Source organism: Massilibacterium senegalense (genome assembly GCF_001375675.1).
Taxonomy (GTDB): domain Bacteria; phylum Bacillota; class Bacilli; order Bacillales; family Massilibacteriaceae; genus Massilibacterium; species Massilibacterium senegalense.
In genome coordinates, this window is record NZ_LN831786.1 from 6,817 (window position 1) to 64,487 (window position 57,671).

Genomic DNA, 57,671 nt, shown 5'->3' on the forward strand with positions numbered 1-57,671 from the left:
ACCGCCATTATTTGGCTCGATAGCTCAGTCGGTAGAGCAGAGGACTGAAAATCCTCGTGTCGGCGGTTCGATTCCGTCTCGAGCCACCATTTTTGCCGGTGTAGCTCAATTGGTAGAGCAACTGACTTGTAATCAGTAGGTTGGGGGTTCAAGTCCTCTTGCCGGCACCATTTTAAAAAAATATTGACATATAAGAGAATTTAAAGTATAATTTATATTGTCTTTTGGAGGGGTAGCGAAGTGGCTAAACGCGGCGGACTGTAAATCCGCTCCCTGAGGGTTCGGCGGTTCGAATCCGTCCCCCTCCACCATTTGATAGGGGCATAGTTTAACGGTAGAACAGAGGTCTCCAAAACCTCCAGTGTGGGTTCGATTCCTACTGCCCCTGCCAAAAAAATGGCGGTTATGGCGAAGTGGTTAACGCACCGGATTGTGGCTCCGGCACTCGTGGGTTCGATTCCCACTAATCGCCCCATTTAAGATATTGGGCTATAGCCAAGCGGTAAGGCAACGGACTTTGACTCCGTCATGCGTTGGTTCGAATCCAGCTAGCCCAACCATATTTGCGGAAGTAGTTCAGTGGTAGAACACCACCTTGCCAAGGTGGGGGTCGCGGGTTCAAATCCCGTCTTCCGCTCCAGAAACGATGGCGGCATAGCCAAGTGGTAAGGCAGAGGTCTGCAAAACCTTTATCACCGGTTCAAATCCGGTTGCCGCCTCCATCAAAATTCTTATAGTGCCGGGGTGGCGGAACTGGCAGACGCACAGGACTTAAAATCCTGCGGTAGGTAACTACCGTACCGGTTCGATTCCGGTCCTCGGCACCAATTCTACATTTAGTCTTTATGACTGGTTGTGCACACACAATCAGTTTTTTACTTCAAAAGTACGAATAAATACTTTTTTGCCTGAGTGGTGGAATGGCAGACACGCCGCACTCAAAATGCGGTGCCGCAAGGCGTGCCGGTTCAAGTCCGGCCTCAGGTACCAATAAAAAATAAAAAAGTGCTTGAAAATTGTCGATTAATGTAGTAAAATAAATAGTGTTGTTGCAAGTTATGCGGGTGTAGTTTAATGGTAAAACCTCAGCCTTCCAAGCTGATGTCGTGGGTTCGATTCCCATCACCCGCTCCATACATATGATACTAACGCAGTGTTTCGTTTCAAAAAGAACGAAGTGTTGCGTTTTTTTATTTTGTTTACGTGCATCCTATTAAAGTGCTAGGGGGAATATAAGATGCTCGATCTTCATCTTTTGAAAGAGGAAGTAAAAAGTTATGCAAAGTCTATTGGAATCGATAAAATACGTTTTACAACGGCAGCTCCTTTTGAAGAATTAAAAGAACGCTTATTAGAACAACAACGTTTACAATATCAATCAGGATTTGAAGAACAAGATATTGAAAAGCGTGTGAATCCTAGTAAACTACTCAAAGGTGCACAGTCCATTATTGCGATTGCTTTAGCTTATCCAACTAAAATGACAGAAAAGCCAAAGAATACAAAGGAAAATCGCCGAGGCATATTTTGCCGCGCTTCTTGGGGGATTGATTATCATCTCATTTTAAAAAATCGTCTTGAAAAATTAGAACAATTTCTTTTAGAAAAATTTCCAGAGGCGAGATGCTTATCGATGGTTGATACAGGGGCACTTAGTGATCGAGCTGTAGCTGAAAGAGCAGGCATTGGATTTAGCGGTAAAAATACATCTATTATTACTCCAGAGTTTGGATCTTATGTATACCTTGGTGAAATGATTACTACTATTCCATTTGCTCCAGACGATCCCATTTTAGATAGTTGTCTTGATTGTACAATATGTATAAATGCTTGCCCGACAGGAGCTATTATACAACCACACCAACTCGATTCTAACCGATGTATTGCATTTTTAACACAAACAAAAGAAATGCTGCCGGACCGATTTAGAAAGCACTTAGGAAATAGAATATACGGCTGTGACACATGTCAGCAAGTTTGCCCGAAAAATAAAGGAATCGACTTTCATTTTCATGAAGAGATGGAAGCAGAACCAGAAAAGGTAAAGCCATTGTTAAAACTTTTATTAACTATGTCAAATCGAGAATTTAAGGACACATTTGGTCATATGTCAGGTTCCTGGAGAGGGAAAAAGCCAATTCAACGAAATGCAATTATGGCATTAGCACATTACAAAGATGTTAGTGCTTTGCCATTGTTAAAAGAACTTTTACTGCATGATGTTCGTCCAGTCATAAGGGCAACAGCCGCATGGGCAATCGGAGAAATACAAGATGATAGCATGCGAACTGTACTAGAAGAAGCAAGAAAAAGTGAACAAGAAGAGATTGTCCAAACAGAGATAAACAATGCTTTTAAAAAGCTAACGACATAACTTTCCGTCTTCCCCTCTATATTAAAAATAGGGGGGATTTGTTATGTATTCATTATTAGAAGAAAGAAATCGTTGGCTACTCGGAACAACATCTAAACCGTTATCCATACATCAAGAAGAATATTTGGCACTAAGTCGAAAGAAACAAATGTGGAAATACCAACATAAACAACTTGTTAAAATTTTCACCAAAACGTTTGTGACAGGTATTCATCATTATGGAGAGGAAAAAATATTTTTTTACACTGCTTATCATCGTTACGTACTACGACATAAAAAGACAGAGCGATTTTGGATAGAAGAAAGATGTGAAAAACGAAAAAGGAAAATCAAAAATGGCATAATAGAAGATCGATTGTGGATACCAAAAGAAACAAATGAAAATAATGTACTCGATTTCACAAATAGCAGAAAAACAATTGATTATAGTTATAATCGAGTACTAGCAGTCCAATATGCAGAGCGTTGGTGGAATGATTATAACCCAGCTTATGTAAAGTTTGATGTAGATTGTACCAATTATATTTCTCAATGCTTATTTGCAGGTGGGGCTCCGATGACGGGCTTTTTTGACCGCAGGAAAGGCTGGTGGTATAAAGACCATCAATATAGTTATAGTTGGACGGTTGCACACTCTTTACGGTGGTATTTAGCTGGGTCTAGGACAGGATTACGTGCAAAAGAAGTTCAGTCGCCAAGAGCGCTTCAGTATGGCGATGTGATCTGTTATGATTTTAATGGTGATGGGCGTTTTGATCACACAACGATTGTGACAGGGAAAGATGATAATGGATATCCTCTTGTAAATGCGCATACTGTGAATAGTAGAATGCGTTATTATTCATATGAAGATTCATCCGCATGGACAGAAAAAATCAACTATAAATTTTTTCATATCCTGGATGGTTCATAAAGAAAGGTTCGGTCAGATTGAATAAATTCGTTTTCTTGGCAAGTAGGGCGGAAATGTTATAATAAAAAAGTACGGAATTTAGACTAGAGGTGAAAAATAGATGGGATTACACGTTGTATTATTCCAACCAGAAATTCCTGCTAATACAGGAAATATTGCAAGAACATGTGCAGCAACGAATACTGTACTACATTTAATTCGTCCGTTAGGATTTAGTACCGATGATAAAATGTTAAAACGAGCAGGTCTTGATTATTGGAAATTTGTCGATGTTCGTTATTATGATTCATTAGATGAGTTTTTGGCAACATATCCGGAAGAAAATTTTTATTTTATTACGAAATTTGGAAAACAATATTATCATGAATTTGATTTTAGTAATTCAAGCAAAGATTACTTCTTTATCTTTGGGAGGGAGACAAATGGCCTTCCTGATATAGTTCACAAGCGTTTTCCAAAGCGTTGTTTACGGATTCCAATGGCAGATGAAGTTCGAGCGTTAAACCTTTCTAATACAGCATGTATGCTTGTATATGAAGCTTTAAGACAACAAAAATTTCCAGGGATGAAATAATCGTAAGGAGTGATAACATGCCAAAAATTCCAAAAGTAGATTATGCAATAATTGGTGGATCAAGTACAAATTCTATTAATTTTCCGGAAGACTTAAATCGAGATGATGTTCAAGTATTAGAAACAGATTTAGTATTTGACACGCCATTTGGCGAAAGTCCCGCTTTTAAACTTGTTCAATTAGATGATAAAGTATTTTTAACATGTAAAATGCACGGATGGCGTCCGAACGTCGTTACTCGTGGTGTTGCAAGCCAACAAGTATTTTGGGTATTTAAAAAAGCAGAAGTTAAAAAAATATACGCTGAAGGTGGCGTAGGCAGTATTAATCATTTATTAGAATTACGTGATTTAGTTATTCCAAATGATTATATCGACCAATCTCAACGGATAGACGTTGGATTAGGTGGCCCTTATTTATTAGCAATGAGGGAAGCGATTTGTCCAACACAAGCTGACCATTTATACGAAGCAGCTAAAAAAGAAGTGTCTTCTTTAGGACGATATGTATTTAAACGTGGTATTTATGTAAATACAGATGGACGACATTTTGAAAGCCCTGCGGAAGTACAAGCGTATAAACAATGGGGCGGGGATGTTATTGGACAAAGTATCACACCTGAAGTATATTTAGCGCGAGAAATTGGTGCGTGTTATGCAGGTGTATACATGGTAGTGAACTATGCAGAAGGAATTAGAAAAGACTGGGAGCATAAAGATTTATCTGATATTTTTTATAAAGAATCTCATCGCATTGGAAATATTTTATTAAACGCCTTAAAAGAAACGACGGTCGATCAAACGACATGTAATTGTTGTTCCCTACGAACAAAAACATTATTAACCCATGATGGGGAAGAAGACTAAACAAAAAGCCCTTGGTTGCTATAAAATGTACCCTATAAGATGGACACTTTGAAAAAAGTCCTTCTTGTAGGGTATTTTTGTAGATAAAAAGAGCTGCTGACATTGTCAACAGCTATCCGCTAAGCAACCTTATTTGTTACCACTTGGACGTTCGTTGTATCCAGCAGTAAAAATAGCAGTTAAGAAAGAAATAACTACGAGTAAAATTAATGCAAGTGACATTTGATTCTCCCCCTTTTTGCAAAAATTGCTCCATCTATATTATAGACTAAGTAGAATGATAAAGAAAAGTAAAATCCTATGTTTTCGTTGCTCTAGAAGTATGCTATTTTTATATTAACGTGTATAATAAGAACAAATCTTGTCAAAAGGAGGAATTCCGCTATGTATGTAGTGATGAATGAATTGTATCTTCCAAATAAGGAAGCAAAAGATATGATGATTAAGCGTTTTGGGAATAGTGCAGAAAATATGAAAAAAATTAAAGGTTGCCTTGAGTTTTTGTTTTTAAATAATGAGAACGAAGATGGAAAACAAATCGTCTTTACTAAGTGGAAAACAAAAGAAGATTACGAAGCATGGGTAAATAGCGAAGCTTTCCGCAGAGCGCATTCTTCTTCTAATCAAGAAGAAAAACCGAGGGAAGAAACAAAAGAATCCAGTGCTTCTAATCAATTGCATGCATACGAAGTCATCTATCATACATAATCTAGAATACAACGTATCTTTGCAAGAAAGAATTAGAAGAAAGGGCGTATATTTTTGGCAAACACATTAAAAGAAACAAGAACAAGTCAAAACGAAGAGAAAAGACCATTTTTAAAATTTGATAATGTTCATACATTTAGTTATTTTCCATTTTTTGTTGTTTTATTATTTAGTATTGCCTTTGCATTAAATTTACGTGTGTTGGCAACGAAAGAACTAAAAGATGCAGCACTTTATGAAGGTATTATTGAAATTATGCCAGAGCAAAAGTTTCAAAGTCTTCTTTTAGTAGGATTACTTCTTGTATTATTTATGGTATTTTCTATGTTAAAATTACTTGGGGAAACGTCGTTACGATTATCGCTCCTTCTTTTTGCTAAAGATCAAACAGGATATACGATTCAACGAATGCAATCAGGATTTTGGGTTTTACTCGCTGGAGGAGTAGTAGCAACTTTATTGTTTAAATCTACCGTTTTTGTTTTGTTAGTATTTATTCTTACTGTTATTTTGTATTTTGTCTTTTATATTTTTCAACTAAGCGATGATTTGAGCATGGGTTCATTAGTTGGTATTATTTTGTTTAATACATTATTTTGGACAACATTCTTTTTGCTAGCTTTTTATTTTGTGATAAAGACGTATAATCAAGTATTAAATATGGTCATTTCTTAAGAGAAAACGAGTCGTACCTTAAAGGCACGACTCGTTTTTCCTTTTTTTACTTTTCTGCAACGAGAGGTTGCATGACATTTCTCCACATATTTAATTTTGTTTGTTCATAAGACTGAACGGAAGTATGCTTATTTTTTCCACCAATCCACACGCCGGTTGTGTAACGGTCTGTTAGTCCAACAAACCAAACATCACGATAATTATTGGTTGTTCCTGTTTTTCCACCAATATATCCACCACCCATCCCTAGTCCTTTTGCTGTTCCACTTTGGACAACTGCGGTCAACATTTCGCGCATTTTATCGTTTGTTGATTTCGTCCATACTTCTACAGGTTCATCTTTCCATTCATATATTGGATGACCTGTTTCGTCTGTTACACGAATAATTGCCCGTGAAGGTGTCCATTGCCCATTATTGCCAAACGTAGTATAAGCGCTGGTTAGTTCCAATGGTGTTACTTCAAACGAACCTAATGCGGTAGAGAGATCCGTACGATGACTTTCTTTTACTCCTTTAAATTGGAATTTATCCACATAGGAGAACCCTCGTGGTACGCCAATTTCATCTAATAAACGAACGGCAGGCGTATTATGGGAATATTTAAAGGCGTCAATCATCGGAACCATCCCGTATTCTTTTTTCCCGTAGTTACTAGGTGAATAAATGCCTTTTTTGAAATTATTTGCATTTACTGTAGTAGTAATAGGCACCTTTTTTTCATTTAAATAAGGACCATAAACAAGTAACGGCTTTATAGCAGAACCGGGTTGTCGATATGCTTGAAAGGCGTTATTAAATTCAAATAGCGTTGGATTTTTTCCACCTGATAATGCCAAAATTTGATGGGTTTGATGGTCAATGACAACCATCGATGCCAGTGCTCCACCATACGTGGAATTATTGATAGTTCGTGTCACTCGTTCTTGAACCGTTGGATGTAACGCTGTTTCAATTTTTACTCCTTGTTCAAATAATAAAGAGTGTACGCGATTTTTTAATTCGGTTTTAATTGTTTCTTCTTCTTGCGGAGCTTTTGCATTTTTTAAACGTTCGTCAAATCCTTCTGCTTGAGAGATTAGTTGTTCAAATTCATGGTGAATGTACGTAACATAGTCAGGAAAATGCACTTCAGGTTCTGTCACATTTAAGACGATTTCTTCATTTAACGCTTCATTATACTGTTCTTCTGTAATGAAATCTAACTTCCGCATTTTTTGTAAAATAGTTTGTTGTCTTTTTTTCGTATTATCATATTTCGTAATCGGATCAAAGAGTGTTGGATTGTTTGGGATAGCAGCTAAAAAGGCAGACTCGGCATAACTTAATTCATTGACATGCTTATTGAAATAATATTGACTTGCTGTTTCAATCCCGTATACGCGATTATGAAAATAAATAGCATTTGCGTAAAATTCAAAGATTTCATCTTTCGAATATTTTTTCTCCAGTTTATAACTCATCAATAATTCTGTTACCTTCCGTTTATACGTTCTATCTTGAGATAAATAAACATTACGGACAAGTTGTTGGGTAATCGTACTTCCGCCTTCTTTTACATCATTTGATTGTGCATTTACTACTGCTGCACGAGTAATGCCGCGAATGTCAAAACCTTTATGTTCGTAAAAACGTTGATCCTCTGCTGCGATAAATGTATTGACAACTCCCTTTGGAATTTCTTCTAAAGGTACATATTTTCGATTTTCTGGCCCGTATACTTCAGAGATTTGATTGCCAAACCTATCATAAATAAAACTGTTTCGTTTCAAGACAATACTGTTAATTTGAATCTTTTGGTCAATAACGTCTGAAACACTTTCGATACTTTTAACTTCGTTATCCACCTTGTAAAGGGTAAAACCAGTTAAAAAAGTAAAAGTTAAAATAAAAAGAATTCCAATTGTTTGTCTCATTCCCCACACTCGCTTTTTTAGAGTTTTCTATAATGTATTTTAACATCAAATTGAAAATGAATGGATATTTTTCAATAATAAAATGTATTTTATCGATTGTCTGGCATATTATCTACTAATTAGCACTTTAGAAATTCCTTGCGTGGGAGGGGTGTCTTCATGAATTTTATTGAAAAATTACAGAATCATCGTATACTACAGAATGAATTAAAATGGGAAGGAACATTTGCAGAGTATTTAGCACTTTTAAAGAAAAAACCCTCAATTGCTCAAACAGCTCATTCAAGAATTTATCATATGATTAAAGACGCTGGAATCGAAGAAAAAGATTCAAAAAAAGTATATCATTTTTTTAATCAAGAAATTTTTGGATTAGATGATGCGGTAGAAAGATTAGTAGAAGAATACTTTCATCCAGCAGCAAAGCGACTGGATGTAAGAAAACGGATTTTATTATTAATGGGACCAGTTAGTGGCGGGAAGTCCACGATTGTCCATATGTTAAAACGTGGATTGGAAAAATACTCTTATACGGATGAAGGAGCAGTGTATGCCATTAAAGACTGTCCGATGGCGGAAGACCCGCTACATTTAATACCAGAACATTTACGGGACGATTTTTACAAGGAATATGGGATTCGTATTGAAGGAAGTTTATCACCATTAAATACGATGAGATTAGAAGAAGAATATCATGGTAAAATTGAAAATGTGTTAGTGGAACGAATTTTTTTCTCCGAAGATAAACGAGTTGGAATCGGTACCTTTAGCCCTTCCGATCCCAAAAGTCAAGACATTGCAGATTTAACAGGAAGTATTGATTTTTCGACGATTGCAACGTACGGTTCCGAATCAGATCCACGGGCATATCGGTTTGATGGGGAATTAAATAAAGCGAACCGAGGTATTATGGAATTTCAAGAAATGTTAAAATGCGATGAAAAGTTTTTATGGCACTTGCTTTCTTTAACACAGGAAGGAAATTTTAAAGCAGGCCGCTTTGCGCTCATTAGTGCAGATGAACTCATAATCGCCCATACAAATGAAACGGAGTATCGTTCGTTTATCGCCAATAAGAAAAATGAAGCACTGCATTCACGGATGATTGTTATGCCAATACCGTATAACTTAAAAGTTAGCGAAGAAGAAAAAATTTACCGAAAGATGATTTTAGAAAGTGAATTAAAAGATATTCATATCGCTCCGCATACATTAAAAATAGCTGCGGTGTTTACGATATTAACACGTTTAAAAGAATCGAAAAAACATACGATTGATTTAGTGAAAAAAATGCGTCTATACGACGGGGAAATAGTAGAAGGATTTTCTCGGCATGATTTAGAAGAATTAAAACAGGAATTCCCAGATGAAGGGATGCAAGGCATTGACCCTCGTTATGTCATTAATCGAATTTCTTCTAGTATTATTCGGAAAGAAGTAAACTCCATCAATGCTTTAGATGTGCTTCGTTCCTTAAAAGAAGGGTTAGACCAACATCCTTCGATTACGAAAGAAAATAAAGAGAAGTACTTACAATTTATTTCGGTTGCAAGAAAAGAATATGATGATATTGCTAAAAAAGAAGTGCAGAAAGCATTTGTGTATTCATACGAAGAATCAGCTCGCACATTAATGGATAATTATTTAGATAATGTAGAAGCGTATTGTAATAAAAATAGGTTACGTGATCCTATTACAGGAGAAGAAATGCATCCAGATGAAAAATTAATGCGCTCGATTGAAGAGCAAATTGGTGTGTCTGAAAATGCAAAAAAAGCATTTCGAGAAGAATTGCTTATTCGTATTTCCTCCTTTGCGAGAAAAGGGAAAAAATTCGACTATCGTTCCCACGAACGTTTAAAAGAAGCGATTCAGAAAAAACTATTTGTTGATTTAAAAGATATCGTCAAAATTACGACTTCGACCAAAACACCGAATGAAGAACAATTAAAGAAAATGAATGAAGTCACAAAAACATTAATTGATGAATATGGATATAATTCTGTTTCAGCAAACGAATTATTACAATATGTTGGTAGTTTATTAAACAGATAAAAAGAATTATACTTTTGAAAATAGAAAGAAAGGGTATAATGAATTACAGTACCATATCGATAAAATAGAAGAAAAAATCGAGATATATCGATAGGTAGGGAATAAAATTTAAAGTGGGGGCATAAAGATGTCGAATACATTTACAAAAGAAGTATTAGATTGGATTAAAGCTATTGTTATTGCCATTATAATCGTTGTTATTATTAAAGCATTTTTCTTCCAAAGTTATCTTGTATTTGGAGAATCCATGCACCCTACTGTGGAACCAGGGGATAAATTAATTATTAATAAAATTATTTATCGGATGGATGATATCGAACGTTTTGATTTAATCGTTTTTCATGCAAATAAAGAAGAAGATTATATTAAGCGTGTAATCGGACTACCTGGGGATACAATCGAGTATCGGGATGATACGTTATATATAAATGGTAAACCGGTAGAAGAAAAGTATTTAACGCAAAACAAAGAAGCGGTCGATGATGGCCCGTTAACGGAAAATTTTACGCTTCTTGAGAAAACAGGATACAATGAAGTGCCAGAAGATTATTTATTTGTAATGGGAGATAATCGACGAAAAAGTTCCGATAGTCGTCATTTTGGACTTGTTCCGACAGATCAAGTAGTCGGAAAGGCGTCGCTTCGTTATACTCCTTTAAAAGAAGCAGGTACATTACAATAAAGAAATCTTACTGTCTGTTCATGATGGATAAACATAGTTGGAAAAGTCATAGACGTACAAACATACGATATGGCTTTTTTTCTATTTTGTAAAGTTGTACTTCTCTTTTATCTTTTGCATATGATAGATAAAAAGGAATGAGGGGGTAATTATGAATCCAAATCATTCGCCGTTTTATCTTGTGAGCGAAGAAAATTGGTCGCTACATCGTAAAGGAGAACTGGATAAAAAACGTCATGAGAAAAAAGTAAAAGATGCGATTAAAGATCAGTTACCGAATATTTTGAGTGATGAAAGTTTAATTTTATCCGATGGAAAAGAAGTGATTAAAATTCCAATTCGGTCTCTAGAGGAATATAAAATAAGGTACAATTTTGATAAACAAAAACATGTTGGGCAAGGGGATGGAGATGCCCAATCTGGAGATATTATTGCAACAGATGGAAAGAAAGAACCAGGTAAAGGAAAAGGTGCAGGAAACGAAAAAGGAATGGATTATTATGAAGTAGAAGTGACGTTAGAAGAAATTGAAGAAACACTTTTTCGTGAATTAGAGCTCCCACATTTAGAAGAAAGAGAAAATGATTTAATTATAACAAACGTCGAGTTTAATGATATTAGAAAAAGTGGATTAATGGGTAATATTGATAAAAAGAAAACAATTTTAGCTGCAATGAAACGAAATTTGTTGTACGGAACACCTAGTATCCATCCAATTTTACAAGAAGATCTACGATTTAAAACATGGAACGAAGAAGAAAAAATGAAATCTAGTGCAGTTATCCTTGCGATGATGGATACGAGTGGGTCCATGGGGAATTTTGAAAAGTATGTTGCACGAAGTTTTTTCTTTTGGATGAATCGTTTTTTACAGTCTAAATATGATGATGTACAAGTAGAATTTATTGCACATCATACAGAGGCAAAAGTAGTAACGAGAGAAGAGTTTTTTAGTAAGGGAGAGAGCGGGGGAACGATTTGTTCTTCTGCTTATCAAAAGGCACTAGAATTAATCGATAAAAAATATCCACCATCTCGTTATAATATTTATCCTTTTCATTTTTCAGATGGGGATAACTTATCGAGTGACAATGAGCGTTGTGTAACGTTGCTTCACCGTCTATTAGAACAGTCCAACATGTTTGGATACGGGGAAGTCAATCAATATTATCGACAATCTTCGTTAATGAGTGTGTTTGGGCAAATTAAGCATGAACGATTTTATCATTATATTGTCAAACAAAAAAAAGATATATATACAGCGTTAAAAACATTTTTTGAAAAAAAACAGACATCTGTTTTTTAACCAAAAACCGATTGGCTATTAATCGATAGTACCCAATCGGTTTTTTCGTTAAAATGTTGTTAATTGGTCGTTTTTCGGGAAAAGGAAGATAGAATCACTCCTAAAATTACTAACGTACCGCCAATGACTTGCGCTAAAATCAATTTTTCATGTAAAAATAATACCGCGAAAATCGTGGCGAAAACAGGAATTAAATTTAAAAATGGTGCAGCTTTTCCAGGACCAATGTGAATGACAGCTTTATTCCAACATAAAAAAGCGACAATTGATGCAAAAATTCCAATATATAAAACTCCTAAAATACTAAACCAATTCAATGTATAAGTAGCAGCACCCATATACTCATATCCAGCGAATGGAACTAGTAGGATGATTCCGATAATAATTGTTAATAAAAAGCTTCCGTATTGCGGGAAAATCCCACCATATTTTTTTATTAATATTGAATAAATCGCCCAAGTTGCTACCGCAAATAACATCCACAGCTCTCCTTTATGAAAGCTGAACGAGACAATAGTGGACAGATTACCGCGACTAATAATCCAAAGAACCCCAATTAAAGAAAGAACAATTCCACTAATTTGTTGCCAAGATAATTTTTCTCGTAAAAAAAGAAACGATAAAATCATAATCATAATTGGTGTACTCGAATTAATGAGGGAAGCATTAATACTCGTTGTGTAGTGCACGGCAATATAGACGAGCGTATTAAACATCGCAATTCCTGTTAATGCCATAAAAAAAATTGCGATGCGGTGTTTTTTCCAAAGGGAACGATTATTTTTTAATTCTTTGAAACCAAATGGAAGCAGAACGAAGAATGCAACAATCCATCGAAAGAGTGCTAAAGCAAAAGGGGGAAGTGTGTCAACGAAGCCACGACCGATGACAAAATTTCCTCCCCATAGAGCGGTAGCAGTCACAAGTAAAATAAAGCCAGTTATCCGATTCATAATATTCCTTTCCTAACATAATTTTTCTTTCTATTCTAACAATCAACAAAAAGGATGACAAATAAGAATTTTGTAAAACATGGTATGATAATAGCAATAAAGAAATCTAGTTTAGAAAAGAATGACTCATGTTTGAGAGAAAAATCGGGTAAAAAAAAGGATGGGCGGAGTATGAGCGAACATTATATTTTAGCTATTGACCAAGGTACTACTAGTTCTCGAGCTATTTTATTTGACCATAGTGGCAACATAAAACACGTTGCCCAAAAAGAATTTACGCAGTATTTTCCCAAACCAGGTTGGGTAGAACATGATCCGATGGAAATCTGGGGGACGGTTTTAGCTGTCATTGCAGAAGTATTGTCTACTTCGAATACAACAGCTAGTCAAATCGCTGCAATCGGTATTACGAATCAACGTGAAACGACAGTCGTTTGGGATAAGAAAACAGGGTTACCGATTTATCATGCAATTGTTTGGCAGTCGAGACAAACAGAAGACATTTGTAGCCAATTAAAAGAGGCGGGATTTGATGAAGTAGTTCGTGAAAAAACAGGACTTTTACTTGACCCTTATTTTTCAGGTACAAAATTAAAATGGATCTTAGATCATGTAGAGAATGCACGCGAACGGGCGGAAAGCGGAGAGTTATTATTCGGTACAATTGATACATGGATTGTTTGGAAATTATCAGGTGGTAAAGCGCATGTGACGGATTTTTCCAATGCATCGAGAACGCTACTTTTAAATATTCATACGTTACAGTGGGATGAGGAACTATTAAACATATTTGATGTTCCGAAGGCATTGCTTCCGGAGGTTTTACCTTCTTCCTACGTTTATACTTCTACGAGCAAGGAGCATTTTTTTGGGGAATCTATCCCGATTGCTGGTATCGCTGGCGATCAACAAGCTGCGTTGTTTGGCCAAGCTTGTTTTGAAGAAGGAATGGCTAAAAATACGTACGGAACAGGTTGTTTCATGTTAATGAATACAGGCGAAAAAATTGTTCGTTCTAAAAATGGATTGTTAACAACTATCGCTTGGGGGATTGATGGGAAGGTAGAATATGCGTTAGAAGGAAGTATCTTTGTAGCTGGTAGTGCGGTTCAATGGTTACGTGATGGGTTACGCATTATAAAAGAAAGTAAAGATAGTGAAAAATATGCTTCGCAAGTAGATTCTACTGATGGTGTGTACGTCGTTCCTGCTTTTGTTGGACTAGGAACACCTTATTGGAATCCAAATGTGCGCGGGGCTGTCTTTGGTTTAACAAGGGGGACGCAAAAAGAACATTTTATTCGCGCTACACTTGAAGCGCTTGCGTATCAAACGAAAGATGTTGTAGACGCTATGATGGCAGATTCTAATATTCCGTTACGGAAACTTCGAGTAGATGGTGGAGTAGTGAAAAATAATTTTTTAATGCAGTTTCAATCGGATATTTTAAATGTTCCTGTAGAGCGCTCTGCGATTAATGAAACAACGGCATTAGGTGCTGCATATCTTGCTGGTTTAGCGGTGAAGTATTGGGATAGTCGACAAGAAATTAGTGAACAATGGAATGTAGAAAAAAATTTTTACGTTCAAATGGATGATAAGACGAGAGAGAAGTTGTACAATGGATGGAAAAAGGCTGTATTAGCAGCAATTACATTTAGTGAGTAAACAGTTTTTCATGGGGGATAAATTTTGTGAAATGTGATTTCACTGGGAGTGGTAACGGTGGCGCAAGCTTTTTCTAGTATTCAACGATCACGATATATTCAACAGTTAAAAAGTAATTACTATGATGTGTTAATTATTGGTGGAGGAGTAACAGGGGCAGGTATTTTATTAGATGCCACATCTCGAGGAATGAAGGTAGCACTTATTGAACAAAATGATTTTGCTTTTGGAACAAGCAGTCGGTCCACAAAGTTAATTCATGGAGGCCTTCGTTATTTAAAACAATTAGAAATGAAATTAGTGGCAGAAGTTGGACGTGAACGAGCGATTGTATATGAAAATGCTCCGCACGTAACAACGCCGATTTCGATGTTACTGCCTGTTTATGCGAATAGTCCATTTGCCAAACAAGCTCTTTCTCTCGGATTAAAAATGTATGATTCTTTAGCAAATGTGAAGCGGCAAGAGCGAAGAAAGATGTTAACCGTTAAAGGAACGTTAAACAAAGAACCGTTGTTAAAAGAAAGCCAGTTAAAAGGTAGTGGATTATATACAGAATATCAAACAGATGATGCTCGTTTAACAGTAGAAATTATCAAAAAAGCAGGAGAATTAGGTGCAACTGCGTTGAATTATGTAGAAGCAGCGGAATTTCTATACGATGAAAACAAACAAGTATCAGGTGTGCAAGCAGTTTGTTTAGAAACTGGGCAATCATTTTCTATTCAAGCAAAGAAAGTGGTTAATGCTACTGGTCCATGGGTAGATACGATGATGAAAAAAGATAATGAGCATCACGAACCGGTGTTAGTATTAACAAAAGGTATTCATATTGTTGTAGATTATACGAAATTTCCAATCGGGCAAGCCATTTATTTCCAAGCAATCGATGGACGGATGATTTTTGCGATTCCTTTTCAAGATGTCGTGTATATCGGGACAACCGATACATTTTATAATGGAGATCTTTCAGAAGTAGTAGCAACTAAAAAAGAATGTTTATATTTACTAGAGTCTATGATGTATATGTTTCCCAAAGTTTCGCTAACATTAAAGGACATTATTTCTAGTTGGGCAGGGGTTCGACCGTTAATTAAAGGCGATAAAAAGGAAGTAGCCGGTGAAATTTCTAGAAAGGATGAACTTTTTATTTCTGATTCACAATTAATTACGATTGCTGGTGGTAAATTAACGGGATATCGGAAAATGGCAGACCGAGTTGTCAATCTTATTGTTGAACAATTTATGAAAGAAGGCTATCAGAACTTCGGGAAATGTCAAACGGAAAAATTACCGTTAGCTGGTGGAGATATTGGAGGAAGTGAGCATTTCCAATCATATATCCAAGAAAAGCATCAAGTAGCGAAAAAGCTAGGGATGAGTGATGATGCATTTTTTCGACTTATTCATCGATATGGAAGTAATATCGATTCGCTTTTTCGACGCTATGAATATATAAGTGAAGAAAGCATCTTTTACGATATTCCAGCCGATATTTTTGTGGAATTTGTATATGGATTGGAAGAAGAGATGGTTACAAGAATAGATGATTTTCTTATCCGCAGAACGAGTGCTCTTTCTTTTTATCCATCCTTTTATGAATGTTATAAAGAGGGACTGCTTACTTATATGGCTCATCGTTTTCATTGGGATGAAGAAAAAAGAAAAACAGAAGCAGCTCGTTTATTACGTATCTCACAACAAAAAAAATATCCATTCGAATGCTAAAAGCACGAAAGAATTCTTTCGTGCTTTTAGCATGAATGGACCCACTTTTCAGCCCATTTCTGAATTTCATCGAGCGCAGGTTCAAGCGCCTTTCCTTTTTCGGTAATTTCATATTCAATTCGTACCGGTGTTTCCGGATACACATTACGCGTAATAATGCCTTCTTTTTCTAAACTTTTTAATCGATTGACAAGCATTTTATCGCTCATTCCGGGAATAACATCGGAAATATCTTTAAATCGTTTTGGACCAGATAATAAGACACGAATAATGAGTCCTGTCCAACGTTTTCCTAGCATTTCAAATGCAGATTCAAATCGTGGACATAAATGGAATTCTTCCATTTTCATCACTCCTCCATTTTATAATAGCACAATTACTTAATAAAAGTAAGTTACTGCATTCAAAGGTATTTACCGTCAAGAAAGATAATCGTTCATCATAAAGAGAATTGTTCATATATATAAAGTAAAAAATATAGGAGGCGAATATGGCCAATCATCATAAAGAACTTGAACGAGCGATTCATGATATTACAGAAGTAGCTACTGGATTTGGATTGGATTTTTTCCCGATGCGGTATGAAATTTGTCCAGCAGAAATTATTTATACGTTCGGTGCATACGGTATGCCAACACGATTTTCTCATTGGAGTTTTGGAAAACACTTTCATAAAATGAAACTTCATTATGATTTAGGGTTGAGTAAAATTTATGAACTTGTCATTAATTCTGATCCTTGTTATGCCTTTTTATTAAATACGAATACGCTAGTCCAAAATAAAATGATTGTGGCCCATGTGTTAGCTCATTCGGACTTTTTTAAAAATAATACAAGGTTTATGCATACGAATCGAAAAATGATGGACACGATGAGCCAAGCAGCAGAACGAATTTATGCATATGAAAGTAAGTATGGAAAAGATAAGGTAGAACAATTTTTAGATGCGGTATTAGCTTTACAAGAACATATTGACCCATCATTAATAAAAGCAGAAGAAAAAATCATCGAAACAGCTATTTCGAAAAACAGACAATACGAAGACTTATGGTCATTAGATAAGAAGGAAGAAACGAAAAAAGAATCGACAACACCTTTAAATGAAAAAGATATCTTGTTTTTTATTTGTGAGAACGGCAGACATTTAGAAGAATGGGAAAAAGACATTATTTCGATTGTCCGGGAAGAAATGTTATATTTTTGGCCACAATTAGAAACGAAAATCATGAATGAAGGTTGGGCAACGTATTGGCATATCCGAATTATGCGGGAGTTGGAATTGACAGAAAAAGAAACGATTGAGTTTGCTAAATTAAATGCAGACATTACTCGTCCGAATGAAACGGGAATTAATCCTTATTATGTCGGATTACGTTTATTTGAATCCATTGAACGACGTTATAATGAACCGACAGAAGAAATGAAAAAAAGTGGCGTTCAACCGATGAGCGGACGACAAAAATTATTCGAAGTTCGGGAATTAGAAAGCGATCTATCTTTTCTTCGTAATTACGTTACAAAAGAATTTATTCAAGATGAAAATTTATATACGTTTCAACATAAAAATGACGTTTATGAAATTACAGATGATACTTGGGAAATCATCCGAGACACATTTGTTCAATCAAGAGTAAATGGGGGATTTCCATATATAACGATTACAGATGGTGATTACGGAAGAAATGGAGAGCTTTATTTAAATCATCATTTTGAAGGTACAGAACTAGATTTTCATTATTTAGAAAAAGTATTACCGTATCTTTACCGCCTTTGGGGACGATCGGTTCACTTAGAAACCGTGAGTGCTCAACGAACAATTTTATTTTCGTATGATGGAAAAACAGTGTACCGAAAATATGTATAGCAGACAATGTATATGTCTGCTATACTACTTAATAATTATCTATTTACATTTTTAGTAAGTTTTTCGTCACGCATACCGATAAGCTTTTTCATAAAAATGTGACCATTTTTTGAAAAGCGTAAGCGAGATTTCCAAATTTTCAACTAAAAATTGAGATAATTCTGAATAAATAGTGTTAAAAAATGCTGATGATTATGGTATCATTGAACATTATTAATAGATTGGTTTAAATTATTGGAGGGACTAGCAGTGAAAGTAGCAAAATTTGGAGGCTCTTCTTTAGCTTCTGCAACACAAATTAAAAAAGTAGCAAATATCGTAAATGCTGATCCAGAACGTCGTATTGTTGTCGTATCGGCACCAGGAAAACGTTCAAAAGATGATGTGAAAGTAACAGATTTACTTATTGCTTGTGCGGAACATTATCTAACATTTAAAGAAGCAAAGGATGAATTAGAACGCATTATTGAAAGATTTCGTTTAATTACGGAAGAGTTAGAACTAGATTCGAAAACATTAGAAGAAATTACGCAAGATTTAAATAAACGTTTATACGAAACAGATACATCTAATCGTGACCGCTTTTTAGATGTTATGAAATCAGCTGGTGAAGATAATTGTGCGAGAGTAGTGTCTAGTTACCTGCAAAAATTGGGTGTAAAAGCTCGTTACATGAATCCAAAAGAAGCAGGATTAATAGTTAGTGATGAGCCAGGAAATGCTCGTATTTTACCAGAATCTTATGAAACGTTAGCAAAACTTCGTGATTATGAAGAAATTTTAGTGTTCCCAGGCTTTTTTGGTTATTCGAAAGAAGGAGAAATCGTTACTTTTTCTCGTGGTGGATCCGATATTACAGGCTCTATCGTAGCAGCAGCTGTAAAAGCGGATTTATATGAAAACTTTACCGACGTAGACTCTGTGTACGTGGCAAATCCGAACATTATTGATCAACCAAAAGAAATTAAAGAATTAACGTATCGTGAAATGCGTGAACTTTCTTATGCTGGTTTTTCCGTTTTCCATGACGAAGCGTTAATCCCTGCTTTCCGCGCTGGCATTCCAGTATGTATCAAAAATACAAACAACCCATTAGCAAAAGGTACGATGATTGTTGCGGAACGAAAAGAAAATAACGACAATCCAGTTGTTGGAATTGCAAGTGATAAAGGCTTTTGTAGTATTTATGTAAGTAAGTATTTAATGAACCGTGAAGTAGGTTTCGGTCGTCGCTTACTTCAAATTTTAGAAGAAGACGGGGTAAGTTATGAACACTTACCATCAGGAATTGATGATATTTCTGTTATTATGAGGGAAGATCAATTAAACGAAGAAATTGAACAACGTGTAGTGGAGCATATTAAACAAATTTTAAAAGTAGATCATATTGATGTACAACATGGACTAGCTTTAATCATGGTAGTTGGAGAAGGAATGAGTAAAACAGTCGGCATGGCGCACCGTGTTACAAAAGCATTAGCAGATGCTTTTGTAAATATCGAAATGATTAACCAAGGTTCATCAGAAGTTAGTATGATGTTTGGGGTAAAAGAACAAGACGTGGACCGGGCTGTTCAAGCAATTTATAAAGAATTTTTTAATTAATGTAAAAAACCATCTCAAATGAGATGGTTTTTTAGGTGATTAATTTATCTTTTCCACCGCTTTTCAGAAAAATAGAAATATCGATAGACTCAATGGATTCAGGAGATAGTGGAATTTTTCCGTCTTTTTGTACTTTCTTCCACTCCTTGAAATGTTTGATTTGTAACTTTCGTGATAATTGATAGACATCTTCGTCTTGTTCTATTCCTTTTAAATACGTATGCATAATTTGTTCTTTTACTTTTTTTTCTAACATTTTTTCAATTTGTTTTTTAGAAATATCTTTTTTAAACTCAGTAATGTTAGCCTTCATTTTTATTTTTATATAAAAATGCCAATCCCTCCCTTTTTTTATAGGGAAAATGGAGATATCAGGGGATTCTAAAATGGCTACTCCATATGTTTTTCCGTTATCTTCCATAGAAAGTGCTCCGCGAGTCATTGAGGGAGTGAGCCAACGGAATCCAATACTATCTTCATAAGATAATTTTCCTGTTGTTTTAAACTTTTGTAAAATTTGAACACCATTAAATTGTAGAGAGGGATGTTCTTTTTTATTACTAGATCCCCATCCAGGTTCCTTTATAGATATTCTTGGAATAATGGCACTGGAAGATTCTTCATTTGTTACAGAAACAAATCGATGTAACCGTACTGGATGTAAATAAGAATACTGTGTATACGTACTAAGCGGGTCTCCTAGTTTGGAATAAGCAGGAGACATTTCTAACATAGGCGGAACGGAAAAAATTTTTTTTAATGGTTCATCTGTTGAAAAAATCCATGCAGTATAACGTGTTTCGTGATATCGATTTAATAAGTCTAAAATATCTCGAACACCATGTTGTAACATCCTTTCTGTAAATACAACTGTTCGTAAATGTCCCCAATAAATTCGCCGCGAGGAAGAACGAAATAAGTCATGACTTGCTTCGGCATACGTACTTCCTACCCCAACAGCAACATAAGTGGCAGGTTGTTTTTGTTCCCCACCAACGGTTTCTTGTTTTGCAATGGGCGCAAAGTTAAGAATCTGTGCATAGACATAGTATTTACCATCTTTATAATCTATCCCAAGTGCTTGAATATAAAACATTTTTTCGATATCTTTGGCATTCCAACAGCCTGTTAAAAGGAAAAGAGTGATACAAAGAAGTAGAACGATTTTTTTGCGCATTTATTTTTTTCCTTTCTTCGTTTTATCTAACAGTAAAAACGAGTCACTACGTTTTGATATTTTCGCTGCTGGAATCCGAACTAAAGCTTTAACTAAATCTTTAAAATGAAGCGGTGAAATGGGAGTCAAATAAGGTAAAAAAAACGATCGAATGTTAGCGGTATACGTGATAATAAAAAAAAGCGAAGTAAAGAATCCAAAAAGACCTAAAAATGCACTTGCAAATAGTAAAGAAAATCGTAAAAAGGTTACGGAACCAACCAAAGCTTGGTTGATTAATGTAAAAGAAGCAACTGCACTTGTTGCAGCTACTACTAAAAAAGAAGGACTAACAAGACCAGCTCGAATCGCTGCATCTCCAATAATAATCCCACCGATAATTCCTAATGATTGGGCAGCGATAGAAGGTAAACGTAATCCTGCTTCCCGTACTAATTCAAAAATAATCATTAATACAAACATTTCAAGTGGTGCATTAACAGGAATTCCATGTCTTGATGTGATGATTGTTCCAAGTAGCGGTAATGGTAGTTGGTCTTGATGGTACGTAGTAAGTGCTACCCAAAAGGCAGGTAAGGCAATGGCCACCACGATGCTAAGAAATCGAAACATACGTTGCATCGTGGCTAGTAAATAAAACGTATGCGCATCTTCTGGACTTTTTGTCAAAAGTAATAAATTAACAGGACCGCTAATAACAGAAGGGGACTGATCAACAACAATAATAAATCGGCCATTTAAGAGTAATTGTGTAGCGTAATCGGGACGTTCTGTATAATCAAAATAAGGAAAAAGCGGAAACTTACGCTCAGAAAAAAGTTCTTCTAATTGCGTGCTCGAAATTAAAGCATCAATGTCAATTGCATGTAATTTTTCTTCGACTAATCTAATCATCGAAGGATTGGCAATATCATTCATATATAAAAGACCAACTTTTGTTTTAGAACGTTTTCCGATTAGAAATTTTTTATATGTTAAAGCATCTGTTCGTAATCGTTTCCGGATCAAGGCAACGTTTACATCAATTTCTTCGATAAAGCCATCACGTGCTCCACGTAGAGACGTTTCTGTTATTGCTTCTTGCGGTTGTCTTTGTGGGTGTTCGCTCGTCTGGATTGTATAAAGTTCTTGTTCTTTTTCGAAATATAAAATAAGATTTCCATCGAATACTTGGTTCGTTAATTCATCCGGTTGGATGAAAGTGGTTTTATATAAAAAATTCCATTCATTTAACAGGTTCGCGTTTTTTTGTTGTATAGTTTTTATAGTTAAATAATCGGTCAAACTAGGAATAATCACTTCATTGATATACGTCGCGTTGCTTAAACCAATGCACGTAACAAAATGAACTCGTCGATTTTGAATGGTTACTATTTGATGGTTAATATCAGCGCATTTAGATAACAACACCTTCATTTGTTGAAAAAAGAAAGTCGAAGAGTGATTATTTTGAAACGTCATGTTTTTCCCCCCCTTTAAGAGCTAGGAACGTAAAGAATAAAGTGAATAGTGAAACAATCAGAAACGCGTAAGGAAAGTAATAATGAGATAAAAAGTGTAAAAATTGTACGTCACTAATGGGAACAAAGACAAGTAGGACCATTGCAATAAAGAGGAGTAGTAACGTAACAAAACGCGTTCGTTCCTTTTTTAAGTGCAAGATTTCTGGAATTAAAAAAGAAAAAAGAGAAATTCGAATAGTAGCCCCAGATAACCATTGGTAAATCGATAAAAAATCAACATGTTCTAAAAATAATCCAATGGAGAGCAATCCCCATTGATCATAAGCTGGATACCGTTGTTTTGTAGCTTCTACATAACCGAACTCTGTAATCGAGCCCATTGTAGGCCCAAAGGTTAAGTAAATAAGAATGATGCCAGTAATGAGTAATGAAAGAAAAGAAACACGTTTCTTTAGATGATGTAATAAAAATAGTAAAACAATCATTTCAAATAAAGGTGTAATAGTATACATCATCCCTGCTAAAACAGGTTTGTATCCATGTTCTAGTATAGGAAGGAGTAAAGAAGCTTCTTTTTTAGGAATATTTGCTGACATAACAAAAAATCCAAAAATGAGCACAAAAGGAAGCAAAATTCCATTTAAAATTACAATCGTTCGAATACCAGACTTCGCAGTGTATAAACATAAACAAGCAAGAAATAGCGCGATAATCCATTTTGGAGTTTGCGGGAGATACGTAATAATCGACCAATTGACCGTATCTAAAAATGTTAGGAAACTAAGGCCGAAAAAATGAATCGCAAAAATACTAACAATCCCTATCGTTAAAGGTCGTCCTACTTTTGCTTCACACCAATCAAAAAAATGCATGGGATAAATTGATTTTGCGATGATATAAAGAAGAATTAAGTAAAATGTAAAAGGAACAATCGTCAAAATCACAGATAACCAAGCATCACGACCAGCCGCCTGTAAAATCAAGGGGATGCTAATAACATGATTCATAAATCCAATCGCTGAAATAAAAACAAAAAAGATATAAAAATTTCCTAATTTAAATACCATCACTATCGCCTCGATTATTATAAATGGGAAGTACCACAATGTAGTTTAATATCTCAAAAATAGAATTTGTTATTCCTTATATAGGTAAAAGAAAAGTTGCATCATAAACAGAAAAGAGAAAATAGTGCTTCTCCATTTTTAGAGAAATTGTATTGTTACTTTTAGATAATTAAGCAAATTTTATTCAAAAAAACTAAAAAAAAAATCGTAGAATAAGTCTTATTTATAGCTTTTATCCGTTAGTTTAGATTTTGACTGTAAATTTATTGATAAGGTTACGTAAATACGTTAGAATGACTAAAGAGTGAAACTGTGGCTAATCTGTGTCAGTATGATAGTATTATGTAGGATAGAGATCATTGCGTAGCTTATAGGGGAGGAACATCATGGAAGAAACAAATAAGGAATTAAAAAGATATGATGTTGTCGTGGTTGGAGCAGGTTTAGCTGGATTATCAGCGGCAGCGAGATTATCGAAAAATGGGTATAAAGTTGCATTGCTTGAAAAAGGGGCAATTGGTGGTCGTGCTGTAACACTGACAATTAAAGATTTCTCTTTTAACTTTGGAGCACATGCGATTTATGGCCGTGATACAAGTATTTTGCGTAAATTGGAAAAGGAACTAGATATCCATATCAATTGGAGGGATTTTACACCTAGCAAAGCGAAATATGATATGGGAAAAGAATTATCCGATATGCCTGCAAACGTATCTGGATTATTCAGAACAAAAATTATTAAAGGTGCAGATAAAGTACGTTTTACATTTGAAATTTTTAAAACGCTTTTACGAGCAGAAAAAGGCCATCCGCACACTTCTATCAAAAAATGGTTAGAAGAAAAACAAGTGAGTGAAGATGTAAAAGAGTTAATGTTAACGCTTGCATCATCTAATTTCTTTACACGCGAACCCGAAAAAATTCCATCGGATATTTATTTTGATTATTATCGCCGTTTGTTTACAACAAACAAACCAGTTGCCTATATCGGTGGTGGTTGGCAAGCATTAATTGATGAATTTGTTCGTGTTATTGAAGGAAATGGTGGAGAAATTTTAAAGAAACAACGTGTAACAGAAGCGCAAGTAGATGATACAGAAGTTGTGGCAGTAGAAACGAAAGATACAATTTATGAAGCAGATGAATTTATCTTCTGTATCCCACCAACTGAATTAATGAAAGTGTTTGAAGGTACAAAAATTGAGTATGCAGTTAAACAATTTGCACAATACGAAGCTACATATGTATTTGTATATGATATTGGATTGAAAAAACGAATTGATGCTCCATTTACGTATATTTATGATACCAAAAATAAAATTTTTATTACCGATATTTCGTATTACGACCCTGGTTGTGTACCAGAAGGCGGTCAATTATTACAAGCGATTGCTTATTTACGACAAGAAGATATCGGGAACAAAGAAGTACTTGAGCAATATCAAGCAAAAATTGAAGCACTTTACGATAAGCATTTTCCGGGATGGCGTGATAATTTAGTCGTGCCACGTATTTCGAAAAAAGCATCTGTTCAAGAAATTAAATGGAATATGAACCAAGAAGCGATGCCAGTTTATTTTCCAGATTACCGTAATGTCTTCTTTGCTGGAGATTGGTGTGTAGGGCAAGGACAATTATCCGAACTATCTTTTTCAAGTGCATATGAAGCAAGTAATTTAATTATGGAGAAAAAAGTCACCGTATAATACACCATTTATACACTTGGAAAATGGTAGCTAATTGTTTCTGAAAAGGAAATGACTATCCAAAAAAAATTTGTCCGTTCATGATAGCCAAAAAATAATTCACTGTTTGAGCAAAAGCAAAAGTTGACGGAGGATTTTCCCTATCATATAATGAACACAGCAAATGATAATGAAAGTTAGGTCATCAGATGTTATTTTACTAAAATCGAGGTGTCTTCAATTGGCTCAACCTGTACCAGTTTCTCAGTCTAGAACGATAAAAACGGCCTTAGTTTTACCGTCTGATACACAACATCACCATACCATTTTTGGTGGACGAGTAATGTATTATATTGATGATGTAGCCGCAATTTGTGCAATGCGACATTGTCGAAGTCACGTTGTAACAGCATCTGTTGACTCGTTAGACTTTTTATCTCCCGTTAAAATTGGAGATGCAGTTAACTTAGAAGCTTTTGTTACGTGGACGGGACGTACTTCTATGGAAGTATTTGTGAAAGTATTTTCGGAAGATTTATTAACCGGTGAAAAAAACTTAACAGTGACATGTTTTTTAACGATGGTAGCTGTAGGTGAAGATGGAAAACCTAAAGAAGTTCCACCCGTTATCCCAGAAACAGAAGAAGAAGAGGTTCTGTATCAAACAGCACCATCTCGTCGGGATAAACGTAGGGAACGCAAACAAGAACTAAAAGAGTCGTTAGGTCAATTTAGTTTTATGCAAGTGCATAATACGAGAAAGTAATATAGTAATTGACAAAAGATATGCCGGCATTCATGCCGGTCTTTTTTTTGCAAAATGTATTTTTCCTCATACTAGTAGTATTGCTCTTTATAGATGTATGATAAAATGATGGAAAATGTAAAAAATAAGGATAGGTATACAATGGAAAAGACGTCAAATAAATTACGTTTATTACAATTATCATCCGTTCAGTTAATCGTATTATTGTACATTATTGTAATGCTTATTTCATCTTTGTTACTAATGATGCCTTTTTCGTTAAAAGAAGGAGTAAAAATTACGTTTATTGATGCGTTATTTGTTGCAGTAAGCGCGGTAAGTGTAACAGGTCTTACAACAGTATCCATCGCGGACACATTTAGTGTTCCTGGTGTACTTATTTTAGCGGGGCAACTTCAAATTGGTGGCATTGGCATTATGACGTTAAGTACATTTATATGGTTATTAGCGGGAAAAAAAATAGGGTTAAAAGAACGCCAATTAATTATGACAGACCAAAACCGATTATCGTTGTCGGGGATGGTATTATTAATGAAAGATATTTTATTGTTAATTTTATGGATTGAATTTTTTGGGATGATTTTTTTATGGTTCCGTTATTTCTTTTATTTTGATTCTGCCATAGAAGCACTTTATCATGCCTTTTTTGCTTCTGTCAGTGCAACGACAAATGCAGGATTTGATATTACAGGATCTTCTTTGATTCCGTTTTCCAATGATTATTACGTACAAACGGTAACGATGATTTTAATTGTCCTTGGAGCAATCGGATTTCCTGTATTAGTCGAAGTGAAAGAGTACATACGAAAAGGACGCAAGCAACCAGTATATCATTTTTCATTATTTACAAAATTAACGACATCTGTCTTTTTTATTTTAATGATAGTAGGGGCTATTTTTATTTACTTGTTTGAACGTCGACACTTTTTAAGTGGTATGTCATGGCATGAATCGTTTATGTATTCCATGTTCCAATCGGTCACAAGTCGAAGTGCAGGCTTAGTAACGGTCGATATTTCTCAATTTACTGATGCATCTCAATTATGGATGAGTGTATTAATGTTTATTGGCGCTTCGCCTAGTAGCGTAGGTGGTGGGATACGAACAACGACATTTGCGATTATTATTTTAACCGTTTTTATGTTCGCTAGAGGGCGCTCAACTATTCAAATTTTTAGACGAGAAATTATGCGGGAAGATATTATTCGAGCATTTGTAGTAGCTAGCGTTGGCGGAATGATTGTCATTACTTCTATCATAGCGTTACTTATTTTGGAAAATCATCCATTGGCAGCTTTAATTTTTGAAGCATGCTCTGCTTTTGGAACTAATGGTGCCTCTACTGGCATTACTGCTGAATTGTCGATCATTTCTAAAATTATTTTAATGCTTTTAATGTTTATTGGTCGAATCGGTATTCTTTCGTTACTTTTTATTATTCGAGGAAGAGGAAAACAAAATTTATATCACTTACCGAAAGAACGAGTTATTATCGGATAAAAGCAGCATCTAGATAGATGCTGCTTTTTTTCTTTATTATCCAATTGTGGAAAACAATAAAATACATAAGACATCAATTTTTTCACACAATAAGAGTACAAAGGAGGTGAACACAATGACAAACAACAACAACCGTAATACAAACCAATTAGTTGTACCTGGTGCACAACAAGCAATCGATCAAATGAAATATGAAATTGCTACAGAGTTTGGTGTACAACTTGGCCCAGATGCAACATCACGTGCCAATGGTTCTGTAGGTGGAGAAATTACAAAACGCCTAGTTCAAATGGCTCAACAACAAATGGGTGGTTACTCACAGCAATAATAATTAAATAAACATGGATTAAAGGGAGCAACATAAAGTTGCTCTCTTTTATTTGTAAAACAATACATATTCTTATCTTATGCTAAAGGTTTGTGTAAGTTTTCTTTCCTAGAAAAATTATTATTGATATACTAGATATAATTATATCTTTTTACGTAATTTTTGGTATAATAAATATATACCTTCATAGGTATTTATCGCGCTTAAACTTCCATAAACCTTTCACTGTACATGTGCGAAGTAAAAGTTACCAGGTGGTTCATGCGTGATGAATCTTACGGACAATTTGGGCAATAAACAAATTAGCATGTTTGCTTTATTTCAGTGATTAGGGGGTGACCGTTAATGGAATACCAACAAGATGTGAAAAATCGCTTAAAACGAATTGAGGGTCAAGTTCGTGGTGTTTTGCGTATGATGGAAGAAGAAAAAGATTGTAAAGATGTCATCACACAATTGTCAGCTGTTCGTTCAGCAGTTGATCGTGCGATTGGATATATTGTTGCAAGAAATCTTGAGTCGTGTATTATTCAATCACAAGACACTGGAGAAGATACAGAAAAAGTGATTCAAGAAGCAGTGCAAATGATTGTAAAAAGTCGTTAATAGACGCCACATATTCATTTTAAAATGAAATATGTGGCGTTTTTTTATTCCTTTTTGTGAGATAAGTGCATCTATCCATCAGTGGGAGAAGATTAAAAATTCCACTGATGAATGATTTTTTTATTCCACCCTTCTTGGTGGTTCTTCTTCTGTTAAAGGACGTGCATCTTCTATTTGAGCATATTCTTCATTCACATTTACTCTTCCTCCTGCAAGCCCTTCATTAATCATACGATCAACGTCGATAGCAACCTTGTCGCGCCCTTCATACAGTGAATCTCTTTCAGGCATGAATAAACTCTCCCTTCTTTAAAAAATCTTCCCCTACTTAACGGCGATGATGGTTGGTTATACTTCTTGTTAAGGAGGGATAAACATGTTTATTTTGTTCGAAAATGAAGAAAATATGCTATGAAAAAAGATGACTTTCCGTGTAAATATTGATATTCTTAGCTATAAGGTAAAAAGTTGTCGAATGGTAGAAAGAGGGTTAGAGGATGACAATTGTTTTAACGATTGCAATGATGGCGATCATAGGGGCAATCATCGGTGGTGTGACAAACTCTATTGCGATTAAAATGTTATTTCGTCCGTATCGTCCCATCTATATTGGAAAAGTACGCTTGCCTTTTACACCTGGTTTAATTCCTAAACGGCATAAAGATGTAGCGTATCAGCTAGGACGAATGGTTGTCAATCATTTATTAACACCAGAAGGAATTGCGAAAAAATTACATAGCGATGAATTTAAACAGCCGATTATCACATTTTTTCAAAAACAAGCAAAAGAAATCATTCACTCCAAACAAACAGTTCGAATGTTAAGTGAACGTTGGATGAAACAAGATAATATAGAACATTGGATAAAGGAAAAAATAAATACTTATATTGAGCAAACGTATCGTCACAAAATGGATGAAATAAGAGAAAAGAAAATCCAAGATATAATGCCAGATAAATTGCTCGTAAAAGGCGAACGATATATCGAAACAGTTACGCTTCATTTGTTAAAAAGTAGTAGTGATTTTTTTCAAAGTGAAGAAGGAAAAGCACGTTTAACCGTAATGGTCGATCAATTTTTTGATTCACGTGGCGGCATGCTAGGCATGTTAGGGAAGTTTATGGACATAGATTCCATGACAGACAAGGTGCAAAGAGAAATCGTGCAACTTTTACATCAAGAAGATACAAAACAAGTGATTGAACGATTATTACAGCGAGAATATGATAAACTGTTAGAGAAAAACGTTTCGGTAATAGAAGATGGTATTGGCAGGAAAAAAATCATTGCTTTTTTACAAAAACAACTAATAAGTCAATTACCAATTCAACAATGGTTAAATAAAACGGTAGAGGAACTTTTTCAACCATATGAACATACAATCATTGAGGAGTATGTACCGAACATGGCAGAAAAAGCAATTGAAAAAATGTCGAACCGTTTACCAGAACTTCTAGAACATCTTCATTTAGCTGATGTTGTACGTGATGAAGTATTATCGTTCCCAATAGAGCGATTAGAAGGTATGATTTTAGAAATTTCACGACGTGAATTTAAAATGATTACGTACTTAGGTGCATTACTAGGTGGCTTGATTGGCATCGTCCAAGGGATTATTGCATTATTTTTATAATTAAATGTGTCATGTTTGAAAAAACATTTAGGAGGAGAAACATGAGTAACGTATATGATTCAGCTTATCAATTAGAAAAGGCTATTCGCGAAAGCCAAGATTTTTTGGAATTACAAAAATGTATGGATGAGTTACAAGCAGATGAAGAAGCGATGAAACAGTTTGATTTATTCCGTTCTGTATCAACATCTATTCAACAAAAACAGATGATTGGTGAAACTATTTCAGAAGACGAAATGAAAAAAGCAGAAGAACATATGGCTCGAGCACAACAAAATGAAAAAATTCAAAAATTAATGGCCCAAGAACAACGATTAAGTATGATGATTGGCGAAATTAATCAAATTATTTTTCGCCCACTAGAAGAGCTGTATCGACCAAAGTAGTAGATGGCAGATAGCCATCACTACTTTTTTTTATGTTCAAACTAGTGCTAAATCGGGAAAGATAAAAAGAAGAAGTGATTTAGTTATCTTGATCTCTACTAGGAATAAAAAAGAAAAGAGGGATGACAATGAAGAAAAAATGGATAGAGACAGAATCGAACCATTGGGTAGAAAAAGAAATTATTACGGAAGCACAACGAAAAGAAATTTTAGCACAATATGAAGAACAATCTACCCCATTTTTTTTACCGATTTTGGCTAGTATTTTAATTGGCGTAGGTATTTTAACATTAGTTGCTTCTAATTGGCGTGATTTTGATAACATGGTTCGTTTAACAATTTTAATGGTTACAATGGTGTCCTTTTATGGTGCAGGATATATGGTTTATGAACGAAACAAACAAATACTTGGAAGCGGATTGATTGGTCTCGGATATATTACACTTGGAGCAGGAATTTTTTTAACAGGACAAATGTATCAACTGCAAGCATACAATGCGAATATTTTTGTTATTTGGGCAATCATGGGGCTTCTTTTAATGCTCTTTTATAAAGATTTTTTCTTTTATTTGTTAACATTTAGTGTTATTACAGCAGGACAATTATATAGTTTAGCTAATTTTTCTGATTTTAACCTTTATTTATATTTACTCGTATTATTGGGGTTAGGTCATTTTACGTATCATCGACCAAAATATATGTCTAATGTTCTTTTTTCATTAACGGTCATTTGGATGTCCGCTGCTTTCATTTTAAAAAATGAATGGAGTATTATTTGTATTTATGTCGTTTTACTTTTATTTGGATTGCTTGCTTTATTTATACAAAACAAGCTTTTGCAAATTGGAATTCGTTATGTTACGTTGTTAGCTGCTGTTTTCTTTACAATCTTAATGGTATTTGAAGCATTTGAACAAAGTGGTGACCGATTTTTCCTTGGAGCGATAATCAGTTGGGTGCTTGTTATCGGATTGTATGCCTTTTTCATCTATACGAAAAAAAGCAATACGTGGGAAGATATTTTATTGTTCATCCCGTATATGTTGATTCCTACTTTCGGGGATATCACGGCATTAATTGTCCTATTTGTGTATTCCATTATTATGTTATTAAAAGGATACAAAACAGAAGAAAAAGAAAAGGTGAATATCGGGATTTTTCTTTTTTTACTTAGTGTAACAATCGGATATTGGTGGGTAGCTTGGACGTTTTTATCAAAAGCAATGTTTTTCTTTATAGGTGGATTAATGTTGTTTATCCTAAGTTTCTTACTAGAACATAAAAAGCGTCAAACATTTCGAAAAAACGAAAAGGGGGCGCGATAAATGAAAAAAATAGGATTTGCTATCTTTGTTTTGATGAACTTGTTGATTTTAGGCAGTTTCTCTATCTTTAATAGTTGGATGGAGCAGAATGGAAAAGAAATTACATTAGCAACACGACCAATCGACCCAAAAGATTTGTTTTACGGGGAGTATGTGTATCTTTCCTATGAAATAGAACAAGTGCCGTTCAGCAAATATAAAGGCATTCCATTAAAATTTGGAGATGCTATTTGTGCAGAACTCGAACAACATGGTGACCAGTATGAGGTAAAGAAAATAACGCGGAAATGTCCAAAATCAGTAGATGGAACGAATGTTGTGCTAAAAGGAAGATACAAGGGTGAGATATATAACGAGAATGGTAAAAATGATATGTTTTTAGATTATGGGATTCATCGGTATTATGTAAAAGAAGGGGATGCGAAACAATTTGAAGCTGGAGAAAAAGAAATTCAGTTTGCGACCATTTTAGTTGCACCTTCAGGTCGAGCAAAAGTTGTTTCTATCCATCAGTAGTACGGGAGTGCAGGGGGGAAGGTAAAATGAAAATAAAAGTAGCTGGTATATCTGACAATAGCTATTTACGATCCATACAGCATATTATTGCTCTCTTTTATGAAGGACCGGAATGGGTAGAGCAAGGCTTTGATATATGCGTAACATTTGAATGCATCACACAAAGAAATGAATTGCTTGCTCGGGTTACACTTGAGACAAAAGACGAGACGTTTCAAGAAGAAAAACGGGAAGCCATTAAAGACACAGAGAGTATAGCGCGATTGGAAAAATACGCGTATCGATACGTTGTGTTAAAAGTGTTTGAACGGATGACGGGGGTTATTCAAGGTTGGGGGGTGTTAACAGGTATTCGACCGATGAAATTGTATCATAATCGTTGGAAAGAGCAGAAAACGGAACAAGAAATTAAGCAACAATTAAAAAAAGACTTTGCCATTCAAGAAGAAAAGGTCACGTTAATGAGTGAGATTGCCAAACGGCAATTAGAAGCCATTCCTGATTTATATAATTTGAAACAAGCGGTTAGTTTGTATATCGGGATTCCTTTTTGTCCAACAAAATGTGCCTATTGTACGTTTCCTGCATATGCAATAGGCGGGAAACAAGGAAGTGTCAACGGTTTCTTATCTGGTTTACATTATGAAATAAAGGAAATTGGAAAAACATTAAAACAATTACACATACCAGTGACGACTATTTACTTTGGTGGTGGTACACCAACAAGCATTACAGCAGAAGAGATGGATGCGTTGTATGAAGAAATGTATCGATCGATTCCGATGGAACATGTGCGGGAAATTACTGTAGAGGCAGGAAGACCGGATACGATTACCGAAGATAAATTAAGGATTTTAAAAAAGTGGAAAATCGATCGTATTAGCATTAACCCACAATCGTATACAGAAGAAACGTTAAAAGCAATTGGGCGCCATCATACAGTAGAAGAAACGATTGAAAAATATTGGGTAGCACGAGAATTTGGAATGACGAATATTAACATGGATTTAATTATTGGTTTACCAAACGAAACGATTGCTACTTTTGCTCATTCTTTACAAGAGACTGAAAAATTAAAACCTGAGTCTGTGACGGTTCATACGTTATCTTTTAAACGAGCATCTACGATGACAAAAAATAGAGAAAAATATGAAGTGGCAAGTAGAGAAGAAGTACAAGAGATGATGAAGTTAGCAGAACAGTGGATGAAGGAACATACGTATTATCCGTATTACGTATATCGACAAAAAAATATATTAGGGAACTTAGAAAATGTCGGATATAGTTTAAAAGGGAAAGAAAGCCTTTATAATATTCTCATTATGGAAGAACAACAATCAATTATTGGACTAGGATGCGGCGCAGCTAGTAAGTATGTTCATCCCGTTACCAGAAAAATTACCAGGTTTGCAAACGCAAAAGAACCGAAAGCATACAATGAAAAATTTGAATATTATACACATGAGAAAATGAAACATTTACATGAACTATTTGCATCCATATAAAAATACCCTAAAAATTAATTTTTCACTTTAACTTTTGAGGTGCAGTACCATAGCAGAATTTTTATTTACTAAGGTTTATTATGTCATCGTTAATGTCCACATAATCTGAAATTGTATTGATAGGACGTAGTATAGATGTATGGACATATCAAAGACGAGAGGATGTGTCCGAATATACAACAAAAACGATACAACTAAGAAGTTGGTGTTTCTAAAGTCACAATTTATAAATGGATTAAACAACATGGCCCTATCTTGGGGGAAAATGGACGATTAAGATAATCTAAAGCGAGAGTGAACATCATCCCGTGCAAGAGCCTTGTCGCGTATTAAAGATGCCTAAAAATACGTATGATCAATTCTTTTATAAGAAGCTGAACAGCTATTGGAGCAAATTAATGCTATTCACAAGGAAAGTAAGAGGCGATATGGCGTACCCAAAATCTTTGCCCAATTACAGAAAAGGGGGTGTCAAGGAAGCTTTAAAAGGGTTCAACGTCTAATGAAAAAAAGCATTCATTCAAAATGATAACGAAGAAATATCGTCTAACATCAACATTAAAGTCACTGGAAGAGCGTCAAAATAACTAGCACAGGATTTCACAACAACATTGATTAATCAAAAATGGGTAGCTGATTTTACGCATATTAAAACACATTGTGATGGTTGGTGCTATTTGACACTATCAATTTATCGTCTGTATTAGATTTACATTCAAAAAAAGTGGCTGGTTATTCCTTTTATAATTCGTATAAATCAAAGACCATAAGGCAATCAATTAGTCGAAAGGGTTGTCTATATGACAATACTTGTATCGAATCTTTTCATGCCATGTTAAAAAAAATTCATCATATTCTTACATTGATTACAAGACAGAAAAAGTATCTTTATTCCAATATATTTAAGGTTGGTACAATTGAAATCGAATACATAGTAGCATCGGATACAAAACATTACAAGAAATTGAAGACAGTATTCGGCATGTCACTTAATCTGTGAATTTAGGTTGTGCATCCACTTTATATGGAGTGGCGGACATGATAGCCTTGTGTGATGATGCCGATGTTGTGATAGCTGGCTTCTCGTCAGGAAAATCATGCCCGTAGAAGATCCATGTAAAGGATTTCGCCGTTCCGATTATTGGAAATGAAGGAACTTATTATAAAATTAACTTTCTTGTGTCCATAAATTTGATGTGAATCCAAATGTATTTGTCGGATTTTAACATACTTTGTCTAATCTATTGATTTTATAGTAAAGTCGTTTAACCTAGGTAATGAAGAATAGAAAAGGAGAATTAGGAATAAAAAAGGTTATGTGAAAATCTAGATAAAAACCAAAGGCTATACTTTTAAATATTCGTATTAATAGAGTATAACACTTTAATTAAGAACACGCTGATTATGAATAGCTTACTGCCATTAAATAAGTTATCACGTCTAGAGTTTCTGTGTGTCATTAAATTCTTAATTTTCATTGTTGCAAGTGGTTGTGACAATTCATAAATTGATTCACTGTGAAATCCAATGAAAAGTGTGCCAAAATTAAAATATGACGAATAATTTGTTATAAAGTTTAACAAAAGTGTACTAGAATTAATAGTCTTATTAATAACAAATAAAGATGATGAATAGGATTATTCACTAGTAAAAAAATAGCTCATAAAATTATTATATCAGAGGGGACTATTTATCCAATAGTAAGAAGATTAGTCAAAGGAATTTATTTAGCTAGTTATCATAAAGAATCAAAAGAAGGCCTGTTTAGAAAATACTGTATAATTATAAACAATGGGATTAATAAACTTAACACTTTAAAATCTGAATGGAATGAGTTTGTCTTAATAATAAATTGCTTTATCAAGGAGAATGATATACTTGAACAAAAATATTTTTTTAAAATTGCTAAAAAGTAATTTGAAATATATGTCTGAAAAAGAAAAGAAAGATATTGTGGAAGAATATTTTGTGCATTTTGTTGCTGGGGGAAACGAGAATAAAAGTGAGGAGGAAATAGCTAAAGAGTTAGGAAACCCTGAAGAGATTGCCAAAGAGTTAAACGCTGTTTATGCTATGAATAAAGTAGAAGAAAATAAAAGCATAAAAAGTATGTTTACAGCACTTGTGTCAATAATGGGATTGAGTATAGCGAATTGCATCATTGCTATAGTGAGTTTATTTACGCTACTATTGTGTACACCAATTATATTAGCTTACATAATTGGCGTACCAATCATGATTTTATCTCCAGTTATCTTAATTGTAATGGGATTTGTTAATGGATTTAATACAATTGGAGTGAAGGAAATATTTCAGGTCGTAAAAGGTCTTATATTAGGTTCCCTTTTAGCGATATTTGGATATTATATTGGAAAATTGTTTGTTAGATTATTTATTAAACACTTGAAATGGAATATCTCTATTTTTAAGGGGGAGAAATTAATATGAGAAGAATCTTTTATAGCTTTTTAATTATTTTTATCTTGAGTGCATGCTCCCAGGAAGAAAATATTGATACTACAGAAGATGAAAATCCTCTAACAAAGAACCCGGAAATTCCCAGAACTATTTTTACCTCCGAAAAAAACAATAGTTTAATTGACAAAGAAGAAATGAAACTAAGTATAAAAGTATATCTAGATAGTGATGAAGAATTAGATAATGCTAGTTATCCGTTTGAGGAAACTATAGATGAAGGTCAGGAATTAAATAAAAGTGAACTAGAGAAATTTAACAGAATTAACAATCTTGTAAAAGAAAATGATGAAAATTTCTCTAATTATATCTTAAATAATACCTTGCCTGAAGGTTATCAAGAAGAATCTGAAAGAATTAGTCGTTATATTACAGCTTCAAATGAGTATCTTCATGAATTAAATGAAATACTCGATTATAAAGTAGATAACATAAGTGAAGGAGGTTTTTCTGAAATAGATATTGAATCAATAATTGATAAAAGTGGTGTAGTTAATGGAAAGGAACAGAAAAAAATAGAAGAATTCCTTGATAAGGAGAATATTAAAACAGAGGCATTTGGACGGGAGCATTAGAAATAAGGTAAGCGTTCATTTTCTTCACAAACGCTTGGTAGATGGGGCTTGTATAATGGAATATTTGATTGGAATGGATAGAGGCATCTTTTGCTAAATGCTTATGTTTTCTTACCTTTTTGAGCGTATTAAGTGCAATTTCTAATGACAAAGAATCCGATACTTCATAGGCTAAAATTTCGTTCGTTTCGGCGTCTTTCATCGTTTATAAGTAAGTACGTTTGCCGTTTTGATACGTTACATACGTGATGTCTGTTTGTAACACTTTTTCTGCTACACCTTGCTTGAAATTGCGCTTTAATTTGTTCGGACATGTACGGTGTTCCTTAGTTGCCTTTGACATACATCGGTATGGATTTGCTTTTCGTATCGGAAAATAATCTAAAACTTCTAATTAAGCAACAATTAAAAAAGACTTTGCCATTCAAGAAGAAAAGGTCACGTTAATGAGTGAGATTGCCAAACGGCAATTAGAAGCCATTCCTGATTTATATAATTTGAAACAATCGGTTAGTTTGTATATCGGGATTCCTTTTTGTCCAACAAAATGTGCGTATTGTACGTTTCCTGCATATGCAATAGGCGGGAAACAAGGAAGTGTCAACGGTTTCTTATCTGGTTTACATTATGAAATAAAGGAAATTGGAAAAACATTAAAACAATTACACATACCAGTGACGACTATTTACTTTGGTGGTGGTACGCCAACAAGCATTACAGCAGAAGAGATGGATGCGTTGTATGAAGAAATGTATCGATCAATCCCGATGGAACATGTGCGGGAAATTACTGTAGATGCAGGAAGACCGGATACGATTACCGAAGATAAATTAAGGATTTTAAAAAAGTGGAAAATCAATCGTATTAGCATTAATCCACAATCGTATACAGAAGAAATGTTAAAAGCAATTGGTCGCCATCACACAGTAGAAGAAACAATTGAAAAATATTGGGTAGCACGAGAATTTGGAATGACGAATATTAACATGGATTTAATTATTGGTTTACCAAACGAAACGATTGCTACTTTTGCTCATTCTTTACAAGAAACCGAAAAGTTAAAACCTGAGTCTGTGACGGTTCATACGTTATCCTTTAAACGAGCATCTACAATGACAAAAAACAAAGAAAAATACGATGTCGCAAGTAGAGAAGAAGTACAAGAGATGATGAAGTTAGCAGAACAGTGGATGAAGGAACATACGTATTATCCGTATTACGTATATCGACAAAAAAATATATTAGGGAACTTAGAAAATGTCGGATATAGTTTAAAAGGGAAAGAAAGCCTTTATAATATTCTCATTATGGAAGAACAACAATCAATTATTGGACTAGGATGCGGTGCAGCTAGTAAGTATGTTCATCCCGTTACCAGAAAAATTACCAGATTTGCGAACGCAAAAGATCCGAAAGTATACAATGAAAAATGTGCGTATTATACACAAGAGAAAATGAAACATTTACATGAACTATTTGCAACGATATAAAAAGCTATCTAACATGAAATGACCTCTAAAAGTTAGACATGGTTATTTTGTTAAACAGCCTTTTCAAAGTGAGTTCGATCTTGTACCAAACTTATTTTAAATATGCGTCTGTATAAGCGAATACTCGGTGGTGAAAGTCTACTCAGGCTTGGCAACAGTAGGAACTGTTAGCGAAAGACAAGGTGGCTATCGTGAGGTAGTGTCTGAAGAAAGTTGGACACAAATTCCTGAACTGACGAACAGAAACTAGATAGAAGGCTGAATTAGGTTGGATGATGAAGTATCATATTACCCGAAACTTATACAGTAAATCTAGTAGTTGAAAGTATCGTCCCTTACCAGGGGAGGTCTTGTGAGGACACAGTGAAAGTTAAAGGATAATGAACCAGTGCAATTTTTCGGATATAGTAGTGTTCACTGACAGGTGTGCAGGGCTGAACAATAAAATTTTGAGGAAACTGCGAGGTGTGGAAATTGCAACAACCGCAGAAAATAGGAAAACATGACTACCGTCAGAGAGATAGTGTGGAATATGAAGGTTATAACGGAGTGCATAGCATAGTAAATTCCACGGTGAACGGAATAATCAAAATGATGTAAATTTGTTGGAAAAAATTTTTTCAAGGAATAATTTCAATTAAAACGTACCTACAAGTTGTCAGAAATAAGGGAGCCATAGGCGTAGACGGTAGGATGTACGGATCAGCTGAAAAAGCACAGGAATGATAGCGGAATAAAACCATTGATAACAACTGATGAAAAAATAAACTATGGATCTATTACAAGTATTGCGACTATAACTGCAAACCTACAAGTAATAGAAGCTTTGAAATTTTTGACAGTATTTTCAGAACCTCAAATTATGAACACTCATGTAGAATTTGATTTTATAAAAATGGATTTTTATAAAGTCAATCTTACCGGCTATGTGAATCATAGTTGTACAGTTTGTAATTTTAAAAACGGTAGTTAATTCTTAGTGAACTAAAGGTATTAAAGCAAGAAAAAAAAGGTGGACTTATTTGTTTAGGAACACGTTTACTTAAAGTTGTTTGCTAGTTTGAATAATTATTAAATACTTAGTTAGTGACAGGAAGCTGATGATGCAAGTTGCTTCCTGTCATTTCATTTTAATTTTGAAAATACATAAGGAGTGGTTTGTTTGTTAGAAATAAATATGAAGAATATTTCTAAAAATTTCGGGGGGAATTTAATAATTAAGAATGTTAGTTTTTCTGTGAAAAAAGGTGAAGTTGTTGGCTTTTTAGGACCAAATGGTGCTGGAAAAACTACTATAATTAAAATGTTAATGAATCAATTGTTGCCAACCAAAGGTGTGATTGAAATTTTTGGTAAAAAAATATTAAATGATAATGCTGACTATCCTGCTATTATGAATCAAATCGGTTATGTTCCAGACACACCAATATTGTATGAAGGGCTTACATCAAGAGAGATGCTTAGTTTTGTTGGAAGGTTATACAAAATGGATGCTCGTACTATTCATGAGAGTACTAATGAGCTAATTACTTTATTGAAAATGGAAGAATTTCAACATAAGCTGATTAGAAATCTATCCCTCGGAATGAAAAAAAAGGTATCCATTGCTTGTGCTCTTATTCATTCTCCACGTTTACTTATTTTAGATGAATTAACTAACGGATTAGATCCTAGAGTGGCTAGAGAAGTTAAGAATTTAATTCATCAGCTAAATGTAGAAAAAAATGTGACATGCTTGATTACAAGTCATATTTTGGATGTTATAGAGGAATTATCTGATTATATAATTATTATAAATAAAGGAGAACTTGTTGCTTCAGGTACTATTAATGAATTAAAACTACAATATGGAATCAAAAGTGATGGGAATTTGGAAGATATTTTCATCATAGCAACTGATTAAAATACAAAAGATAGGGGGAATTAGGTAAATGAAGCATATTCAAACAATTTTCTATTATTATACAAAGGAATTATTTAATGACTGGTATAAGTCAAATAAAGCAGTGTTTTTTTTAAAGGTCATAATTATAATTCTGAGTACATTATTGATATCTTCTTATGTTTCACCAGGAGATAACATTTCCAATGGAGGAGTAATAAGTATAATAATATTACAAACGATTATTTTAACTTGGCTTCAAACTTTACTAAGTATTGGTTCTAATTTATTTTCATTAAATACACTAACTTACCCTGCTTTTTTAGGTGTAGATAAACATACAAATACTTTAGCATTAGCAATGGTTTATACTTATAAAAATAGCTTAATTGGCTTAGGAATATCAATTATATTTTCGGAGTCCTATTATCTACTAGCGGTGTATTTTATTATTTATATACTATCATCTATACTTTCTTTCCAACTTGCTATGATTTTTCTTGTAGTATGGGTACGTTTTATAAAGTCGTTCAACTTGCTCATAATAACTACCTTTTTAAGTCAGTTTATTTTATTAGCAGGGATTATGCTTTTATTGTATAGTGATTATCAAATTGGAGATATTAGGAAGGTACTAAATTGGATTAGTTTGTTTATTGCTTTATACATATTAGTGTCAGTGTGTATTTTATTATTAAGTATTATTAAAAAACAAAAATTCAATTATTTATATGTACAGAGTATTGATAATTATAATAATTCTGTAGAAATAGATAACACTACTAAGGGCAGAATAACTTTCATTGACTCTATTATGAACCCTATTTTTTATAAAGATTTAATTTTAACACTCACTAACCCTATTACAAAATTAAGGTTATACATATGGGGTGCTATTCAAATGATTTTAGCTTATATTCTTTTGCAAAAAGGATTGGATTTTTTCTTTAGTATTTTACCTTTTTCGTCAGAACAACCTGAGTGGTTTATATTGCATATTAATTTGATACTAACTTTTGTAATTTTTGGTGAGGTAATCTTGACCTTTTTTCAAATGGATCGTGGTATTTTAGCGTGGTTTTCTTTTACTGCATATAACAGCTCGAAAATCATACGTTCAAAAATTATTTTAGGATTTATTATACTTATAATTCCCACTGCAATAGGGATTATAATCTACTCGTTAATTTTAGCTATTAATTTAAGTAGCACATTCTTTATTTTATTGGAAGCTACGTTTTGTTTAGTAGTTATAAGTGTGGCTACTTTAAGTATTTCTTCTTTAGAAGTAAAAGTGAATTTAAGTTCTAAAACTGAAGTAATAAGCGATTCAATTGTATCTGAACAAATACCACAATCTAAAGTAACATTTATTTCCTTATTTGTTGGTTTTATTTTTTTATTTCTATTTTATGTAGGTATAAATCGTCAACTTACAAATCATATGCTAGGCATTACAACTATAACTGTAGCTATAACTATCTCTATGCTACTTTATCTTATAAGTACTAAAATTTATGTAAAAAATATGAATATAAAACTGTAATAACTGGAGGGATTATGATGGGGGAATATTGCTTAAATAATGGAATTGAAGTGGTAACCAAAAATCAAAAAGAAAGAAACATAGTATCTTTTGGATTTTGGTTTAATTTTGGTTCTATGTATGAATCTTATGGTGAAAATGGGATTACACATTTTCTTGAACACATTGTAAATAATCAAAAATTTGTTCAATATATAGAAGATAATGGTGGTATTGTAGATTGTTCAACAAATAAAGAGTACGTCAGTTTTAATGTTACTATAAGTTCAGGTGATTTTGTTGAATCTTTTACTAGGATGTCTAATGATTTGTTCTATCTTAAGTTTACTAATGATTTAATTAAATCTGAGAAGGAAATAATATATGAAGAAATTAGTATGTATAAATCAAATTATTTAGAAGATGATTTGGATAACATAACAAGCTGTATTTACAGTAAGGAAGATTCTGTCAATTGCCCTATTGTATAGTGCAAAATAAAAGTACAGAGTTATGACATGAAAAGGTACATAACAATGCACTAAGAATTTCGAAAAAAAAAGACTTGCCAGCCCCCTAAATTTTTTCTACTGTATTGGTGACTAATCAAATTAGTAGGGGTAGAAAAGAATGCTAGTAAGTCTGAGATTAATTGTATCAAATTAATGAGAAATGAGAAATCTTTATCTATTAATAAAATCTTAAAACATTAGGTATTAATTGGCGTACCGCCAAGAAATATGCTGATGAGGATCAATTACCAGTTGAAAGGAAAATAAACAAAGGAGCATTCTTGTTAGAAGATGATATATAAAGAAAAATAGGGAGAAATTATAACAGATTGGTTGTGGGGAGATCAGAAATTAAAGAAAAACAGCGGAGAACCAATAAAAATTTTTAAAAAGAACATTAGGATATGGGCTTTAAGGGGGTCTATCAGACCTTATGTTACTTTGTGAAAGAATGGCGTGAAGGTAGTTATGATATAAAAATTCTGAAAACTATATTCATCCGCTAGCTGAAGCTCAATTTGATTTTGGAATAATGGAGGCTGTGAAATAAAGGAAATATGTGGACGTTCATTGTTTAGTTATGACACTACCCTTTCGTAATACAGTTTATGTAATGGATTTGCTAAGCGAAAATCAAAATGTGTTTTACATGGATGGAAAGAAATATTTAAACAGTTAGGCGGAGCGACTAAAAAAATTTGTATTGATAATTTAAAGCGGCTATATATAAACATAGAAATTGCAATGAAAAGGCTGTATTTAGTGATGAATTTTTTCGATTCGCCAATTATTATGGATTTGAACCACAAGCATGTAATCCAGCTGCAGGTTATGAAAAGGGAAATGTAGAAAATAAAGTGGGTTATGTTCGCTATAACTTTATTACACCAGCTCCTGTAATCAAGGACTTCGAACATTTATCGCAATTACTACAAGAACAATGAATAAAAGACCGTGAGCGAATCCATTATAAAAAAACAAGTACTAATTAAAGATTTTCTAGAAGAAGAATATCAGTATCTTTTGGATTTGCCCGAAAAAGAATACCCTGCTTTTAAAGAAGAAGTGGAAAAAAGCAATAAATATGGGAAATCACTCTTAATCAAGCAAAAGGATACGTACCAAAAGGCTTTAACTTTACACAATTACAAGTTATTAAGTATTGGAATCGATTTAAAGTACTTTCTCCTTACGGAGAAATTTTGTGTGAGGGTTATCGTCTTTATATGGAAAAGAATCGTGAGATTCCTTGGACATCCATTTTAAAAGTATGGATAAAAAAACCACATGCCATTCCTTATTCTCGCTTTTCTACTTATCTACTAGGTTGAATTTCTGAATATTTTCAAATTCTAGATCTCGAGATTCGAAAAGAACGGATTAAGTGGATTATTTCATTATTAACCCGTTATCAAATGGAAGAAATGAATGCCTGTTTTTATGAATTGATAAAGAAACAGTCCAATAGTTAGGTAGAACCAGTATGTCATCCATTTGACGTAGATTGGACAAAATACGTTCAACTCCAAGATACAAAAAAGTTATCGCGTCTTATTCATTTCAATGGAAGAATTGATCCCTCTACTAAAAACGGAGGAATATCTTCGTAAATCGCAGCTACAGATGAAAAAGGTCAGAGATGCCGACCTGATTATCATTGATGACCTGATGTATATGGCGATGGATCAGAACGAGGCCAACCTGTTTTTTCATCTTGTCAATCATCTATATGAACGAAGCTCGATTATACTTACATCCAACAAAGGGCCTGAGGAATGGGGAGAGTTACTGGGAGACCAGGGTATCACCATGGTGACCTTAGATTGCATTCTCCATCGCTCAGAAGTTCTCCATTTGGATGGAGAAAGTCATAGAATCAAACATCGACAGACATTATTTTAAGCGAAAAGTGTTCAAAATTAATGAGCAGAAAGTGTTCAAAACTACTTGACGGTTACACTATTTGACGCTTATTATGATTACTTGTAAATTTGATCATAAGAAAACTGCACCTCTAATGGTTAGAGTGTGTCTAACGATTGGGGTGCAGTTTAAAAACAAGGATAGCTCTTTTTTAACGATGAAAACCGATTAATCGACCGTAAGAAGTAACGATTCTACTTGTTCCTTCCGATAAATTTTGGGAAACTAATTTTTGTTGACCAATTTCTGTTGCAGCTTTTTCGTTTTCTGCTTCAAACATTTCGTTGATTAGTACTTCCCCTTTTTTACTATAAGCAGTGACATAAAATTGTGGCATAGCAAGCGTCCTCCTTCTCTCTATCCTTTTTTTGTGTATATTACCATTATATCAAAAATAAAAAAAAGGTACGAACCTTTTCGTGTTCGTACCTGTATACTTCCTTACTTCGCATTTGTAAATCGGAATAAGTCGCCATAAATGATAGAGTCTGAAAAATCTAATTCTGTATTGATTTTCTCAAAATATGGTTCGCATTTTTCTTTTTCTACTGGTGTTCCGTCGGCTTTGTTGTAGCATGTTTCTTCTGTATAAATGAATTCATCGGTAACAAAACTTCCGTCACGAAAAGCAGCAAATCCTTTTCGTTCAGGTGATAATAAATCATGTCCAAATTGTATTTGATTTTTCGTTTGAATGCCTAGTAAATGAAGAATCGTCGGACGAATGTCTACTTGACCACCAACAGTATGAATTGTTTTTCCTTCTTCACCAGGGATATGAATGATGAACGGTACTTTTTGTAATTCTGCAGCTTCAAATGGTGTAATTTCTTTACCTAATAATTGTCCCATTGCTTCATTATGGTTTTGTGAAATACCGTAATGATCCCCGTATAACACGATAATAGAATTATTATAGTATCCTTTTTCTTTTAACATCGTAAAAAATTCTTTTACTGCTTCATCTTCATATCTTACCGTTTGAAAATATTGATTGACGATTTTATCATTTGTTAACGCATCAGTTGGTGAAAGCAATTGATCTTCCTGGTTTAATGTGAATGGGAAATGGTTCGTTAGCATTAAAAATTTCCCGTAAAAAGGTTGTTGTACTTGATTCATTAATGGAAGTGATTGCTCGAAAAATTCTTTATCTTTTAATCCCCAACCAACTTGATTCTCTTCTGTTAATGAATAATCTTCCATTCCAAAAAATCGATCATATCCGAATGCTTGGTACATTAAGTCACGATTCCAGAAACTTTTATTATTCGCATGGAATACAGCTGTTTCATATCCATTTTCTTTTAAAATTTTTGGCATCGCTTCGTATTGGTTTTGCGAATGCGTGAAGAAAACAGCACCGCGTGCTAACGGATATAACGAATTATCAATTAAAAATTCAGCATCGCTTGTTTTTCCTTGTCCAGTTTGATGATAAAAATGATCAAAATAATAACTGTCTTTTACTAAGTCATTTAAAAATGGTGTTACTTCTTCGCCATTTAATTTGTAATTAATTAAAAAGTTTTGTGTTGATTCTAAAGAAATTAAAATCACATTTTTTCCTTTTGCAATTCCAAATAACTCTTTGTCAGGTTCAGTATAATTTGCTTTTACATAGTTTTCAACGTCCGTTAATTCACTACCATCTGCGAAAACTTTTTTTGATTTCACCTGTGTTTGAATAACGATATCATAAATATGGTAATTAAATGTCCCTAAATTTTTTACGAGCATTTGTCTGTCAAAAGAACGTGTTAATAGTTGCGGTCGTTGAATTTCTGCCAATCCAAGATTAATGACAAATACAACAATAGAAGCGATAATAATTTGCCGTGGTAATTTTTTTGGTAATGGCTTGACGTCTAATTTCTTTTTCTTTAAAACAAAATATAAAATAAACAGGTCAGCAAAATAAAAAAGATCAATAGGTTTAATTAAACTATGAATACTGCTACCTAAGTCTCCCATATTACTTGTTTGGAATAAGACAGGGAGCGTAATGAAGTCATTAAAAAAACGATAATACACAACGTTGGCATAGAGTAAGATGCTAATGGTTACGGCAATCGTAACCATAACTTTTTTTCGAACGGTTTCTTTGAATAATAAACTAATCCCAAATACAAATAACAAAAAACTAAGTGGATTTATAAATAAAATAAATTCTTGCATCAAATTGTCCATTGGAATATTAAAACTAGTTTTGTATGTGATGTATGTTTTTATCCACAATAATAAAACAATTAAACTAAAAAATGGAGCTTCGTTTTTTAGTGATATAAGCCATTTCTTCATATATAGACGATAGCCTCCTTATTACTTTTAGATTTACATCTTTCATTATAATAAATACGAAGGAAATGTAAATAAAGTTTCAACTTTGTAAGAACATTGTAAACTATATTTATATTTTATACAAAGAAATCTTAAAGAAAAGCGTGCCTAAACATTAACGTTGACGTTAATGTTAATGTTTAGTATAATTTTTCTGCAATCGATGAGAGGAGTAAGGAAATGGAAAATTACAAAATAGGCGAATTCGCAAAATTGGTGGAGTTAACCCCCCGAACTATTCGCTATTATCAAGAAAAAGGCATTTTTGATCCAATCACTGGAGAGAATAATTATCGTTATTTTACCGAAGTGGATGTACACATTGCCGAGTTTACAAAACGGTGCCAAATGTTAGGAATATCATTAGATGATATTTCAGATTTAGCAAAAGCATATCGTCGTTCGGACAGTAAAAAAATTGACCACCTCATCCATTTTAAAAACATCATCGAAGAGCATATTGAAGAAATTGAAAAAAAAGAGAAGGTGTTACGAAATACAAAGGAACGATTAATTGAGTTAAAAGATAAATTTAAAAAAAAGATTGAAAGGTTGGATACACATGGAGAAGGAACATGCAAATAAACCGATAGGCTCACTCGTTTTAATCATGATCAACCTTTTTATTATCATGGTTGGAATTGGAATCGTCATACCAGTTTTGCCGTATTACGTTGACCATTTTGGTGCATCAGCCAATGTACTAGGGATGTTAATGGCTGTTTATGCGTTTATGCAATTTTTATTTGCACCGTTTTGGGGGAACTTATCGGATAAAATTGGGCGAAAACCAGTCATCATGATTGGATTGTTAGGATTCGCTATTTCTCAGTTTCTTTTTGCTTCTGCAAATGAATTATGGGTATTATTCGCAGCACGTACCATCGGAGGGGCTTTAGGATCTGCGTTAATTGCTACTGCGATGGCGTATGTGAGTGATGTAACGACAGAAGAAAAACGTGCGCAAGGAATGGGCATGATGGGTGCTGCAATGGGACTGGGAATGGTATTTGGTCCTGGAATTGGTGGATGGTTATCCATCAATAGTTTATCTACCCCATTTTTAGTAGCAGGAATTGCGTCTACAGCAGCTTTCATTTTTACGTTTATCAAGCTTCCGGAATCGTTAACGAAAGAACAAAGAGATGAAAATAAAAAGGAAACAAAACAAAATCAGTTCGTCTTAATGTTTCGAGCATTAAAAGGACCTGTTGGATTTTTATTAATGTTAGTGTTCGTTTTAAGTTTTGCACTTGCAAACTTTCAATCGATTTTTGGTTTTTATGCGTTAAAGCAATACGGATATAATGTCGTCACCGTAAGTAATATTTTAGTGATTGTTGGAATTGTCGGTACTATTGTACAAGGGGCACTTGTAGGAAAAATGACGAAAAAATTTGGGGAAAAGAAAGTAATTGTTGGTTCTTTACTCGTTAGCGCAATCGGTTTTTACCTAATGACATTGCCAACACAATATTGGGGAATATTATTAACCGTCAATATTTTCTTTATTGCCAACTCCTTATTACGTCCTGCAGTTAATACGTTAATTTCTAAATTAGCAGGACCAAAACAAGGAATGATTATGGGATTAAACAACTCTTTTATGAGTTTAGGTAACGTAGTTGGTCCGTTATGTGCCGGTTATTTATTTGAGATTCAAGCGAATGCCCCTTATTTCACAGGAGCGATTATTTCTATGCTTGCCTTAATTGCAACGATGATTTGGATGAAAAAACAAGCGGTTTAAAAGAGGGTTTCGAATTCGAAACCTTCTTTTTTTACCTTCATATTTTGAACAAAGCAGTCATATAGTAAAGCATAGAAGGAAGGTGGAAAATATGGACTTGCCACTTTGGATTTATGTCGTGATGTTTGGCATTATTTTTAGTGGATTTATGGTGATTAAAACGGCAAAAGATGAACAAGAAATAGAAGAGAAGTTTATTGAAAAAGAGGGAGAGGCTTTTTTAAATCGGGTTCGAAAAGAACACCAACAAAAAATACACGAGTGGACAGAACAAGAAAGGTCCTAAGCATATCGCTCAGGACCTATTTTTTATTTCTTTGTTTCTTTTGTTTCTTTTGTTTCAAAAAGTTCTTTTAAATCTTCATCTTTTACTTTAATGTTCGCTTCTTTTTCTAATTTCTCTACTTCTTTTTTGTATTTTTCCATTGGGTCATCATATGGTTTTGCACTTTTAAGAAGAAGTTCATTTTTTAAATTGTTTTTCATTTTATCGTACGATAACTCTTCTTTCTTCTCTAATTTAATAATGTGGTAACCAAATTGACTTTTTACTGGAGCCGAAATTTCTCCTTCTTTCATTCCAAATGCTACATCTTCAAATTCCTTCACTAAGGTTCCTTTTGTAAAAGAATCAAGACTACCGCCTTTTTCAGCAGAACCAGGGTCAATAGAATTTTCTGTTGCAAGTGTAGCAAAGTCAGCACCGCCATCTAATTGGGCTTTTAATTCATTTGCTTTTTGCTCATCTTCCACTAAAATATGGCTAGCAGTAATTTTATAGTTAAAATTGTTCTTTTTCATGTTGTCGTATTCTTTTTTGAGTTCATCTTCTGTAAATGCTTTTCCGTCACGGATTACTTTTATCATTAAAATACGACTTTTCATATCTTCGCGTAATTCTTTTTCACTTCCATACCCGAATTGAGGGATTGCTTCTTTGAATTGTGCTTCCGAGTATCCTAATTCGTCGCGAATATCTTTTATTTCTTTATCGATTTCTTTGTCCGTTACTTTATATTTTTTTCCTAAAATTTGTTTCTCTACTAAATCTTTTACGATTTGTTTTCCTTGATCGGTTTGTTTGATTTGTTCATATACATCTTCTGTCGTAACCGATCCTGCATTTGATTTTACAAGGGTTCCATTGCTTCCACTACAACCTGCAAGGGCAATGACACCAACTGCAGCAATAGTTAAAATTGTTTTTTTCATTAGATATAACACTCCTATAGCCGTAAATTTCAATAACATTTTAACTATAACATAGTTTATAATGAAAGAAAAAAGAAAAATGGAAGAAGTCTACATTTTCTTTCGTATGTCGCACAAGGAGAGAAAAAAATGCAACAAAGACAGCGTGTTAAAAAACAGATATTTCATGTATGGAAATTTTTTGCCCTTACTTTTTTCGTTTTATTGCTTCTTTCGTGGGGAAGTTTATTCGTTCTTTATCAAATTTATTTGCCAACCGCAAAAGAAACACCAACAACTAATGTAAAAGAAATCAAAGGAGAACCAGTATTAACTTTTCAATTATCGAAAGAAGAATTGAATAACCTTTTTGAGTATGCTGTTTCCAAAAGTAAAACGAAATCCATTGAATATATGCCTTATTTAAAAGGGGAAGAATTAGTTATTGATGGAAAAGTGAAAATTTTAGGACGAAAAGTAGATATGAAATTAACTGGTATGCCAAAGGTTACAAAAGAAGGGAATTTACAAGTAGATATAGAACATATGCAATTAGGATTATTAAACTTGCCACAAGACCGAGTATTACAAGCAGTTGTGAATGAAGGGAATTTGCCAAAATGGATTGACATTGACTCGAAAAAAGAACGGGTAACCATTCTAGTGACGAATCTAACAATTGAAGAACAATTTAAATTAGAAGTGAAAGAAATGGACTTAAAAAAAGATAAAGTATTAATTAACATTTATGAATAGAAAAAAGATAAGAAATAATATGGATTTTCCGCTATAATATGAGAAGAAGGATTAGAAAAATGGCGGGGATAGATGATGGAAACATTCGAAAAACGGATCGAACGTTTAGAATATTATCAAAAATTATTACTACAAATGATGAACCCGAATAAATATCCATTTTATAAAATGGTTATTGAAAAGGGGTTAACAGAACACGAAGTACGTACATTATTTACATGTTGTGAGGAACTAACGAAGGAATTTGAAATTCAAAAACAAATGGGATTTGTAGAATTTAGATCGCTTCTCGTCCAGTTTGTCGGCATGCTACATCCTCGTTTAACGCCAAAAGAAACGATTGAAAGTCTCTTACAACAAGGTTTTTACGTACCGCTTATGACACAATTAATGCGCAACATTGAATTAATACACAAGGAAGAAAAAGCTAGGAAACTGTGACCGTGATGGCCACAGTTTCCTAGCTTTTTGTTACCACTTTTTCTTGATTATATTTATTATCTTCTGTAAGAAAAGAAGTATCAAAAATCTCCATGAAATCATTACCATAAATGTTACGAAGCATTACCATCACTTGGTCAAAGTCTGGAAACTTATGAAAAAGTTCTTGAAATGGTTGTACGCTATTATACACAGCGTAGCTAGTCGGATTAAAATCTTTTAATGTTTGTAAAAGTAATGCTTCTCCTTGCATTGTCAATTCCACATATGTGTTCCGTTTATCTGCTTCTTTTTTAGAAAAGGTTAGATACCCTCTACGTTCTAAATTTTTAGAGAAATTAAATGCCGTTGATACGTGCATGACACCAAATTTGGCAATTTCAGAAATAGACGTTCCTTGGAGTTGATAGGCAATCCATAAAATATGATGTTCGTTAATATTTAAATCGTATGGTTTAATCCATGTTTGCCAATCTTTTTCGACTGATTTCCATAAAGCTTTGCTTAGTTGAGCGACTTGATGGCAAAATAACATCGCGTCTTTTTTTGATATAAACTCTTCGTTTGTCATCCACTTCACCTTCTAGTAAATATTTCGGAAAGTATAAAAATACATCGTTGTTATAAAAAATGCATAAAATAATGGAGAAAATCCTGTTTTTCTTCTTTTTTTCTTTTCTATAAAAATAAAAAAGCAGCTTTATTTTTCTTGGTTTCTTAATTTTTCTTCTAATTCGTCCATTTCTTCTTTAATAGAATTTATTTCTTCATTAATGGTATCTAAGTTGTCACCTGTTGAGTTTTTCCACTGTGTAATAGAATCTTTCATATCTGTTGTAAAGTCTTTGATGCTATTCGAACAGATTTGAGTTGTTTCTAATAGCTGATCTTTCACATTTAAAAAAGTTGATTTAAAACACTCTTGGTTCGTTTTACACGTATCGATAGAGCTAGCAATTTTCTCGCGTAGTTCTTTACCAGAATATTTTGTTGTACTTAACACCGCAATACCTGCAATGATTCCACCTGTCAAAAAGCCTGATAAAAAAGATTTTGTTTTTGCCAAGATGAAAACCCCCTTATCCGAAAATAGGATTTTTATACCTTATTAATTTGTTATTATATCATAAAAATGAATATTTATTATATCAATTAATGAATTATTTTGAAAATTTACTATTTTAAAAATAAAAAAGAGCCGAAATAATCGACTCTTTTTTTATGAATTAATAAGCAAACTTCATACGTTGATTTAGTGTAACGGCAATAGGGTATACAATAGCCATTAAAATAGCATTTAGAGCCGCAGCAGGAAGGACTACTGTTAGGAATAAAGCTAAAAATCCAGTTCCAGCTGGTAAACCTGCAAAAATAAGTGCAACACCTAAGAAAATAGTTCCGCTAATAATAGTTCCAATAATCGTAAATACGATAGCTCCTAACGTTGTTTTGAAAAATTTTGGTGCTATTAATAATAATCCAAAAACACAAAAGGCTGTAATCGGTTTATCAATCATATTTGCTAATTGTCCACCTGGGAAACTAGTTGTTAAAGCGGAAATAATTGCTGTTGCTAACGATGTGACAAATACGTATTGCACTTTAGGAAAAAGTAAAATACTTAAAAACATCATTGTTAACATCATGTCAGGTTTCATTCCAAATACAAATCCAGGGATGACAGTGTGTAACACAGCCCCAATCCCAATCATTACACCAAGTAACGCTAATACTTTTGTTTTCATACTAATCTCTCCTCATCTCTACTTACTATTCTTTGTCACTCCAATCGTACACTGTTGTCGATTGCAAGAAACGTATTTATACTGTACTAGAAAAAACTGATTTTTTCAAGCATTAACCATGTTGTTTTTGGAATTCTATCATAAAGTCACGTAAAGCTATACATGCTTCTTTTGGAACTGCGTTATAAATAGATGCGCGGCATCCTCCGATAGAACGGTGACCATTTAATCCAACAAATCCTTTTTCTTTTGCTTCTTGTAAAAATTGTTTTTCTAATTCGCTATCGCTTAAGTTAAATGTAACGTTCATTAGAGAACGGCTATCTTCTTTTGCGTGACCAATATAGAAACCATTGCTTGCGTCAATGGCATCGTATAAAATAGCAGCTTTTTCTTCATTTGCTTTTTCAATTGCTTTTACGCCACCTTGTTCTTTTACCCATTCTAGAACGAGTGAAAGCATATAAATACCGAATGTTGGTGGTGTGTTGTAAAGAGAATTTTTCTCAGCGTGTGTGCTGTATTTTAACATTGTCGGAATATTTTCATCTTCTTTTCCAATTAAATCTTTACGGATAATGACAACCGTTACACCTGATGGACCTAAGTTTTTCTGAGCACCAGCATAAATCATGCCGAAATTTTCAACTGGAAGAGGGCGACTTAAAATGTCACTACTCATATCTGCAATAAGAGGTACATTTACTTTAGGAAATACTTTCCATTGCGTACCGTAAATTGTATTATTCGATGTAATGTGTAGATAAGCTGCATTTTCAGATAGTTGAATATTTTCTAACGCTGGAATGAAGTTATGTTTTTCATCTTTACTACTAGCACTTACATGTGTCGCTCCTACTTTTTTTGCTTCTTTTAACGCTTTTTCACTCCAAGAACCTGTTAATACGTAGTTTGCAACTTGGCCTTCTTGAAGTAAATTCATCGGGATCATAGAAAATTGTGTGCTAGCTCCACCTTGTAAGAAAAGAATGTCGTAATTTTCTGGTATTTGTAGTAATTCATACAATAATTCTTTTGCGCGGTTATGAACAGCTTCGTATTCTTTACTACGGTGACTTAATTCCATCACGCTCATACCTGTATTTTGAAAATCCACTAATTCTTTTTGAGCTTTTTCTAATACTGCTAATGGAAGTGCAGAAGGACCTGCATTAAAATTATATGCTCGTTTCATTTTGTTCGTCTCCTTTGTATGTAGTCGAATCTTTTATTAATATCCTATCATGTTTTTATCCTAAATGTACGGTTTTTATCGCATAAATTACGATATTTTTTTCTAAAACGCTTTCATTTCACGAAAAAAAGAACAATGTCAGAAAAAGCTGCGGTATGCAGCTTTCTAACATGATGATAAATTCGCTTGAATTTTGCTTGCTAGTTGTTGCAATTCTTCAGGAGTGTATTTATCCATATTATTCACCCATTGCGCTTTAAAACCATCCTTTGTTTTGTTATAACGCGGAATAAGATGAAGATGAAAATGAAAAACTGTTTGACTAGCTACTTCTCCCGTATTACTCACAAGGTTCATACCTTCTGGTTGGAATGTTTCTTTGATTGCGTTTGCAATTTTTGGAACGACACGGAAAAGAGCGGCAGCATTTTCTTCGCTTAATTCATATACATTTGCTTGATGTTCTTTTGGGATGATTAATGTATGACCTTTTGTTACTTGGCTGATGTCAATAAAAGCTAATACGTGTTCATCTTCGTAAATTTTTGCACTAGGTATGTCGCTATTAATGATTTTACAAAAAATACAGTTTGGATCAAAATTCATGTTTACCACTCCTTACAATCATATTATTTCCTATTTTATCAAACTATAGTCTAATACGGTAGTATAGAAAAGGAATCGCTCAGCATAGAATAATCTATTCGAAATACATAGGTGGATTTGGTAAAATGAAAAGTAGAATAAATAAAGGTAGGTATTGGATATGAAAGATTTATTACGTGTGGAACATCTTACAGGTGGTTACGCTTCGTCTAAGCCTGTTTTAAACAATGTGAACTTTTCGATTGGAAAAGGAGAATTAGTTGCACTAATTGGATTAAACGGAGCGGGGAAAAGTACAACCATTAAACATATTATTGGGTTACTAGAGCCGAAAAAAGGGGCAGTAAAATTAAACGGGAAAACGTTAGAAGATGATCCGGAAGCATACAAAAAAAGTTTTACGTATATTCCTGAAATGCCCATTCTTTATGATGAACTAACATTATGGGAACATTTAGAGTTAACTGCAATGGCGTATGGAATAGAACGAAAAACATTTGAAGAGCGGGCGAATCATTTATTGAAAGAATACCGGATGGAAAAAAGTAAAAATTGGTACCCAGGTCGTTTTTCGAAAGGAATGCGCCAAAAGGTAATGATTATGTGTGCATTTTTAGTAGAACCGTCGTTATATATTGTCGATGAACCGTTTATGGGACTAGACCCAATTGGCATTAACTCACTTTTAGAAGAAATGATGAAAGCCAGAGAAAAAGGGGCGTCGATTTTAATGTCTACCCACATTTTATCGACAGCAGAACAATATTGTGATCGTTTTATTATTATTCATAATGGAAAAATTATTGCAGATGGAACGTTAGAAGTGTTACAAAAGAAATTTAAAAAAGAACAGGCAACACTGGATGAAATATATATTGAATTAACAAAGGAACGATAAAAATGATAAATGTAAAAGAGTTATGGAAAAAAAGGTTTGATGAAACGAGACAAGAGATTTCTTCATATGCTAGATTGATGTTTAATGATCATTTTATGATTGTGATTTTGTTCATGTTAATTGCAGGTGCATATTTATATCAACAATCATTAGATAAGATGTCACCAAGCTTTCCATCTAGCATCGTGATAGCGGTTATTTTAGGACTTGTTATGGTCATTACTCCTATTTATACGATGTTAAAAGAACCGGATTTAGTGTTTAGGTGGCCGCAATCCCATCATATGCAACCATATTTTAATCGTACATTACTAGTTGTATCAAGTATCCAAAGTTTTATTGTCATTGTTGTGAGCTTTATGTTGTTACCGCTCTATTTGGCAAGTGAACTTGGATCGAAAAATCAGTTTTTTCTTTTATTAGCGGTGTTGCTAGCAATGAAAATCTTCAATGTGTATTGGACGTGGGTATGGAAACGTGTGTATGACGTCACACTTCACCGAATAGAACTTTTCTTTCGTTTATTGATTCATATCGTATTGCTTTATGTCATCATCGAAAAGAATTTTGTTCAAGGGATGATGTTATGGGGCATCGTAGCTGTTATTTTAACCGTTAGTTATTATGGAATGATTGTAAAAAAACATTCTTTAAAATGGGAATTATTAATCGAAGAACAAAAGACAGGAATGTTACGTTTTTACAAAGCAGCAAACCAATTTACGGATGTGCAAAAGTTAGCAATGCAAGTTCGTCCAAGAAGATATATGACATGGGTGCTAAAAAACGTTCCATTTCAACAACCATATACATACCTTTATATGTATACACGTGCTTTTTTACGTGCCGGTGATTACTTTGGCATGTATATCCGATTAACGGTATTAGCGTTCATTATTGCATCATTTACTAATCAATTTTATTTCTTATTAGGTATTCTGATTGCAACCGTTTATTTAATAGGCTATCAATTAATTCCGTTATATCGTCATTATGATCACTCTATGATGGTACAATTGTATCCAGTGAAAGAAGAAGATAAAAAAATTGCGTATATTAATTTTATTTTAATGTTGCTTATTATCGAAACGATTCTTTATTCTGCCCTCGTTTGGATATTTACGAAAAGCTGGGTAGATGCAGCGAATATTTTATTTTTTGCTTCGATGTTTTCTTTCTGGTTTGCCTTTAAATACATAAAAAAACGGATTGATTAATCCCTTGTTACGTTTGTAATAAGGGTTTTTTCTTGCATTACGGAAGGAAAGGAGCAAAAAAGTGAAAAAAATTTCTGCTTTTTTAGTTTTACTAGGGGCTATTTGTTATGGTGCTCAATCATCTATCGTCAAAATTTTATATGACTATGGTTTAACGATGTGGCAAGTGCTTTTTTTAGAATATACGTTAGGTAGTATTATTTTTTTACTATACGTGTTGGTGAAAGAGCGAAAAGCGTTCTTTTCTTTAACATGGGTGGAAATTGTAAAATTATCCTTATTAGCCATTTTAGGTCCGGGGTTGACGAGTGTTTTTTATTATTTAGCATTAACGTATTTGCCAGCTAGTTTAGGTGTTATTTTTTTATTTCAATATTTACTTTTTATCATTTTATTTGAAAAATTATTTAATCGTTCGGTATTATCATTGTTACAAGTAGCAGCTGTTATGCTTATCTTTTTAGGTACCTTTTTAGCTGTAGATGGATTTTCGATGAACGTATCATCTTTCCATTGGAAAGGTGCAATATTTGGTGTTTTTTCTGCTTTCACGTATGCTATTTTTTTATTCTTTACCGATAAAGTATCGACGATTTCTACACCAGTAGTAAGAAGTACAATCGTTGCAGTAAGTATTATGATTGCTGCAATGCTAATTAAAAATCCAATAGAAGTGTTTTCTAATATTGAGCCTAGTATTTCTACGTTTTTATTATTGGGTATTATCGTCACGTTAATGGGACAAGTAATTCCATTAATTGCGTTTAATATTGGTGTTCCGAATGTTGGGAGTCAACTAGCTAGTATTTTAGGTGCAGTAGAATTACCAGCCGCCATTATTTTTTCCTCCATATTACTAGCGGAACAAATTAAAATGACACAATGGTTCGGAATTATACTGATTACACTAGCAATCATTGTTTCAGAAATAAAATTTACTCTAAAAGGAAAGAAAGAAAAAAGTCGTTGAATTATGAAGGGAAGGAGTGTGCTTTCCATACGGATTTTACGAATCGTGTAGAAGAATAAGGAAGGACAATTCAAATGAGTACAATCCTTTTTAATTTTTAAAAATAATAGTTGACATTTTTGTGAACTCATAATAATATACCTATAGGGGTAATGGTAGTAAGGAGGTTGGAGATATAAAATGGGATTTGAAATAGGAATTATCGCGCTCGTAGTGATTTTTCTCCTCTACAAAATAATGCCTGCTAGAGGAGTTCAACATATATCTGCTGCTGAGCTTGAGGAATGGTTAAAAACAGAAAAAAATGTTCAATGGCTTGACGTACGTACACCGCAA

The 57,671-nt window shown here is 33.8% G+C and carries 53 protein-coding genes, 11 tRNA genes and 2 pseudogenes (1 of these 66 running past the window's edge); 51 read left to right on the forward strand and 15 right to left on the reverse strand.

Annotation, left to right across the window (positions count from 1 at the left end):
- Positions 1-13 precede the first annotated feature (13 nt).
- The 17 genes from BN1372_RS03395 to BN1372_RS03475 all read left to right on the forward strand — a co-directional run bounded on the left by BN1372_RS03395 (position 14) and on the right by BN1372_RS03475 (position 6,110).
- A tRNA-Phe gene (locus tag BN1372_RS03395) sits at positions 14-89 on the forward strand.
- Positions 90-94: 5 nt separating this feature from the next.
- Positions 95-170 (forward strand) — tRNA-Thr (locus BN1372_RS03400).
- A gap of 56 nt (positions 171-226) precedes the next feature.
- Positions 227-311: transfer RNA gene (locus BN1372_RS03405), tRNA-Tyr, on the forward strand.
- Positions 312-317: 6 nt separating this feature from the next.
- Positions 318-391 (forward strand) — tRNA-Trp (locus BN1372_RS03410).
- An 8-nt stretch (positions 392-399) separates the two neighbouring features.
- Positions 400-475, forward strand: a tRNA-His gene (locus BN1372_RS03415).
- Positions 476-485: 10 nt separating this feature from the next.
- A tRNA-Gln gene (locus tag BN1372_RS03420) sits at positions 486-560 on the forward strand.
- A 5-nt stretch (positions 561-565) separates the two neighbouring features.
- Positions 566-640: transfer RNA gene (locus BN1372_RS03425), tRNA-Gly, on the forward strand.
- An 8-nt stretch (positions 641-648) separates the two neighbouring features.
- Positions 649-722: transfer RNA gene (locus BN1372_RS03430), tRNA-Cys, on the forward strand.
- A 16-nt stretch (positions 723-738) separates the two neighbouring features.
- Positions 739-827: transfer RNA gene (locus BN1372_RS03435), tRNA-Leu, on the forward strand.
- 79 nt (positions 828-906) lie between these two features.
- Positions 907-990, forward strand: a tRNA-Leu gene (locus BN1372_RS03440).
- 70 nt (positions 991-1,060) lie between these two features.
- Positions 1,061-1,134 (forward strand) — tRNA-Gly (locus tag BN1372_RS03445).
- 103 nt (positions 1,135-1,237) lie between these two features.
- A complete protein-coding gene (queG, locus tag BN1372_RS03450; protein ID WP_062197466.1) occupies positions 1,238-2,374 on the forward strand; it encodes a tRNA epoxyqueuosine(34) reductase QueG in 1,137 nt (378 codons plus the stop codon).
- Between the two features lie 43 nt (positions 2,375-2,417).
- Positions 2,418-3,287: an amidase domain-containing protein gene (locus tag BN1372_RS03455; protein ID WP_062197467.1), complete on the forward strand. Its 870-nt coding sequence runs from the start codon at positions 2,418-2,420 to the stop codon at positions 3,285-3,287.
- Positions 3,288-3,387: 100 nt separating this feature from the next.
- Positions 3,388-3,861: a tRNA (uridine(34)/cytosine(34)/5-carboxymethylaminomethyluridine(34)-2'-O)-methyltransferase TrmL gene (gene trmL / locus BN1372_RS03460; protein ID WP_062197468.1), complete on the forward strand. Its 474-nt coding sequence runs from the start codon at positions 3,388-3,390 to the stop codon at positions 3,859-3,861.
- 17 nt (positions 3,862-3,878) lie between these two features.
- Positions 3,879-4,727 carry an MTAP family purine nucleoside phosphorylase gene (locus BN1372_RS03465; RefSeq protein ID WP_062197469.1) on the forward strand — a complete coding sequence of 283 codons (849 nt, stop codon included), beginning with the start codon at positions 3,879-3,881 and terminating at the stop codon, positions 4,725-4,727.
- A gap of 384 nt (positions 4,728-5,111) precedes the next feature.
- A complete protein-coding gene (locus BN1372_RS03470) occupies positions 5,112-5,435 on the forward strand; it encodes an antibiotic biosynthesis monooxygenase family protein (protein WP_062197470.1) in 324 nt (107 codons plus the stop codon).
- Positions 5,436-5,489: 54 nt separating this feature from the next.
- Positions 5,490-6,110 (forward strand): DUF5366 family protein, encoded by a 621-nt coding sequence (locus tag BN1372_RS03475; RefSeq protein ID WP_062197471.1) that lies wholly within the window; start codon positions 5,490-5,492, stop codon positions 6,108-6,110.
- A 46-nt stretch (positions 6,111-6,156) separates the two neighbouring features.
- Here the strand turns inward: BN1372_RS03475 and BN1372_RS03480 are convergent, their stop codons facing one another.
- Positions 6,157-8,025: a transglycosylase domain-containing protein gene (locus BN1372_RS03480; RefSeq protein ID WP_062197472.1), complete on the reverse strand. Its 1,869-nt coding sequence runs from the start codon at positions 8,023-8,025 to the stop codon at positions 6,157-6,159.
- A 159-nt stretch (positions 8,026-8,184) separates the two neighbouring features.
- Here BN1372_RS03480 and BN1372_RS03485 point away from each other — a divergent pair, with 159 nt between their 5' ends.
- From BN1372_RS03485 to yhbH, 3 genes are all read left to right on the forward strand, one after another.
- Positions 8,185-10,080 (forward strand): PrkA family serine protein kinase, encoded by a 1,896-nt coding sequence (locus BN1372_RS03485; RefSeq protein WP_062197473.1) that lies wholly within the window; start codon positions 8,185-8,187, stop codon positions 10,078-10,080.
- Between the two features lie 127 nt (positions 10,081-10,207).
- Positions 10,208-10,762, forward strand: a complete 555-nt coding sequence (lepB, locus tag BN1372_RS03490; RefSeq protein WP_062197474.1) for a signal peptidase I — start codon at positions 10,208-10,210, stop codon at positions 10,760-10,762.
- Positions 10,763-10,913: 151 nt separating this feature from the next.
- A complete protein-coding gene (gene yhbH, locus BN1372_RS03495) occupies positions 10,914-12,068 on the forward strand; it encodes a sporulation protein YhbH (protein WP_062197475.1) in 1,155 nt (384 codons plus the stop codon).
- A 59-nt stretch (positions 12,069-12,127) separates the two neighbouring features.
- On the opposite strand, the gene BN1372_RS03500 is transcribed toward yhbH, so the two are convergent.
- On the reverse strand, positions 12,128-13,021 hold the full coding sequence (locus BN1372_RS03500; RefSeq protein ID WP_062197476.1) for a DMT family transporter: 894 nt from the start codon (positions 13,019-13,021) through the stop codon (positions 12,128-12,130).
- Between the two features lie 171 nt (positions 13,022-13,192).
- Here BN1372_RS03500 and glpK point away from each other — a divergent pair, with 171 nt between their 5' ends.
- Positions 13,193-14,689 carry a glycerol kinase GlpK gene (gene glpK / locus BN1372_RS03505; protein ID WP_062197477.1) on the forward strand — a complete coding sequence of 499 codons (1,497 nt, stop codon included), beginning with the start codon at positions 13,193-13,195 and terminating at the stop codon, positions 14,687-14,689.
- Positions 14,690-14,746: 57 nt separating this feature from the next.
- On the forward strand, positions 14,747-16,417 hold the full coding sequence (locus BN1372_RS03510) for a glycerol-3-phosphate dehydrogenase/oxidase (protein ID WP_062197478.1): 1,671 nt from the start codon (positions 14,747-14,749) through the stop codon (positions 16,415-16,417).
- 26 nt (positions 16,418-16,443) lie between these two features.
- On the opposite strand, the gene BN1372_RS03515 is transcribed toward BN1372_RS03510, so the two are convergent.
- Positions 16,444-16,761, reverse strand: coding sequence for a winged helix-turn-helix transcriptional regulator (locus BN1372_RS03515; protein WP_062197479.1), 318 nt, complete (start codon positions 16,759-16,761; stop codon positions 16,444-16,446).
- A 146-nt stretch (positions 16,762-16,907) separates the two neighbouring features.
- Between BN1372_RS03515 and BN1372_RS03520 the strand changes: the two genes are divergently transcribed.
- Both BN1372_RS03520 and BN1372_RS03525 read left to right on the forward strand, forming a co-directional pair.
- Positions 16,908-18,281, forward strand: a complete 1,374-nt coding sequence (locus BN1372_RS03520; RefSeq protein WP_062197480.1) for a SpoVR family protein — start codon at positions 16,908-16,910, stop codon at positions 18,279-18,281.
- 249 nt (positions 18,282-18,530) lie between these two features.
- Positions 18,531-19,886 carry an aspartate kinase gene (locus BN1372_RS03525; protein WP_062197481.1) on the forward strand — a complete coding sequence of 452 codons (1,356 nt, stop codon included), beginning with the start codon at positions 18,531-18,533 and terminating at the stop codon, positions 19,884-19,886.
- A 31-nt stretch (positions 19,887-19,917) separates the two neighbouring features.
- Here BN1372_RS03525 and BN1372_RS03530 read toward each other — a convergent pair whose 3' ends face one another.
- The 3 genes from BN1372_RS03530 to BN1372_RS03540 are packed head-to-tail and all read right to left on the reverse strand — an operon-like array spanning position 19,918 to position 23,593.
- Positions 19,918-21,063, reverse strand: a complete 1,146-nt coding sequence (locus BN1372_RS03530) for a Ger(x)C family spore germination protein (protein WP_062197482.1) — start codon at positions 21,061-21,063, stop codon at positions 19,918-19,920.
- Entirely contained in the window at positions 21,064-22,524 is a 1,461-nt protein-coding gene (locus tag BN1372_RS03535) for a spore germination protein (RefSeq protein ID WP_062197483.1), read from the reverse strand. It lies immediately after the preceding gene.
- Positions 22,508-23,593 carry an endospore germination permease gene (locus tag BN1372_RS03540; RefSeq protein WP_062197484.1) on the reverse strand — a complete coding sequence of 362 codons (1,086 nt, stop codon included), beginning with the start codon at positions 23,591-23,593 and terminating at the stop codon, positions 22,508-22,510. Before BN1372_RS03540 ends, BN1372_RS03535 begins: the two co-directional genes overlap by 17 nt.
- A 386-nt stretch (positions 23,594-23,979) precedes the next feature.
- On the opposite strand from BN1372_RS03540, the gene BN1372_RS03545 reads away from it, so the two are divergent.
- From BN1372_RS03545 to BN1372_RS03565, 5 genes are all read left to right on the forward strand, one after another.
- The gene (locus tag BN1372_RS03545; protein ID WP_062197485.1) at positions 23,980-25,299 is read left to right on the forward strand and encodes a phytoene desaturase family protein; all 1,320 of its coding nucleotides are present in this window, start codon (positions 23,980-23,982) and stop codon (positions 25,297-25,299) included.
- Positions 25,300-25,519: 220 nt separating this feature from the next.
- Positions 25,520-26,044: an acyl-CoA thioesterase gene (locus BN1372_RS03550; protein WP_230198798.1), complete on the forward strand. Its 525-nt coding sequence runs from the start codon at positions 25,520-25,522 to the stop codon at positions 26,042-26,044.
- Positions 26,045-26,185: 141 nt separating this feature from the next.
- Positions 26,186-27,544 (forward strand): TrkH family potassium uptake protein, encoded by a 1,359-nt coding sequence (locus BN1372_RS03555; RefSeq protein ID WP_062197486.1) that lies wholly within the window; start codon positions 26,186-26,188, stop codon positions 27,542-27,544.
- Between the two features lie 115 nt (positions 27,545-27,659).
- Positions 27,660-27,872, forward strand: coding sequence for an alpha/beta-type small acid-soluble spore protein (locus BN1372_RS03560; RefSeq protein WP_062197487.1), 213 nt, complete (start codon positions 27,660-27,662; stop codon positions 27,870-27,872).
- 345 nt (positions 27,873-28,217) lie between these two features.
- Positions 28,218-28,478, forward strand: a complete 261-nt coding sequence (locus tag BN1372_RS03565; protein WP_062197488.1) for a metal-sensitive transcriptional regulator — start codon at positions 28,218-28,220, stop codon at positions 28,476-28,478.
- 120 nt (positions 28,479-28,598) lie between these two features.
- On the opposite strand, the gene BN1372_RS15360 is transcribed toward BN1372_RS03565, so the two are convergent.
- Complete coding sequence (locus BN1372_RS15360) at positions 28,599-28,769, reverse strand: hypothetical protein (RefSeq protein WP_187118389.1); 171 nt, start codon at positions 28,767-28,769, stop codon at positions 28,599-28,601.
- 206 nt (positions 28,770-28,975) lie between these two features.
- On the opposite strand from BN1372_RS15360, the gene BN1372_RS03570 reads away from it, so the two are divergent.
- The 13 genes and pseudogenes from BN1372_RS03570 to BN1372_RS03635 form a co-directional block, all read left to right on the forward strand.
- A complete protein-coding gene (locus BN1372_RS03570; RefSeq protein ID WP_062197489.1) occupies positions 28,976-30,112 on the forward strand; it encodes a DUF445 domain-containing protein in 1,137 nt (378 codons plus the stop codon).
- A gap of 41 nt (positions 30,113-30,153) precedes the next feature.
- On the forward strand, positions 30,154-30,498 hold the full coding sequence (locus BN1372_RS03575; RefSeq protein ID WP_062197490.1) for a YlbF/YmcA family competence regulator: 345 nt from the start codon (positions 30,154-30,156) through the stop codon (positions 30,496-30,498).
- 128 nt (positions 30,499-30,626) lie between these two features.
- On the forward strand, positions 30,627-31,823 hold the full coding sequence (locus tag BN1372_RS03580; RefSeq protein ID WP_062197491.1) for a DUF2157 domain-containing protein: 1,197 nt from the start codon (positions 30,627-30,629) through the stop codon (positions 31,821-31,823).
- A complete protein-coding gene (locus tag BN1372_RS03585) occupies positions 31,824-32,339 on the forward strand; it encodes a GDYXXLXY domain-containing protein (RefSeq protein WP_062197492.1) in 516 nt (171 codons plus the stop codon).
- Positions 32,340-32,365: 26 nt separating this feature from the next.
- Positions 32,366-33,844, forward strand: coding sequence for a coproporphyrinogen III oxidase (locus tag BN1372_RS03590; protein ID WP_062197493.1), 1,479 nt, complete (start codon positions 32,366-32,368; stop codon positions 33,842-33,844).
- Between the two features lie 385 nt (positions 33,845-34,229).
- On the forward strand, positions 34,230-34,373 hold the full coding sequence (locus tag BN1372_RS15820) for an IS3 family transposase (protein ID WP_082418933.1): 144 nt from the start codon (positions 34,230-34,232) through the stop codon (positions 34,371-34,373).
- A 1,340-nt stretch (positions 34,374-35,713) separates the two neighbouring features.
- Positions 35,714-36,292: an HAAS signaling domain-containing protein gene (locus BN1372_RS03595; protein ID WP_147515333.1), complete on the forward strand. Its 579-nt coding sequence runs from the start codon at positions 35,714-35,716 to the stop codon at positions 36,290-36,292.
- Entirely contained in the window at positions 36,289-36,894 is a 606-nt protein-coding gene (locus BN1372_RS03600; RefSeq protein WP_062197495.1) for an NDxxF motif lipoprotein, read from the forward strand. The genes BN1372_RS03595 and BN1372_RS03600 overlap by 4 nt, the downstream gene beginning before the upstream one ends.
- A gap of 404 nt (positions 36,895-37,298) precedes the next feature.
- Positions 37,299-38,384 (forward strand): annotated as a pseudogene (hemZ, locus tag BN1372_RS03605) (coproporphyrinogen dehydrogenase HemZ); the annotation flags it as partial.
- Between the two features lie 1,162 nt (positions 38,385-39,546).
- Positions 39,547-40,287 (forward strand): ABC transporter ATP-binding protein, encoded by a 741-nt coding sequence (locus tag BN1372_RS03615; RefSeq protein ID WP_082418935.1) that lies wholly within the window; start codon positions 39,547-39,549, stop codon positions 40,285-40,287.
- A 28-nt stretch (positions 40,288-40,315) separates the two neighbouring features.
- Positions 40,316-41,812: a hypothetical protein gene (locus tag BN1372_RS03620; protein WP_062197497.1), complete on the forward strand. Its 1,497-nt coding sequence runs from the start codon at positions 40,316-40,318 to the stop codon at positions 41,810-41,812.
- A gap of 14 nt (positions 41,813-41,826) precedes the next feature.
- Positions 41,827-42,282: a M16 family metallopeptidase gene (locus BN1372_RS03625; protein WP_082418936.1), complete on the forward strand. Its 456-nt coding sequence runs from the start codon at positions 41,827-41,829 to the stop codon at positions 42,280-42,282.
- Positions 42,283-43,833: 1,551 nt separating this feature from the next.
- Positions 43,834-44,205: pseudogene (locus BN1372_RS03635) on the forward strand (ATP-binding protein); the annotation flags it as partial.
- Positions 44,206-44,377: 172 nt separating this feature from the next.
- Here BN1372_RS03635 and BN1372_RS03640 read toward each other — a convergent pair.
- On the reverse strand, positions 44,378-44,563 hold the full coding sequence (locus tag BN1372_RS03640) for a YhzD family protein (protein ID WP_062197500.1): 186 nt from the start codon (positions 44,561-44,563) through the stop codon (positions 44,378-44,380).
- Between the two features lie 104 nt (positions 44,564-44,667).
- The gene (locus tag BN1372_RS03645; protein ID WP_062197501.1) at positions 44,668-46,527 is read right to left on the reverse strand and encodes an LTA synthase family protein; all 1,860 of its coding nucleotides are present in this window, start codon (positions 46,525-46,527) and stop codon (positions 44,668-44,670) included.
- Positions 46,528-46,746: 219 nt separating this feature from the next.
- Here BN1372_RS03645 and BN1372_RS03650 point away from each other — a divergent pair, with 219 nt between their 5' ends.
- From BN1372_RS03650 to BN1372_RS03660, 3 genes are all read left to right on the forward strand, one after another.
- On the forward strand, positions 46,747-47,151 hold the full coding sequence (locus tag BN1372_RS03650; RefSeq protein ID WP_062197502.1) for a MerR family transcriptional regulator: 405 nt from the start codon (positions 46,747-46,749) through the stop codon (positions 47,149-47,151).
- On the forward strand, positions 47,129-48,316 hold the full coding sequence (locus BN1372_RS03655) for an MFS transporter (RefSeq protein WP_074018128.1): 1,188 nt from the start codon (positions 47,129-47,131) through the stop codon (positions 48,314-48,316). The genes BN1372_RS03650 and BN1372_RS03655 overlap by 23 nt, the downstream gene beginning before the upstream one ends.
- Before the next feature lie 91 nt (positions 48,317-48,407).
- Positions 48,408-48,602 (forward strand): sporulation YhaL family protein, encoded by a 195-nt coding sequence (locus tag BN1372_RS03660; protein WP_062197503.1) that lies wholly within the window; start codon positions 48,408-48,410, stop codon positions 48,600-48,602.
- Between the two features lie 23 nt (positions 48,603-48,625).
- Here the strand turns inward: BN1372_RS03660 and BN1372_RS03665 are convergent, their stop codons facing one another.
- Positions 48,626-49,528: a peptidylprolyl isomerase gene (locus tag BN1372_RS03665; protein WP_062197504.1), complete on the reverse strand. Its 903-nt coding sequence runs from the start codon at positions 49,526-49,528 to the stop codon at positions 48,626-48,628.
- 129 nt (positions 49,529-49,657) lie between these two features.
- Here BN1372_RS03665 and BN1372_RS03670 point away from each other — a divergent pair, with 129 nt between their 5' ends.
- Both BN1372_RS03670 and BN1372_RS03675 read left to right on the forward strand, forming a co-directional pair.
- On the forward strand, positions 49,658-50,263 hold the full coding sequence (locus tag BN1372_RS03670; RefSeq protein WP_062197505.1) for a YpmS family protein: 606 nt from the start codon (positions 49,658-49,660) through the stop codon (positions 50,261-50,263).
- Between the two features lie 75 nt (positions 50,264-50,338).
- The gene (locus tag BN1372_RS03675) at positions 50,339-50,704 is read left to right on the forward strand and encodes a DUF1878 family protein (RefSeq protein ID WP_062197506.1); all 366 of its coding nucleotides are present in this window, start codon (positions 50,339-50,341) and stop codon (positions 50,702-50,704) included.
- A gap of 19 nt (positions 50,705-50,723) precedes the next feature.
- On the opposite strand, the gene BN1372_RS03680 is transcribed toward BN1372_RS03675, so the two are convergent.
- The 5 genes from BN1372_RS03680 to BN1372_RS03700 all read right to left on the reverse strand — a co-directional run bounded on the left by BN1372_RS03680 (position 50,724) and on the right by BN1372_RS03700 (position 54,250).
- On the reverse strand, positions 50,724-51,275 hold the full coding sequence (locus tag BN1372_RS03680) for an HTH-type transcriptional regulator Hpr (RefSeq protein WP_062197507.1): 552 nt from the start codon (positions 51,273-51,275) through the stop codon (positions 50,724-50,726).
- A gap of 129 nt (positions 51,276-51,404) precedes the next feature.
- Positions 51,405-51,770 carry a YtxH domain-containing protein gene (locus BN1372_RS03685; RefSeq protein ID WP_062197508.1) on the reverse strand — a complete coding sequence of 122 codons (366 nt, stop codon included), beginning with the start codon at positions 51,768-51,770 and terminating at the stop codon, positions 51,405-51,407.
- Between the two features lie 160 nt (positions 51,771-51,930).
- A complete protein-coding gene (locus tag BN1372_RS03690) occupies positions 51,931-52,449 on the reverse strand; it encodes a tryptophan transporter (RefSeq protein ID WP_062197509.1) in 519 nt (172 codons plus the stop codon).
- Positions 52,450-52,561: 112 nt separating this feature from the next.
- Complete coding sequence (serC, locus tag BN1372_RS03695) at positions 52,562-53,644, reverse strand: 3-phosphoserine/phosphohydroxythreonine transaminase (RefSeq protein ID WP_062197510.1); 1,083 nt, start codon at positions 53,642-53,644, stop codon at positions 52,562-52,564.
- Between the two features lie 165 nt (positions 53,645-53,809).
- Entirely contained in the window at positions 53,810-54,250 is a 441-nt protein-coding gene (locus BN1372_RS03700) for an HIT family protein (RefSeq protein ID WP_062197511.1), read from the reverse strand.
- A gap of 160 nt (positions 54,251-54,410) precedes the next feature.
- Here BN1372_RS03700 and BN1372_RS03705 point away from each other — a divergent pair, with 160 nt between their 5' ends.
- The 4 genes from BN1372_RS03705 to BN1372_RS03720 form a co-directional block, all read left to right on the forward strand.
- The gene (locus BN1372_RS03705) at positions 54,411-55,148 is read left to right on the forward strand and encodes an ABC transporter ATP-binding protein (protein ID WP_062197512.1); all 738 of its coding nucleotides are present in this window, start codon (positions 54,411-54,413) and stop codon (positions 55,146-55,148) included.
- 2 nt (positions 55,149-55,150) lie between these two features.
- Complete coding sequence (locus BN1372_RS03710; protein ID WP_062197513.1) at positions 55,151-56,365, forward strand: ABC transporter permease; 1,215 nt, start codon at positions 55,151-55,153, stop codon at positions 56,363-56,365.
- 61 nt (positions 56,366-56,426) lie between these two features.
- On the forward strand, positions 56,427-57,335 hold the full coding sequence (locus BN1372_RS03715) for a DMT family transporter (RefSeq protein ID WP_062197514.1): 909 nt from the start codon (positions 56,427-56,429) through the stop codon (positions 57,333-57,335).
- Positions 57,336-57,515: 180 nt separating this feature from the next.
- A protein-coding gene (locus BN1372_RS03720; RefSeq protein WP_062197515.1) for a rhodanese-like domain-containing protein crosses the window boundary here: on the forward strand, positions 57,516-57,671 show its beginning. The gene runs 222 nt beyond the window's last position; only the first 156 of its 378 coding nucleotides appear in the window; the start codon lies at positions 57,516-57,518; its stop codon lies off the right edge, out of view.

What these genes read in the sequence shown, in the direction of transcription:
- queG (WP_062197466.1), top strand. Translation starts at nt 1,238, where the DNA reads ATGCTCGATCTTCATCTTTTGAAAGAGGAAGTAAAAAGTTATGCAAAG.
- BN1372_RS03455 (WP_062197467.1), top strand. Translation starts at nt 2,418, where the DNA reads ATGTATTCATTATTAGAAGAAAGAAATCGTTGGCTACTCGGAACAACA.
- trmL (WP_062197468.1), top strand. Translation starts at nt 3,388, where the DNA reads ATGGGATTACACGTTGTATTATTCCAACCAGAAATTCCTGCTAATACA.
- BN1372_RS03465 (WP_062197469.1), top strand. Translation starts at nt 3,879, where the DNA reads ATGCCAAAAATTCCAAAAGTAGATTATGCAATAATTGGTGGATCAAGT.
- BN1372_RS03470 (WP_062197470.1), top strand. Translation starts at nt 5,112, where the DNA reads ATGTATGTAGTGATGAATGAATTGTATCTTCCAAATAAGGAAGCAAAA.
- BN1372_RS03480 (WP_062197472.1), bottom strand. Translation starts at nt 8,025, where the DNA reads ATGAGACAAACAATTGGAATTCTTTTTATTTTAACTTTTACTTTTTTA.
- BN1372_RS03485 (WP_062197473.1), top strand. Translation starts at nt 8,185, where the DNA reads ATGAATTTTATTGAAAAATTACAGAATCATCGTATACTACAGAATGAA.
- lepB (WP_062197474.1), top strand. Translation starts at nt 10,208, where the DNA reads ATGTCGAATACATTTACAAAAGAAGTATTAGATTGGATTAAAGCTATT.
- yhbH (WP_062197475.1), top strand. Translation starts at nt 10,914, where the DNA reads ATGAATCCAAATCATTCGCCGTTTTATCTTGTGAGCGAAGAAAATTGG.
- BN1372_RS03500 (WP_062197476.1), bottom strand. Translation starts at nt 13,021, where the DNA reads ATGAATCGGATAACTGGCTTTATTTTACTTGTGACTGCTACCGCTCTA.
- glpK (WP_062197477.1), top strand. Translation starts at nt 13,193, where the DNA reads ATGAGCGAACATTATATTTTAGCTATTGACCAAGGTACTACTAGTTCT.
- BN1372_RS03515 (WP_062197479.1), bottom strand. Translation starts at nt 16,761, where the DNA reads ATGGAAGAATTCCATTTATGTCCACGATTTGAATCTGCATTTGAAATG.
- BN1372_RS03520 (WP_062197480.1), top strand. Translation starts at nt 16,908, where the DNA reads ATGGCCAATCATCATAAAGAACTTGAACGAGCGATTCATGATATTACA.
- BN1372_RS03530 (WP_062197482.1), bottom strand. Translation starts at nt 21,063, where the DNA reads ATGCGCAAAAAAATCGTTCTACTTCTTTGTATCACTCTTTTCCTTTTA.
- BN1372_RS03535 (WP_062197483.1), bottom strand. Translation starts at nt 22,524, where the DNA reads ATGACGTTTCAAAATAATCACTCTTCGACTTTCTTTTTTCAACAAATG.
- BN1372_RS03540 (WP_062197484.1), bottom strand. Translation starts at nt 23,593, where the DNA reads ATGGTATTTAAATTAGGAAATTTTTATATCTTTTTTGTTTTTATTTCA.
- BN1372_RS03545 (WP_062197485.1), top strand. Translation starts at nt 23,980, where the DNA reads ATGGAAGAAACAAATAAGGAATTAAAAAGATATGATGTTGTCGTGGTT.
- BN1372_RS03555 (WP_062197486.1), top strand. Translation starts at nt 26,186, where the DNA reads ATGGAAAAGACGTCAAATAAATTACGTTTATTACAATTATCATCCGTT.
- BN1372_RS03560 (WP_062197487.1), top strand. Translation starts at nt 27,660, where the DNA reads ATGACAAACAACAACAACCGTAATACAAACCAATTAGTTGTACCTGGT.
- BN1372_RS03565 (WP_062197488.1), top strand. Translation starts at nt 28,218, where the DNA reads ATGGAATACCAACAAGATGTGAAAAATCGCTTAAAACGAATTGAGGGT.
- BN1372_RS15360 (WP_187118389.1), bottom strand. Translation starts at nt 28,769, where the DNA reads ATGCCTGAAAGAGATTCACTGTATGAAGGGCGCGACAAGGTTGCTATC.
- BN1372_RS03570 (WP_062197489.1), top strand. Translation starts at nt 28,976, where the DNA reads ATGACAATTGTTTTAACGATTGCAATGATGGCGATCATAGGGGCAATC.
- BN1372_RS03575 (WP_062197490.1), top strand. Translation starts at nt 30,154, where the DNA reads ATGAGTAACGTATATGATTCAGCTTATCAATTAGAAAAGGCTATTCGC.
- BN1372_RS03580 (WP_062197491.1), top strand. Translation starts at nt 30,627, where the DNA reads ATGAAGAAAAAATGGATAGAGACAGAATCGAACCATTGGGTAGAAAAA.
- BN1372_RS03585 (WP_062197492.1), top strand. Translation starts at nt 31,824, where the DNA reads ATGAAAAAAATAGGATTTGCTATCTTTGTTTTGATGAACTTGTTGATT.
- BN1372_RS03590 (WP_062197493.1), top strand. Translation starts at nt 32,366, where the DNA reads ATGAAAATAAAAGTAGCTGGTATATCTGACAATAGCTATTTACGATCC.
- BN1372_RS03595 (WP_147515333.1), top strand. Translation starts at nt 35,714, where the DNA reads ATGATATACTTGAACAAAAATATTTTTTTAAAATTGCTAAAAAGTAAT.
- BN1372_RS03600 (WP_062197495.1), top strand. Translation starts at nt 36,289, where the DNA reads ATGAGAAGAATCTTTTATAGCTTTTTAATTATTTTTATCTTGAGTGCA.
- BN1372_RS03620 (WP_062197497.1), top strand. Translation starts at nt 40,316, where the DNA reads ATGAAGCATATTCAAACAATTTTCTATTATTATACAAAGGAATTATTT.
- BN1372_RS03625 (WP_082418936.1), top strand. Translation starts at nt 41,827, where the DNA reads ATGATGGGGGAATATTGCTTAAATAATGGAATTGAAGTGGTAACCAAA.
- BN1372_RS03640 (WP_062197500.1), bottom strand. Translation starts at nt 44,563, where the DNA reads ATGCCACAATTTTATGTCACTGCTTATAGTAAAAAAGGGGAAGTACTA.
- BN1372_RS03645 (WP_062197501.1), bottom strand. Translation starts at nt 46,527, where the DNA reads ATGAAGAAATGGCTTATATCACTAAAAAACGAAGCTCCATTTTTTAGT.
- BN1372_RS03650 (WP_062197502.1), top strand. Translation starts at nt 46,747, where the DNA reads ATGGAAAATTACAAAATAGGCGAATTCGCAAAATTGGTGGAGTTAACC.
- BN1372_RS03655 (WP_074018128.1), top strand. Translation starts at nt 47,129, where the DNA reads ATGGAGAAGGAACATGCAAATAAACCGATAGGCTCACTCGTTTTAATC.
- BN1372_RS03660 (WP_062197503.1), top strand. Translation starts at nt 48,408, where the DNA reads ATGGACTTGCCACTTTGGATTTATGTCGTGATGTTTGGCATTATTTTT.
- BN1372_RS03665 (WP_062197504.1), bottom strand. Translation starts at nt 49,528, where the DNA reads ATGAAAAAAACAATTTTAACTATTGCTGCAGTTGGTGTCATTGCCCTT.
- BN1372_RS03670 (WP_062197505.1), top strand. Translation starts at nt 49,658, where the DNA reads ATGCAACAAAGACAGCGTGTTAAAAAACAGATATTTCATGTATGGAAA.
- BN1372_RS03675 (WP_062197506.1), top strand. Translation starts at nt 50,339, where the DNA reads ATGGAAACATTCGAAAAACGGATCGAACGTTTAGAATATTATCAAAAA.
- BN1372_RS03680 (WP_062197507.1), bottom strand. Translation starts at nt 51,275, where the DNA reads ATGACAAACGAAGAGTTTATATCAAAAAAAGACGCGATGTTATTTTGC.
- BN1372_RS03690 (WP_062197509.1), bottom strand. Translation starts at nt 52,449, where the DNA reads ATGAAAACAAAAGTATTAGCGTTACTTGGTGTAATGATTGGGATTGGG.
- serC (WP_062197510.1), bottom strand. Translation starts at nt 53,644, where the DNA reads ATGAAACGAGCATATAATTTTAATGCAGGTCCTTCTGCACTTCCATTA.
- BN1372_RS03700 (WP_062197511.1), bottom strand. Translation starts at nt 54,250, where the DNA reads ATGAATTTTGATCCAAACTGTATTTTTTGTAAAATCATTAATAGCGAC.
- BN1372_RS03705 (WP_062197512.1), top strand. Translation starts at nt 54,411, where the DNA reads ATGAAAGATTTATTACGTGTGGAACATCTTACAGGTGGTTACGCTTCG.
- BN1372_RS03710 (WP_062197513.1), top strand. Translation starts at nt 55,151, where the DNA reads ATGATAAATGTAAAAGAGTTATGGAAAAAAAGGTTTGATGAAACGAGA.